Origin of the sequence: Gordonia sp. YY1, from assembly GCF_009872315.1 — a bacterium.
Taxonomy (GTDB): Bacteria; Actinomycetota; Actinomycetes; order Mycobacteriales; family Mycobacteriaceae; genus Gordonia; species Gordonia amicalis.
In genome coordinates this window covers 1-57230 of record NZ_WXYI01000004.1, presented here as the reverse complement: position 1 = coordinate 57230, position 57230 = coordinate 1, and the positions used below count along the sequence as shown (strand labels likewise).

Genomic DNA, 57230 nt, shown 5'->3' with positions numbered 1-57230 from the left:
GATGCGGTCGACGAGGTCGGTGGTGTCCGGATCGTTGGGTCGGTTCGCTGGGTAGGCAGGCATGCGCTTCTCCTCAGCCGGCGTCGGCGACGATGATGGGCTTGATGCATCCGTCCAGCTTCGACGAGAAGATGTGATAGCCGTCGGCGATGTGCTCGAGCGGAATGCGGTGTGTGACTATGTCATTCGGCTTGAAGTAGCCGTTGCGGATGTGTTCGAACAGGCGCGGCCACTGGCGCTTGACCGGGCACTGGTTCATGTTGATCGTCAGGCCCTTGTTCAACGCATCGCCGAACTTCACGGCGCTGAAGATCGGGCCGTACGCGCCCATCACCGATACCGTGCCGCCCTTGCGAACGGAGTCGATGGCCCAGTTCAGGGCCACCGGTGAACCGCCCTGGAGCTTGAGCTTGGCGGCGGTGACGTGTTGCAGGAAGTTGCCGTCTGCCTCGGCCCCCACCGCGTCGATCACGCGGTCCGCACCGATGTTGTCGGTGATGTTCTTCAGATGGACGATGATGTCGTCGTAGTGGGCGAAGTTGTAGGTCTCCGCATATGCGAAGGTCTCGGCCTTGTCGAGACGGTACTGCAGGTGGTCGACGACGATGACCCGCCCGGCACCCATGAACCACGCCGACCGCGCCGCGTACAACCCGACCGGACCCGCACCGAACACGATGACCGTCTCGCCCTGTCGGATGTCGGCGAGCTGCGCGCCGAAGTATCCCGTGGACAGCGCATCTGTGAGGAGTAGTGCGTCTTCGGGGTCCATCCAGTCCGGGATCACGCTGGGACCGACGTCGGCGAAGGGAACCCGGACGAACTCGGCCTGCCCGCCGTCGTATCCGCCGCAGGTGTGCGAGTACCCGTAGATCCCACCGACCGCGGTCGCGTTGGGATTCACGTTGTGGCAGTTGGAATAGAGGCCTCGAGCGCAGAAGAAGCAGGTGCCGCAGTAGATGTTGAACGGCACCATCACGCGGTCGCCGACCTTCAGGTTCTGTACCGACCCGCCGACGGACTCGACAACACCGATGAACTCATGACCGAACGTCATGCCGGGTCGGGTGTCGGGCATCATGCCGTGATAGAGGTGCAGATCGGAGCCGCAGATGGCGGCGTGGGTGACCCGGACGATCGCGTCGTTGGGATGTTCGATGCGGGGAATGGGCTTCTGCTCGACACGAACCTTGTACGGCCCCCGATAGACCATGGCACGCATCGTGTCGGTGCTCGTCGACGCTGTCATGCGGCGTCGGATACCCGGCCGCTTTTCGGGCAAACCTCACGGCCGAGACGTCGCCACGGCCGACTCCTGTGCAGGTGGATCCGGTCGGGGGTGTAGAAAAGACCCGGTTCATCCAGAACCCCGAAAGGATCGAGCAATGTCTGTGGTGTCGTATGTGATCGCCGGTTCAGAGGCGACGGGTGGTGCGGGAATCCAGGCCGACCTGCGCACTTTCGCCCAGCTCGGCACCTACGGCGTCGGAACCATCACCTGCATCGTGTCCTTCGACCCCAAGGCCGGCTGGGGTCACCGTTTCGTCCCGATCGAGCCCGGCGTGATCGCCGATCAGATGGAGGCCGCCACCGTCGCGCACGAACCGGACGTCGTCAAGATCGGCATGCTGGGCACGCCCGCGACCATCTCGACGGTCGCCGAGGCACTGGCATCGCGGTCGTGGCGGCACGTGGTCGTCGACCCCGTCCTGATCTGCAAGGGCCAGGAACCCGGTGCGGCGCTCGACACCGACAATGCCCTACGCGCGGAGATCCTGCCGCTGGCCACCGTCGTGACCCCCAATCTGTTCGAGGCGGCAACACTCGCCGGCATGGACGAGCTCACCAGCGTCGACGACCTCGCCGAAGCGGCTCGTCGTATCGCCGATCTCGGACCGAAGTACGTGATCGTCAAGGGCGGGGTCGGACTCGCCGGTGACGAGGCCGTCGACGTCGTCTTCGACGGTACGGACATCACCATCCTGCGCGCACCCAAGGTGGGCGACGAGCGGGTCTCCGGTGCGGGATGTGTGTTCGCCGCAGCGACGACCGCCGAGCTGACCAAGGGCGCCGATGTGCTCGACGCGGTGCGCGCGGCCAAGGAGTACACCCATGCGGGGATCGTCGGCCGCCTCGGCTCGACCGCACCGTTCGACGCCGTCTGGCACGGGCAGCAGTAGCACTCCGCGCCGTGGCGTGAACCCACCATTTTTCGGCAGAATCTCCACCCTGATAGGTGCTGGGTTTGCCAAAAAGTGGTGGGCTTGTCGGAGCTGGCATCCTGGAGACAGCACCGCGTCGGACAGCCAGGAGTGAACAGTGACCGCAGTAGACCGCGTCGACGTCCTCATCATCGGAGCCGGGATCTCGGGGATCGGCGCCGCCCACTATCTGCGGTCCGAGCAGCCGTCGAAGACGTTCACCATCGTCGAAGCCCGCGGGGCCGCCGGCGGAACCTGGGACCTCTTCCGTTATCCCGGCATTCGCTCGGACTCGGACCTGCACACGTTCGGCTACGAGTTCAAGCCGTGGACAGACAAGCAGGCGATCGCCGACGCCCCGCGGATTCTCGACTACCTGCACGAGACGATCGAGGACAACGACCTGGCCGGCCACATCCGGTACCACCACAAGGTCGTGTCCGCCGCCTGGTCCTCGGACGAAGCACGGTGGCTGGTCGACATCGAACGGGCCGATACCAGTGAACGGACGCAGATCAGCGCGCGGTGGATCTTCTGCGGTTCCGGCTACTACGACTACGACGAGGGGTTCAGTCCCGACTTCGCCGGACAGGATCGGTTCCGCGGTCAGATCGTGCATCCGCAACACTGGCCGGAGGATCTCGACTACGCAGGCAAGCGAGTGGTGGTGATCGGAAGCGGCGCGACGGCCGTGACGCTACTCCCCGCGATGGCCGACGAAACCTCGCATGTGACGATGCTGCAGCGCACGCCCACCTATGTCATCCCGCTGCCCCGGGAGGACGCCCTCGCCAACGCTCTGAAGCGGATCTTCGGCGACGAGCGCGGATACGCACTGACCCGGCAGAAGAACGTCGCGCAGCAGCGAATCCTGTTCGAACTGTGCCAGCGGTTCCCGCAGGTCGCCCGGCGGATGATCCGGAAGATCAACGAGTCTCAGCTGCCGGACGACTTTCCGGTCGACGTGCACTTCAATCCGCCCTACGACCCGTGGGATCAGCGGCTGTGCGTGGTGCCCGATGCCGATCTCTTCCGCACCATCCGGGCGGGCAAGGCCTCGATCGTCACCGATCGGATCGCATCCTTCACCGAAACCGGCATCCTCCTGGAGAGCGGTGCCGAACTCGAGGCCGACATCATCGTCACCGCAACAGGTCTCAACATCAAGATCATCGGCGGTATCGAGCTCACCGTCGACGGAGAGTCCGTCTCACTGCCGGACACCGTCGTGTACCGCGGGATCATGCTGTCCGGGGTGCCGAACTTCGCGCTGGCGATCGGCTACACCAATGCGTCCTGGACACTGAAGATCGGGTTGCTCTGCCAGTACTTCTGTAAGCTGCTCGGCTACATGGACTCTCACGGCCACGACGCGGTGTGGGCGGTCGCCGACCCGGACATGCCCACTCGTCCGCTGCTCGACTTCGGCGCCGGCTACGTCCAGCGTGCTCTCGACACCCTGCCGAAACAGGGACCACGCGCACCGTGGGTGATGTCGATGAGCTATTACACCGACCGTCGTCTGTTCAAAGGCGATGTCGCCGACGAGAACCTACGGTTTGCCCGGGCGCGGCAGACCGAGGTGCTCGCGTAGCGTCATGCCTTCGTAGCCCTCTCGGAACAGGCCACGGCGGCGCAGGATCGGTACCACGGTCTCGGCGAACACGTCGAACCCACCGGGGAGAAATGGCGGCATGACGTTGAAGCCGTCGGCCGCGCGGTTGTGGAACCAGTCCGTCATCGTGTCCGCGACTTGCTCGGGGGTACCGGCGACGACGCGGTGACCGCGGGCACCGGCGAGCTTGTGCAGCAACTGCCGAAGTGTCGGCTTCTCGCGACGGACGATGTCGGCGTACACCTGCGTTCGCGACTTCTTGTTGTTCGTGACGTCGCCCGCGTCGCCGAACGCCTCGATCGGTACGGGCGCGTCGAGGTCCAGATCGTCGAGGTCGACGTAGGCGAAGTCCTTGAGCTGCATGAGACCGAAAGCGGGAATCGTCAGTTCGTTGAACTCCCGCTCGAGTCGGCGAGCCTCCTCCTCGGTGCCACCGATGAACGGGCTGAGTCCCGGCAGGATCTTGATGTGGTCGGGGTTTCGGCCGAGATCGAAGGCTCTGCTCTTGACGTCCCGGTAAAAGGCCTGCGCATCCTCGATGCGTTGCTGAGCAGTGAAGATCGCCTCGGCATGTCGCGCCGCGAACACGCGGCCATGGTCGGACGAACCCGCCTGTACCAGGACGGGGTGTCCTTGCGGCGGACGCGGCGTGGTGAGCGCGCCGGCGACTTTCAGATGGGGGCCGGCGATGTTCGGATGATGGATGCGGCTCGGGTCCACGTACCATCCGGCCGCTCGGTCGAGCACGACCGCATCGTCGTCCCATGAGTCCCACAGCGCTTCGACCGCCTCGACGAAGGCTTCCGCGCGTTCATACCGCAGCGCGGCGTCCGGATTCCCGTTCAACCCGAAATTCCGTGCGGCGTCGGGGGAGTCGGTGGTGACGATGTTCCACGCGGCACGGCCGCGAGACAGATGGTCGAGTGTCGAGAGGGCTCGGGCGAGCTGCCACGGGTAGGAGTAGGTGGTGGAGGCCGTCGCGATGAGACCGATGCGTTCGGTCCCGCCGGCGACGGTCGCCAGCGTCAGCAGCGGGTCGAGGCGGCCGGCCGCGTTGAACTCGATGTTGGCGTCGAGTTTCGGTATGTCGGCAAGGAACACCGCGTCGAGTGTCGCCGCCTCCGCTGCCCGGGCCAGACCCAGGTAGAAGTCGGGCTCGAACATCCGCTCGGGCGTCGAGGCCGGATGGCGCCAGGCCGCCTCATGATGTCCCGACGAGAGGATGAAGAGATTGAGGTTCATCTGGCGACGATCGGCCATGGCTGACGCGGTGTTCCTTGTCGTGTGGGTGCTGCGGTGAGTGTTGGCGGTTGCGATCAGAAGTACGTGTTGTCGGGGAGGGTGACGTCGTTGACGACGAGCTCGCCGATGGCACGATTCTTGAACCGAGTCGGATTGTGCGACGCCACGGTCCGGATGTTGCGCCAATGCCGGTCGAGGTTCGCCGACCGCTTCACCGCCGACGCCCCACCGACGTCGAACAGCAGGGCGGCCGCCCGCAGCGCCAGATCGTCGACGACAACCTGTACCTGAGACGCGCGCAGGGCGGCCTCGTGCACGACGCCGTCATCGGTCACGCCGTCGACCACCGTTGCGGGAATCCGGCCCAGGACGTCGGCGGCGTCGAGCACCAGCGACTCCGTGGCGTAGGCGAGGGAGTGGATCTCGCCGACCACCTCGAGCAGCACCGGATCCTCTCGCGGTAGGTCGGCCGAGCCATGGGTGAAGCTGCGTCGTCGACCACGGATGAGTTCAACGGCGTCGTCGGCGACGGCGAGAGCGTTGCCGGCGACGACGGCGTTCAGGTAATGCTGATAGAACGGTCCGAGATGCCAGCGCGGGATCGTGCTGAGGTCCTCCGGCGGGAGAGCGACCTCGTCGGCTTCGACGCGAACGCCCTGGAAACGGGTTGTGCCCGTTCCGGTGAGGGCCTGACCAAATCCGTCCCAGTCGTCCTCGACGGTGATGCCCGCACGGCTCAGCGACAGCAACGCCTGGACCGGGACGCCCTCGGAGGTCACACCCGTGACGAAAGTGTGTTCGGCGTACAGGGTTCCGGTGGAGTAGTACTTCACGCCGTCCAGTCGGTAGCCGTCACCGTCGGGCGTGAACGTCGTCGACTTGGCGAAATCACCGGCGTGCTTGTTGCCGAGTTCGTTGTTGCCGTTGCCGATCAGTTCACCGGCCGCGACCCGCTCCAACCACAGACGGCGCCGGGGCGACTCCGGCCACAGCAGGATGTCCTCGACCGTCCCGAAATGGGCACGCAGCAGGTGGCCCAGATTGAAGTCGGCCTTGCTCAGCCGGATGACGAGGTCGAACAACTCGCGGACGGTCGCACCGCCGCCGCCGTCGGCGACCGGCAGCCGATACGCACCGATCCTCGCCTCTTTCAGCCACGCAACCTGCTCATAAGGGGCGGTGTCGGTGCGTTCGCGCTCGAAGCTGCCTGCGGCGATGCGCTCGAGAAGTGCGTCGAGTTCGGCGGATCCGGGGCGTACCGCGTCGGCCGTCGTCGTGGCGTCGGTGACGGTCATTTCGCTCCCTCGACACGCGCGAGCAGGTCGACGACGCCGTCGGCGATGGCCTGGGGCTGTTCCTCCTGGACGAAGTGGACACCAGCACCCGCGGCGCGAACCTCGAGCGCGGCGATGTTCTCGGCGGCCCAGGACAGGATCTCCGGGGTCAGCAGGAAGCCCGGCTCGAAGGTCAGCAGCAGCTTCGGAACGTCATTGCTGGTCTTCAGCCAGTCGACGCTGCGCTCCAGGAAGTCGACGCTCGAGGCGGGGGTGCCGTCGATGGGCAGGTTGCGCGGGAACTTGATGAGGTGGCCGCGCGACTCGGGGGTCGGGAACGGCGCCAGGTAGACGTCGAGGTCCTCCTGTGCCGGCGGGGTGAGGAAGGCACCGGGTAGCACCTGGGTCAGGAACAGGTTGTCCTCGACGACGAACTTCTCACCGTCGCCGGGCGTCCGGATCAGCTGCTGCGCCTGGACGAACGGTTCGGGCAGGTCCGCTGACGCGATGTCACGGATGACCGGCTCGGCCAGGAGGACGGCCTTGACGCGGCCGGAATGTCGTGCAGCCCAGGAGACTCCGAAGGCGGCGCCGTAGTCCTGCACGACGAGGGTCACATCGCGCAGATCGAGGGCATCGAACCAGGCGTCGAGGTACCGGATGTGGTCGTCGAGTTCGTAGGCGATGTCAGGACGTCCGGAGTCCCCGAATCCGATGAGATCCGGAACGATCAGTCGCCCGCGTCCGGTGAGACGTGTGAACACGTGACGCCAGAGGTATGAGCTGGTGGGGCTGCCGTGCAGGAAGACGATGGGGTTCCCATCGCCGTGCTCGATGTGGTGGATGTGGGAGTCGAGCACCTCGGTGTCGACGCTGCGGGCGTCGGGACCGAAGGCGTCGCGCGGGATGGCGTGGGAGGTCAGTGTCATCGGTATTCCTCTGGACGAACTGGATGGATTTCCAATAGGCCAGAAACTCTACGCATTTCTCACATCCACGAAGGCTGCTGTGAGACAGCAGAACTCTGGACATGCGACCCATACATCCGCCGCACAGAGGACCACGCTGCGTCCGTCCGGACGCCCAGACCGTATGCGAGCAGCGGTGATGCTCCCGGGGAAACGGTCACGGTCCGGCAAGCGACCGGCCGCTCCGGGCGATCGACCCGCCGTGCAAGTCAAAGAATCAGTCGGACTTCAACTCCGGAGCCGGGTTCCGCCGGCCGAGACGATGAGCGATGAGAGCCGCGCCGAAGCCGTGGAGTAGGACACTCGCCAGGACCGTGACCGTCATCGCGTAGAGGGTCTGGTCGGCGACCAGACCGTCGAATTCGTTGAATGCGAGTTGACCGAACACGATCGACGCGGTGCCACGCGGGCCGAGAACGCCGACCAGTAATCGATCGCGACGACCGAGGTCGGTCCGCAGGAGCGCCAGGTACACGGGAACGATCCGCAGGACCGTCAGCGCAGCGATCCCCAGAACGACCAGCTGCCAGACGAATCCGAGCTCGAAGACCAGGACGGCTGCGCAACCGAACACAAACCACATCGTGAGTGCGGCGAGGCCACTGACGTCGTCGGCCAGGCGCAGCTGCTCGTCACCGGGCCCGTCCGCGCGGGCTGCCTTGTAGGCGATACCGCAGATGAACGCCGCCACGAAGCCGTTGCCGCCGAGCTGCACCGAACATCCGTAGGCGAGTATCGGGATGAGGACGAGACTGATCCTGATCGACTGTTCCGTGGCGAGCCCGCGACGCGCCGAGATGTTCGTCAGTCGAGCCGCGACGAATCCGATGACACTGCCCGCCAGCGCGGCCCACAGGGCCGAGGGCACTGCCTGTTCCAGGGCGTCGGCAGGCGAGGAGGCGTGTTTGTGGTCGCCGGCGAGCGTGAGCGCGAAGATGAAGACCGGCGCGATGATCCCGTCGTTGTAGCCGCTTTCGATGTTCAACAGGTGACGCACCCTGGAGGGGATTCGCTGGTCGCGTACCAGCGATGAGACGGGCGTCAGGTCCATCGGGATAACGACACAGGCGATGGCCAGTGCCACACCCACCGACATGGTCGGAAGCAGTGCGAGGCCGAGGAGCGTGGCCGCCGCGATCGACAGTGGCATAGCAATCAGCAACAGGCGGAACGACGTTCGGCGTTCGCCGGCGAAGTAGCCGCCCCGGACCTCGATCGCGTCGACGAACAACAGCAACGCCAGGATCAGCTCGACCGCCGGTTCGGCATCGTCGGTGTCGAGTGCATAGCCGATCGGGTTGCTGGTGGTCAGTCCGATGACCATGCCGGTGATCACCATCAGCAACGCACCCGAGATCCTGACCCGGGACAACCCGCCCGCCACAAACGACCATCCGACGATCACCAGAATGGCGATCAAAGCGGAGGTCATCGACATCGCCCTCGTACCAACACCGACGAATCGTATCCCGACCGCTCTCGGCCATCACGCTCGCGCGGGTCGGTCAGTGACAAGTGCGCACCGAACCACACGATCGAGACGTGACGCACGACAGGCCGTGAAATGCTCTGGAAACCCCCGGACGTGGATAGTCTGGCGCACATGGATTTCGAGGACGTCTTCACCGCCGTCGCCGTCGCCTTCGAGGCGCTCGGCGCGTTGGCGATGATCGTGGGGTTTGTGATCGCCATCGTCCTCGGCGCACGATCGCTCTCCCGCAAGGAGGGCGGCGGCGAGGCCTTCTCGGTGCTACGAACCACACTGGGGTCCGCGATCCTCCTCGGTCTCGAGATCCTGGTCGCCGCGGATCTCATCCGGACGATCACCTCGAAGCCGTCCATCGAGGACGCCGTGATCCTCGGCATCATCGTGGTCATCCGGACGGTGTTGTCGATGTCCATCCAGATCGAGATCGAGGGCACGCTGCCGTGGCGGCGTGCGGTGCTCACCAACGGGGGGCAACTCATGCGCGAGGCGATGGCGCGCGATGCTGCCGCGGCCAGGTCTGCCCGTTCGCAGGCCGAGGAGTAGCCGACCGGTGGAGTGCGGTTGCCTATGCAAACCGTCATAGCGTAGCGTTCGCCGGGTATACCGATCGTCATAATTGCGTCAGGGAGCTTCCCCGTGCCCACACTCGCCGAACTCGTTTCCCGTTTCGATCCGACCTGCGACTTCGTCGTGCCCGTCGAATGGACGCAGGGTCGTACCGCCTACGGAGGCTTGACGGCCGCACTGTCCGTGCACGCAGCGCAGCTGACCGAGGGGGGCCCGCTCCCGCCGCTAAAGTCGGCCCAGTTCCTGCTCAGCGCTCCGGTTGTCGACGCCGCGACGATCACCGCCCGTCGTCTTCGCGAGGGCCGCTCGGCCACGAGTGTCGCGGTGGAGACCGTCAGCGGGGGACAGGTGGCCGCCCACGCGTCGCTGATCTTCGCCGCCCCGCGGCCCAGCGCGATCGCCCACGATTTCGTCGTGATACCCGAGGTTCCGGGCCCGGACGACTGTCAGGCATTCTCGGAGGCGTCCTCGCTCCGGCCGGCGTTCGTGGACAACTTCGACATCCGCAAGGCGGGCGGCGCCGGCCCCATGTCCAACGACGGGCCGCCGCGATTCCTCGCCTGGGTCCGCCACCGTGGCGCCGAGGGGGTCGATCCGGCGACCGCGCTCGTCGCCCTGGCTGACGCGCTGCCGCCCGCGACAACCGCGGTGTTCACCGACTGGGCACCCATCAGCACCATGAGCTGGACATTGCACATCTGCACCGACGAGGTGCCCAAGCCAACGGAGTGGTTGTTACTCGAATCGTCGAGCACGTTCACCCGTGACGGCTACTCGCACCAGTCGATGACGCTCTGGGACAGCGCATCCCGGCCGATCATCCAGGCCTCACAGACGGTCGCGGTGTTCGCCTGACCCGTCAGCCACCGCGGGAGTTCCGCAATTCGCGCCCCTTCTCGATGTACTCCTGGTGGATCTTCTCGTTCTTGTCCGAGACAGTGGTGTCGCGGGGCGGAAGTTGCAGGCGCTCTTCGGCTGCCATGCCCGCCTGGAGCTGTCGACCCCGCTCGAGTTCGGCGTCGAACTCGGCGCCGAACAGCAGGGCCAGATTCGTCAGCCACAACCACAGCAGGAACACGATGACGCCCGCCAGTGCTCCGTAGGTCTTGTTGTAGCTGCCGAAGTTCGACACGTAGAGAGCGAACGCCGCCGACGCCACGATCCAGGTGACGATCGCGAGGACCGCGCCCGCGCTGATCCAGCGGAACTTCGGTTGCTTCACATTCGGTGTGGCCCAATACAAGACCGCGACGATCACCACGACGAACAACAACACCACCGGCCAGCGGACGATGTTCCACACCGTGAGCGCGGTGCTGCCGAAACCGATGGCGTCACCGATGGACCGCGCGATCGGCCCGCTGACGGCAAGCATCAGCGCCACCGCCGCAGCCAGGACGAGGGCCAGGAGCGTCACCAACAGCATGGCGGGCCGCAGTTTCCAGATCGGCCGGCCTTCGTCGACCTCGTACATGCGGTTCATCGCCCGTCCGAACGCACCGACGTACCCCGACGCCGACCACAGGGCGCCGGCGAGACCGAGCACGAGCGCGAGACCGGCACTCGGTGCGGCCACCAGTTGCTCGACGGGCGCGCGGAGGGTGTCCACCGCGTCCGAGGGCCCGAGGTCTTCGACCATCGTCAGCACCGCGTCGACGGTCTTCTCGCCCTGCCCGAAGACACCGAGCAGAGACACCATGGCGAGGAGCGCGGGGAACAACGACAGCACCGAGTAGTAGGTGAGTGCGGCGGCGAGGTCGGTGCACTGATCGCGGGAGAACTCGCGAGCCGTCTTGCGCAGGACGAACATCAGTGACGGTTTCGTCAGGTCGGTGGGCGACTCCGGTTTGCGAGGATCGTCGGGATCGGCACGCTCCGGGTCGTCGCGGACATCGACGTCCCGGTCCGGTTCCTTGGTCTGCTCATCCTTGCTCATACCCCGGTGTAGCCGCGGGGTTCGCGGACCAAACCCTTCATGCCGCGACCAGCGAGGATTGGCGAGGTGGTCGGCGCGCTCAGCCGGCCGAAGCGACCTCACGAGACCGTAACCAGTCGTGGGAAGATCTGCCGCCCACGACGGACTGACCTCAGGCCCGGGCAGCGACCCGACTCACCTCGTCGACGACGCCCTGCAGATCCCCCTGGATGATCCTGGTCAGTGCAGCCGGCGTTTCGTCCTTGAAGCCCGCCAGGACAACGGGTTCCCCAAAGGTCACGCGTGGACGTACACGGTCGCCGTGGTCCGGGTAGGCGATCCCGGCGGACACCAGCGAGACGTCGACCCCGGCCTTCAGCGCCCGATAGGCGATGTGACCGATGCCGGTGCCGAGTTTCTGCAGACGGGTGACGTCGCCCTCGTTGCAGGTCCCCTCCGGGAAGACCGCGATGCTGTCACCGCGGACCATTCGCTCGACGCAGACGCCGAACATCTGCCGACCGGCCTCAGCTGCCGCCCGGACGCCATGGTCCTTCGGACGGAACACCGGGATACCGCCCAGGGTGTCGATCTTTCGTCGCTGCTCCGGATCCTCGAAGAGTTCGTCTTTCGCCAACACGCGCAGGTGGCCGATCCGGAGTCGAATGGGGGAGCGGAACCCCGCGGCCGCCAGCACCAGCGGATCGCGCTCGGAGACATGGTTGGCGGCGATCAGTAACGGCTTGCCGCTCCGGACCGCACGAACCAGACGATCGCGGGACGTGAAGCGCACCACGGGCCGAATCCTGGCGGCGAGCACCCCGTACATCAGCCTCGCTCGTACGCGGTCCTGCTGGTGATCCAGGTAGTGCGCGTATACGGCTTCAGACTGGGCGAGCTCTACATCCACGTAAGTTACGGTACCGTAGGTTAGCGGCTTCGCCTAACGAACGACGAAAGTCACCCGCGGTCTCGAGCACGAGAAACCGCAGGTGACACGTCCATGAGGCGTCCGGATGGTGATCAGTCCGGCACCACGACGGCCCGCCCGCGGAGCTCATTCGCCGCCAACCGCCGGTAGGCCTCGAGGCCGTCGTCGAGTGAGAACTTCTCGACCGCCACCTCGAGAACACCGTCCCGCGCCAGATCGAGCACCTCGATCAGCTCATCGCGCGCACCCCAGTACGGTGCGCGCACCGACACCTCATAGGGCTGGGTGAAGAAGCCGACCTTCGCCGCCGCGACACCGTCGCCGATACCGACGATCACCACGTCGCCCATGGTGCCGACGACGCCCATCGCGATGTCGATCGTGGGCTGCAGACCGACGAAGTCGAAGACGGCGGTCGCACCCTCGCCGCCGGTGATCTTGCGGACATTGGCGACGGCGTCGGCGTCACTGAGCACCACCTCGTGGGCGCCGACCTCTCGCGCGAAGGCCAGCTTCTCGTCGTTCACGTCGAGCACGATCACCCGTGAGGGGGTCAGGTGACGAAGCAGTTGGATGCCGACGTGTCCGAGGCCGCCGGCGCCGATGACCACCGCAGTCGTGCCGCCCACCAGCTTCGGAAGGCTCGGTTTGATCGCGTGATACGGCGTGAGTCCGGCGTCGGTGAGCGGTACCGCGGCCACCGGGTCCAGATCGCCGAGGGGAACCAGGTGCCGCCGGTTGTCGACGAGCAGGTACTCGGCCATCGCACCAGGGTTGCCGAGCCCCGGTGGTGCGATACCGAGTTCGCCCGCCCGGCTGCAGTAGTTCTCCAGACCCCGCGAGCAGAAGTGGCAGACGCCGCAGCCCCAGGGCCCGTAGACCGCGACCGATGTGCCTTCGGAGACACCCGTGACGCCGCTGCCGACTTCGGCCACCACGCCCGCGCCCTCGTGACCGAGCGTCATGGGCAGGGGATAGGCGAAACCTTCTTCGGGCAGATTGAGCACGAAGTCGTCCGAATGGCACGCGCCGGCGGCCGTCACCTTCAGCAACACCTGGCCCGGACCCGGCACCGGCTTGTCCACTTCCCGCAATTGCGGGGGCTGACCTGGTTTGACGATCTGAATGGCCTTCATGCGCATACCTTTCGATCCGGGAGAGAGTGACCCGACCTCCGGTCTACTCGGCCAGACGCAACGGCATGTATCTTCCGGCGAACTCAACATGAACTTCTCGACCTGGCGTCGTCGGGTTCACCATCGTCGGGTTCACCATCTGCGGGACGGATTCCGCGCCGCGCAACGGACACACTGCCGGGCCGCGGGAAGAACCTCGAGCCGCTCGGGGTCGATCACCGTGCCGCAGGTCTCACAGCGTCCATACGATCCGCGACCGACACGTTCGAGCGCAGCGTCGATCTCGTCCAGACGAACCCGTGACCGCTCGAGCTGGGCCACCAGCTGGCCTCGCTCGACGGCGAGCGTCGTCCCTTCGGGATCGTGCTCGTCGTCGGAGGCAGCGTCCGCCGTCGCCTCGATGACGGCGGCCAACCGCGCGGACATCGATTCGATGAGCGCCGTCGTTCGGGCGCGTTCGATGATCAGCGATGTCTCCGATTCGGTCGGGTCGGGTCTGTTCACCGTGACCGACCCCAGGCATCACGCATGCACGTCACGTAGACCGACCGCACCGCGCAGACCGGAGCAATTGATGCATCCCACACAACCGATGCAATCGGTGCACCGGATACAACCGACACACCCGACGCAACCGCGGCACAGCAGGCTCGCCACGATGCCGAGGCTTCCGGCGATCCCGAAACTGAGTGCTGTACCCATACTTCCGGCGACGACCGCACTGGCGGCCGTCACCGCCGAACCCGCGACGATCGCACTCGCGACGGTCCCGGCCGAGGAGCTGACGCCTACGCTGGAGGCCGTACCTGCCGAATTGGCGACAGCAGCGCTGGCGACAGTGCCCGCCGAGTTCGCCACCGCAATGCTCGACACCGTCCCGATGGAGCGGGCCACCGCCGTCGAATTCCGCGTCGCCGGCGAGTCGCCGACGCTGGTCTGATCCCTCGTGAGCGTCCACATGACGTCCATGGTCGCGCAACCGGCAGACACGTGAGCCCGTTTCGGCCCGTCGGAGTGTTCCCCGGAACACTCCTGGACGCTCAGGTCCCGCAGAACGTCTGGAACGACGAGTTGAACTCCTCGGGGGCGGGCGACGTGTACTTCACCCATTCGACGCGGCGCTCGAACGGGTTGGTCACGACGTCGAGCAGTTCCGCGAACAACGCGAGGTCACCGTCGTTCGCGGCCTGCAACGCCTCGTCGACCAGATGATTGCGCGGGATGTAGAGCGGGTTCACGCGGTCCATCGCATCAGCGGTGGCCGCCTCGTCGCGACCGTGTCGGGCCAGGGCTTCGCGCCAGCGCGCGAGCCACGGCGTCGAGGCTTCTCGCGGAAGAAGGATGTCGAGCGGGGTGCTTCGTCCACGGAGTTCCTCCGCAAGCGCCCGGAAGGCACCTGTCCAGTCGGCCCGATGGGCTGCCAGCAGCGTCAGGAGGTCGTCGATCACCTCGTGCTCGACGAAGGTGTCGGCCAGGCCCAGCTTTGCCGACAAACCGTCGTAGAGATGGCGCTCGTAGTGCGCGTCAAAGGTCGACAGCGTTGCCGTCGCGACGGCGATCGCATCGTCCGGCGTCGGACTGATCAGCGTGAGGAGCGTTTCAGCGAAACGTGCGAGGTTCCACTTCAGGACGGCGGGCTGGTTCCCGAAGGCGTAGCGTCCACCGTGGTCGATCGAACTGAACACGGCCGCGGGATCGAAGGCGTCGATGAACGCGCACGGGCCGTAGTCGATGGTCTCCCCGGAGATGGTGGTGTTGTCGGTGTTCATCACACCGTGCACGAACCCGACCAGCATCCACTGGGCGACGAGCGCGGCCTGCCGCTCGACCACACCCTCCAGCAACTTCGTGTAGCGGTTCCCGCCGCCGGTTGTGGGCAATTCGGCGAGGTCGGGATAGTGGCGCGCGACTGCATAATCGGCGAGCGGCTGCAGAACACTCCCGTTCCGCGCTGCGAACTCGAAGGTCCCCACGCGCAGGTGGCTCGCCGCGACCCGGGCGAGTACCGCTCCGGGCTCGACGCCGTTGCGATGAATCCCGCGGCCCGTTGCCACCACCGCCAGCGATCGCGTGGTGGGTACGCCGAGTGCATGCATCGCTTCGCTGACCAGGTACTCGCGAAGCATCGGCCCGACCACCGCGAAACCGTCCCCGCCGCGCGAGAACGGCGTCGGCCCCGAGCCTTTCAACTGCAGGTCGACGCGACGGCCCTCGACGTCCACGAGCTCGCCGAGCAGGAGGGCGCGTCCGTCTCCCAGCAGCGGTGCATATCCACCGAACTGATGACCGCTGTACGCCGTCGCCACCGGCTTGACGTCGGCGGGCGAGGCCGCGCCGGAGAGGATCGCTATCCCGTCTTCTGTACGCAGGGAATCGACGTCGAGACCCAACGAGGCCGCGAGCCGGTCGTTGACGACGAGGAGGCGCGGATCGGGGACGTCGGCGCCTCGCCATTCGACGGTGAGAGGCGTCAGTTCGTCGGCGAAAGTGCTCTCGAAGCCGGTGATCGCGTCGGATGTGCGTGCAGGGGAGTCGGTGGCAGCCACTCTTCGAGCGTAACCACTTCGTCGTATCGCCTGGTCACGTCGGCGTCCGGGACGACCTCAGCGTGTGATCACGTTCAGCAGCGACTTCGTCGTCATGCGGTAGAGCCCACCGAACATTCCGTTTCGCGCGAGGGCGGCACGCGCGGCGTTGGCTCCCGGGGCCCCATGAACAGCTCCGCCGGGATGGGCCGACGAGCCGGCGAGAAACAGCCGGTCGATGGGTGTGTCGGCCCGTCCCAGTCCCGGCGTGGGCCGGAAGATCAGCTGTTGATGGATCGCGGTGGTGCCCTGATTGATCGCGCCGCCCACCAGACTCGGATCGTGCTGTTCCAGGTCGACGGGAGTCTGAACGGCGCGCCCGACGACGCGGGAGGTGAACCCCGGAGCATGGCGCGCGATCACGGTTTCGATCCGGTCGGCGAAGCGCTGAGCACGTTCGGCCGTCCATCGGAGGTCTCTGGGGACGTGCGTGTAAGCCCACACGTTCTCGGTTCCCCGGGGAGAACGTGCCGGATCGGCAGTACTCATCTGTCCCAACAGGATGAATGGATCGTCCGGAAGGACTCCGTTGCGCAACTGCGTGTAGTACGTGGCCATTCCATTGATGTCGCAGCCCAGGTGGACGGTTCCCGCGCCGGAGGCGGCCGAGTTCGACCACGGGACGGGACCCGACAGCGCCCAGTCGACCTTCACGGTTCCGTCGTCCCACTGGAACCGCTTCAGATCGTCCGCCATGCGTGACGGGAGATGTTCCTCGCCGATCAGACGGCGATACAGCGTCGGCGCCGGCACATCGGCGAGCACAGCACGCGTTGCCCGCACCTGTTCGCCCTCGGCATCACGCACCCCGACCGCGCGACGCTCCCGCAGGATGACGCCGGTGACCGGTCGGTTGCACTCCACGACTCCTCCGCGGTCGGCCAACCGCGCGACCAGTGCGTCGGTGATCCGGCCGGCACCGCCCTCCGCCACGGGATAGCCCACGGTTTGTCCCAGCATCGTGAGCAACCACCCATACAGGGCACTCCCCGTGACGTCGGGTCCGAGGACGCTGTGAACCGCATTTCCGGCGAGCAGCAATCGAGCTCCATCCCCACTGAACGTCTCCTCCCCGAATCTCCGGACGGGCAACAGGAATCGCCGGATCAGCCGCACCGCCTCGGCCGTGTCGACCGCGCACATCAACGACGTGGCACCGCGGACCGGTGGAAAGGGATGGAGCAGTGAGTCGAGCAACTGCCGCCCGATTCGTTTCCACAGAACGACTTCATCGCGCCAGTTCTGTGCATCGATGGCGGCGAATCGTCCTACGGAGGCAGCTGTACGTTCGACATCTCGAGAGAGCAGCACCGCCTCGTCGTCGGGCAGTATGTGCGCCAGCACATCCGGTGCATGTCGCCAACGTAGTCCGTAGCCCGACAGGCCCAGGCCCTCGACGACCGGTGATGCAATTGCCATGGGGTAGAAGGCACTACAGAGGTCGGTCGGGAACCCGGGCGCGGTGAGTTCGGCGGTTCGCACCGCACCGCCCGGTTCCGCGGTGGCCTCGAGGACGAGCACACTCCAACCCGCATCGGCCAGAAGATTGGCGGCGACGAGCCCGTTGTGTCCGGCTCCGATCACCACCGCGTCGACTGTTCGCATTCCTCCTCAACTCCTGTGCGCCGCGGAAGACGAACTCGCCGATGTTCCCGATCGAGCGCCACGGGCGAGAGCGGCGGCCAGGACTTGGGCGGTGTGCCACGGCGAGACATCCGGCTCGAGGTCTCGGATCTGGGTTCGGCAGCTGAATCCGTCCGCCACCACCAGGGTTTCCGCGCCGGCGTCGCGGATCGCCGGGAGAAGTTTGTCCTCGGCACAGGCGACGGAGACGTCGTAGTGCCCCTGCTCGAACCCGAAATTGCCTGCCAGGCCACAACATCCGGCGTCCAACACCTCGGTGTCCACGCCCGCGGTCTCGAGTGCAGCGCAGTCGGCGGTGTACTTCAACACCGCGTGTTGGTGACAGTGCGGCTGCAGCAGCGCCGAGGCATGAAGATCGGGAGGGGCCCAATCAGGAGCTCTGCCTCGTAGGCGTTCACCGAGTGTCACCGTTTGCTCGGCGCAACGGTGTGCGTCCTCGTCGCCGTACAACAGTTGTGGCAGATCAGCGCGGAACACCGCGGCACAACTCGGCTCGAGTACCACGATCGGCGTACCGGAACGCAGTGCCGGTCCGAGGATGTCCAGTGTCCGGCGCAAGACCCGCTTGGCGGTCGGCAACTGCCCCGTGGAGATCCACGTGAGTCCACAACATGCGAACCGGTCGGGGAGGTGCACTTCGAAGCCGGCGTCTTCGAGGACGGCGACGGCGTCCCGACCGATCTGCGGATCGAAGTTCTCGGTGAAGGTGTCGGGCCAGAGCACGACGCGTCCTCGCGTTGCGCCCCCTGTGGGGCCATCACGGAGTGCGAACCAAGCGCTGAAGCGCTGGTCGGCGAACCGCGGCAATGCGCGTTGCGGGTCGATCCCCCCGGCGGATTTCAGTAGTCGCGACAGGACCGGGGCGTGCGCAACGGAGTTGACGAACCGGGGCGCGGCGCTTGCCATACGCGCCCACACCGGGATCCATCCCATCGAATAATGCGTCCGAGGTCGTGGACGACGTGCATAGAAATGGGAGAGGAACTCGGCCTTGTACGTGGCCATGTCGACATCGACGGGACAGTCGCTCCGGCACCCCTTGCAGGCCAGGCACAAGTCAAGTGCGTCTTTGACTTCCGACGATCTCCACCCGTCGGTGATCACGTCTCCTTCGAGCATCTCGAACAGTAGTCGCGCGCGCCCACGCGTGGAATGTTCCTCTTCTCCGGTGGCACGATAGCTCGGACACATGACCCCGGACTCGTGCCCGCGGCATTTGCCGACTCCGACGCAGCGAGCAGCGGCGTGCGCGAAGCGGTGACTGTCGTCGGGGTAGGAGAAGTGCGTGATCGTTTCAGCAGGTCGGTAGTCGGCGCCCTGTCGCAGATTCTCGTCCAAACGGTTGGGGTGAACGATCTTGCCCGGGTTCATCCTGTTTCCGGGGTCGAACAGTGCCTTGAGTTCCTCGAACGCACGGATCAGGTCTGCGCCGAACATCAGGGGGAGAAGTTCACCCCGAGACTGGCCGTCGCCGTGTTCACCGGACAATGATCCGCCGTAGTCGACGACGAGGTGCGCACTCTCTTCCGCGAACGCGCGGTACTTTGCGATACCGTCCGTCGAGCGCAGATCGAAGGGAATCCGGGTGTGCACGCACCCCTGGCCGAAATGCCCGTACAGCGAGGCGCTTCCGAATCCATACCGGTCGAGCAGACCGCGGAAGTCGCGCAGGTAGTCTCCGAGCCGGTCCGGCGGTACGGCAGCGTCCTCCCAGCCTTCGTGGGTCTCCGGTTCACCGGGCGGGTAGGCGGTGGCACCCAAGCCGGCCTCGCGTGCAGCCCAGATCTGCTTCTTGTGTGTCGCATCATCGAAGATCGCGCCGTGCGCACCGGTGCGTGGACACACGTCTTCGATCAGATCCTTCGCCTTGGCGTCGGCATCGGCGCGGTCGTCACCGTTCATCTGGACCATCAACCAGGCGTTGCCTTCTGGCAGTTGTCGAAGGGCGTCCTCGGCGAGTCGCCGGCTGTGTTCGAGTTGGGCGAGGCGGTGGTCGATGCCTTCCAACGCGGCCGGTCCATGGGAGACGACGAGCGGGACCGCATCGGCGGCCGTGGTGATGTCGTCGAAGCCGAGGAGCACGAGCGCAGAAGCCGCCGGGCGTCGAACCAGCTTCAGTTCTGCACCGAGCACGGTGACCAGGGTGCTCTCACTGCCGACGAGCAGCTGGGCGACGTCGAAGTTCTTCTCGGGCAGCAACGAATCGAGGTTGTAGCCGGAGACACGACGGGGGATGTCCGGGTAGCGTTCGCGGATCTGGTCGGCGTGGTCATCGCGTAGCCGCCGGAGGCCCCGATAGATCTGAGACTTTCGGTCTCCGACCCGGACGATCCTCTCGTAGTCCGTGTCGGGGGTGGCCTGGACCCACATCCGCGTGCCGTCATAGGTGAGCACGTCGAGGCCGAGAACGGAATCGACGGTCTTGCCGTATGCCTGGGCAGTCGAGCCGCACGAGTTGTTACCGATCATTCCGCCGATCGCGCAGCTGACATGAGTGGACGGTTTCGGGCCGAACATCCACCCGGTCTTCTCGAGGGCATTGTTGAGCACATCCAGAGCGATACCGGGTTCGACTGTGACAGTGCCTTTCTCCTCGTTGACGGCATGGATGCGCGTGCAGTACTTGCTCCAGTCGAGCACGACGGCGGTGTTGCAGCACTGACCGGCGAGACTCGTTCCGCCACCGCGGGAGAGCACGGGCACGTCGAAGTCCCGGCACACGGTCACCGCGTCGGCGGCGGCCTCGGGCGTTCTGGGCACGACCACCCCGATCGGCACCTGCCGATAGTTGGACGCATCCGTGGAGTATGCGGCGCGGGACCCGGCGTCGAACCTGACCTCGCCATCGACCCGATCCCGGAGGGCGTCGGCCAGATCGTCGAACAAGAGCGGAGTTCGCGGAGTCGCTCCGGAAGCGTGGTTCTCGGTCACGGGTTTGTCCTCACTATGTGACATCGTCCGGCGTTCTCACCGGACCCGAAAAGGTTCGAGGTCTGCGAACTTGGGTGTCAGGCCATGTCCAGGGGCGTCGTCACTCGGCGTCAGGTAGCCACCGGTCGGGTCGAGCGTGCCGTCGAAGAACGCCGTCTCGATCCGGACATGATCGTGAAACCACTCGAGGTGACGCAGGTTGGGAACTGCGGTGGCGACGTGGACGTGCAGGTGCGGAGCGCAATGGGCGGAGAGATCGAGACCGAAGGTCGCCGCCATCGCGGCCACCCGCAGCCAGTCGGTGATCCCTCCGCACCGGGTGACGTCTGCCTGCAGACAGTCCACGGCACCGGCGCCACACATCTGCCGGAAATACGCAGGCGCATAACCATATTCACCGGCGGCTACATCGGCGTCGACCGCCTCGCGGATCTGATGCAGTCCGTCGAGATCGTCGGAGGACACCGGCTCCTCCAGCCAGCGTACGTCCGCGTCGGCGGCGGCCTGCATCATCCGGATCGCCTGTTTGCGGGTGTATCCGCCGTTGGCGTCGACGAACAGTTCCGCCGCATCGCCGACGACTTCGCGCGCCTGACGGATGCGTCGGAGGTCCCGCTCGGGCTCGGTGCCCCAGCTCTCGGCGATCTTGATCTTCACCCGTGGGATGCGCTGGTCGTGTACCCAGTGTTCGAGCTGTTCGTCGAGTTGGGTGTGGTCGTAGGTGGTGAAGCCTCCGCTGCCGTAGATCGGGACGCGCTCGTGCACCGATCCGAGCAGGCGATGCAGCGGAAGCGAGAGCAGGCGTGCTTTCAGGTCCCACAGGGCCACGTCGACCGCTGACAGTGCACATCCCGCGATTCCCGGGCGGCCCGCATTGCGCAGCGCACGAATCATCTTCTCGTGGACACCGATTACATCGGCTCCCGATCGCCCGACGATCAGCGGGGCCAGTAGATCCGCGATGACGGGCACGCATGCCGCGGGCGCATAAGTCCATCCCACCCCGACCCCGTCGTCCGTATGTGCCTGCACGAGAACGAGTGTCGTACTATCCCACGAAAGCGTCCCGTCCGCTTCGGGCGCGTCGGTGGGAATCGTGTATGCGGCTGCATCGAGTTCGACGACGGTCATCGACGGCTCCGGCTCTGGTGTCATCCGTTCCTGTGGGGCAAGAATTCCTGAGCCTTGGTTCTGATCCCTTCCTTGATGAATCCCCACCGGTCCTCGTCGCCGCCGAGCACCGCAGCGGTCGCCGATGTGAACTGCTCCCACGTGGCGTGCGGTGGGATGGGAGGCATGTTCGGATCGGTGTGGACATCGAGAACGGTGGGACGCGGTGCGGACAGCGCCGCGTCCCAGGCGCCATCGACGTCGTCCGGGTCGCTCACCGTGATCGCGTGAAGACCGAGCGACGAGGCGAAGCCGGCGTAGTCGACATCCGGCAGGTCCTGGGACTCGGTGAACTTCGGGGACCCGGACATCGCGCGCATCTCCCACGTCACCTGGTTGAGATCGTTGTTGTGCAGAATCGCGACGATCAACCGGGGATCGCGCCAGTCCTCCCAGTACCGTTTGATGGTGATCAGCTCCGCCATGCCGTTCATCTGCATCGCGCCGTCACCGACGAATGCGATCACCGGCCGGTCCGGGTGGGCGAACTTGGCGCCGATCGCGTATGGGACACCGGGCCCCATGGTCGCCAGGGTGCCTGACAGCGAACCCCGCATGCGTCCTCGGAACCGAAGCTGACGCGCATACCAGTTGGCCGACGATCCGGAGTCCGCGGTGACGATGACATCGTCTGGCATCCGGGGCGACAATGCGGCGAACAGCCGCAGCGGGTTGACGGGGTCGGCCGGTACAGCGGCCTCCATCTCCATGGTCTCCCACCACCGGGCGACATCGGATTCGATCTTCGCCTGCCAGGCCCTGTCCTCCTTGCGCTGCAGGTGGGGGATGAGCGCTTCGAGAGCTGTACGAGCATCGGCGACGATGTTGACCTCGTTGGGATAACGCATACCCACGAAGCGGCCGTCGACGTCGATCTGCACGCCGCGGGCCTGATCGAGGTCGGGCAGGAATTGCGTGTAGGGGAAACTCGAGCCGATCGTAAGAAGCGTGTCGCAGTCACGCATCATCTCGTAACTCGGTCGCGTGCCCAGCAGTCCGATCGATCCGGTGACCCAGGGTAGTTCATCGGACAGAACATCCTTGCCCAGAAGCGCTTTCGCGGCACCGGCGCCGAGGAGATCGGCGACCTGTTCCACCTCCGCAGCGGCGCCGCGTGCACCGTTACCGACCAGGAGTGCGACCTTTTCGCCCGCGTTGAGTACCGCGGCGGCTCGTGCGATCGCCTCGTCGTCCGGCGCCACTTTCGGTCGATCGAAGCCCAGACTGGACGGGACCATCTTGAACTCATGTGTCGGTGGCGAGTACTCGAGCTCCTGCACGTCGGCCGGGATGATCAACGCCGTGGGTACCCGCTGGGTGAGTGCGACCCGTATCGCGCGGTCGAGCACGTTGGGCAGCTGCTCGGGAACGGTGACCATCTGTACGTAGTCGCTCGCCACGTCCTTGTAGAGACTCAGCAGATCGATCTCCTGCTGATAGGCGCCACCCATCGCAGAGCGGTTGGTCTGTCCCACGATCGCGACCACGGGGACGTGATCGAGTTTGGCGTCGTAGAGGCCGTTGAGCAGATGGACTGCCCCCGGGCCCGACGTCGCCATACACACACCGAGACGGTCGGTGAACTTGGCGTAGCCGACCGCTTCGAACGCACTCATCTCCTCATGGCGAGACTGAACGAACTGCGGGCGGTTTCCAGCTCGTCCCCAGGCCGCGAGCATGCCGTTGATGCCGTCGCCCGCGTAGGCGAAGACGTGTTCGACGTTCCATTCCCGGAGTCGTTCGAGCAGGAAGTCTGCGACGTTCTTGTCTGCCATCGGTATTTCTCCTCGAAATCACGTGCAGTGTGGTTTCTCCTCGAGTCCATGTGCAGTGCCCATGGTCGTCCACGGAGGCGGAACAATCAACCATGAGCAACCATTGCATTCGATCAATCATTGCGAGTAGCAAGGTAGAGAGGGCGAGACGCCATCCGACACAGTCGTTCCTGGGAGTTCCGAGAGGGAGAACGTGGTCCACGCAATGAGAACGGCCAGCTCAGATGCGGACGTTGCCCCTCATGTGCTCCGCGAGTATGCCTTGGTCGCGGACGGTGAACGAGGAGCGCTGATCGGTCCGCGCGGTGATCTCGCGTGGATGTGCGCACCGCTATGGGGTTCCGAACCCGTTTTCTCCACGCTGCTCGGCGGGCCCGGGATCTACGTCGTCGCACCCGACACGCCCCGGTTCGTGTGGGGCGGTTATTACGAGGACGGGTCGTTGATCTGGCGGAGCCGCTGGGTCGACACGGGGATCGTCGAATGCCGCGAGGCTCTCGCGATGCCTGCCGACCGGCACACGGCAGTGATCCTGCGCCGGATCGTCGCGCTCGACGGACCTGCACCGCTGCGCGTACTCCTCCGAGCGCAACCGGACGAGGGCCGAAGGTCGAGTCCATCGCGCGGCCCCGACGACTCCTGGCACATGCGGGCGGGGCCTCTTCATCTGCGCTGGAGCGGGGCCACGACCGCGGTTCGGTCCCGGTCCGGAATGGAGATGCATCTCGACGTACCTCAGGGACATACCCACGATCTGGTCCTGGAGATCTCCGACCGTCCGCTGGTCGACATCCCGCCGACACCGGATGAACTCTGGGACCGGACCGAACACGCGTGGGCCGGTGCCGTCGCGCCGATCCAAGGCACCCTTGCCGACCGGGACGCACGACACGCGACAGCCGTTCTCACCGGGTTGACAAGCAGCAGTGGGGGAATGGTGGCTGCCGCGACCACCTCGTTACCCGAGAGGGCCGAGCAAGGGCGGAATTACGACTACCGCTACTGCTGGATTCGTGACCAGTGCTATGCGGGTCAGGCGGCGGCCCTGTACGACACGCATCCACTTCTCGACGCATCGGTTCGCTTCGTCGGCGATCGGTTGCTCGCCGACGGCTCGAAGCTGAAGCCCGCGTACACCACGGATGGCGGCGACGTTCCCTCGCAGAGCACAGCCGAGCTTCCGGGCTACCCCGGCGGAAGCGTGGTCGTCGGCAACTGGGTCAACCATCAGTTCCAACTGGACACCTTCGGAGAGGCGTTGTTGTTGTTCGCAGCGGCAGCTCGCCACGACGGCCTCGAATCCTCATCCTGGCGCGCGGTGGAAACCGCCGCCGCTGCCATCGAAGCCCGCTGGCGAGAGCCCGACGCCGGAATCTGGGAGCTCGACACTCGCCGCTGGACACACTCGACCCTGACGTGCGCTGCCGGATTACGCGCCGTGGCCCCTTTCGCACCACACGCACAGTGCGACCGCTGGCTCGACCTCGCCGAAACCCTCGTCGATCACGCCCGTCACCGCTGCACTCATCCATCGGGGCGGTGGCAGCGCGCCCCCGACGACGACCGGGTCGATGCCGCTCTACTGCTGTCGGCGATCAGGGGAGCGATCCCGGCGACGGATCCGTTGAGCCGACGAACACTGGATGCGGTCCGCACCACGCTCAGCAGCGACGGCTATGTCTACCGATTTCGGCACGACGATCGCCCGCTCGCCGAAGCCGAAGGCGCCTTCCTGCTGTGCGGATTTCTCATGGCACTCGCTGATCATCAGCAGGGCAACACATTTCAAGCGGTTCGATGGTTCGAACGGAATCGTGCCGCGTGCGGCCCTCCGGCATTGTTCACCGAGGAATTCGACGTGATCGAACGACAGTTGCGCGGGAATCTACCCCAGGCATTCGTCCACGCGTTGCTACTCGAAACCGCGAGACGACTTGCCCAGCCCTGGGATTCGACAACCTGAGCGCCGCACGGAAAGGACATGCAATGTCATCACCACCCCACCGCCAGATCGTGGTCGTCACCGGCGCGAGCGCGGGCATCGGACGCGCAGTGGCGCGCGCATACGGACATCGTCGAGCAAAGGTCGCGTTGATCGCACGCGGAGAGGTCGGACTCGCAGCGGCCGCACGTGAGGTCGAGGATGCAGGTGGCGAGGCACTCGTCCTGCCCACCGACGTCGCCGACCCTGAGGCGGTCGAAGCCGCCGCTGCGGCAACCGTCGAGCGGTTCGGTCGCATCGACGTGTGGGTCAACGTGGCATTCACCTCGGTATTCGCACCGTTCACCGAGATCAGTCCGGCCGAGTACCGGCGCGTCACCGAGGTCAACTATCTCGGCTTCGTGTACGGCACCATGTCGGCGCTCAAACGGATGCTGCCCGCCGACCGCGGCACCATCGTGCACGTCGGCTCCGCTCTGGCCTATCGAGGTATCCCGCTCCAGAGCGCCTATTGCGGATCAAAACACGCCATCCAGGGATTCCATGAATCGGTCCGGTGCGAACTGTTGCACCGCCACAGCAACGTTCACGTGACCATGGTGCAGATGCCCGCGGTCAACACGCCGCAGTTCTCGTGGGTTCTCTCCCGCCTGCCCCGGCATGCACAACCCGTGCCGCCCATCTATCAACCCGAGGTGGCAGCGCGTGCGGTGCTCCATGCCGCGGATCACCCGAAACGCCGTGAATACTGGGTCGGTGCGAGCACCGCGGCAACTCTCGTCGGCAATGCGCTGGCACCCGGACTGCTCGATCGGTACCTGGCGCGTACCGGCTTCGACTCTCAGCAGACCTCGCGCCCCCGCGATCCCGACCAGCCGGCGAACCTCTGGGAGCCGGCGGACGGCCCGGACGGAAGCGACTTCGGCGCGCACGGGGTGTTCGACCGACGCGCCAAGAACTCGAGTGCTCAGACCGTCCTGTCTCGTCACCATGGGGTCGCGGGTGGCGCGGCCGCGGTCGCCTCGCTGACTGTTGCGTTACTGGCCAGGCGATCGCGCGCCCTCAGGTGATACCCGGTTACGCCGAAGGCTGCGTTCACGGGTGCAGCGGCCACACCAGGGTCAGGGAATCGTCAGTGGTCGGCTCTCCCGCCGCGACGGCGAAGGCATCGAACGCGACGGTCAGTTCGTCACGCTGCGTTGCACTCAGCTTCTTGAGCACCGCGGCGATGGCCTCACGTCGATGATCGGTGACGGTCTGCACGAGGTCGGCGCCGTCGGCGGTCACCGTCACCGCCAGTCTGCGTCGATCCTCAGGGGCATCACGCCGGTCCAGCAGGCCTGCCTTCATCAACCTGTCCACACTTCGACTGGCGCTGGAGGGATCGACGTCGAGTTCGTCGGCGATGACTGCGAGACTGAGCGGACCCCGGGTGGCGACCAATGTGAGGATCCGCAGCTGAGGAATGCTGACCCGATCCTCCACCTCCGCGACCGAGGCAGCGGCGATCCCGATCAGTGCACGAGAAGCCCACATCACCGCATCGACCTGCTTGTCGAACTTCTTGCGCGATCGGCGCCGAGGTGGGGCAGACGTGGAGTCCATCGAGCCATCTTCTGTCATTCCATGCTGTTGATCAAGCATTGCACGCTGCATGAATAGATGGCGGTTGCCGATGTGACCGCTCAGGCCGCGACGGTGGCACCGCAGATGCCACACGCCTCGAATTGCCGACGACCCCAGCGCGCCACCGGGATGAAGAAGAGCGTGAATTGGCTGTACTCCCGCATCCTGGCCCATTGGGTGGTGTTGTGGCATCGCGGGCAGGTCCGCGTCTGTCCCGCACCGAGATGTTGTTGCCTGCGACCGAATCCGAAAAGGAAGAACACGTTGCCATCGTGCCAGAAGGAGGACGTGGCGACCGTTTCCACCACCACTGGTCCCGAACCGGCGGCTTCGCCGTTCAGAAGTTCCATGCCACAACTGCTTCCCGGAGACCAGCAGCATGGTCCGAGACGCCTTAGGCTTGGGCTCGCCGAATATCAACAGAGGGGACCAACACCGATGGACAGGACGGTGATCGTGACCGGCGGCGCCGGCGGGATGGGACTGGCCACCGCCAGGATCATGGGTCGCGACCACGACGTGGTGCTCACCGACGTCAGAGAGGATCCGCTGGCCTCCGCCGTGGCCGATCTCGAGTCGAGCGGGATCCGCGCTCGGTACGTCGTCGCCGACATCACCGACCGCGGATCCGTGGAGGCCCTCTTCGCGACCTCCGCCGCCTCCGCGCCCGTACGCGCGGTGGTGCACGCGGCCGGGGTGAGTCCACAGATGGGGTCGGCGGAGAAGATCATCAAGATCAACGCCGTCGGGACCATCAACGTCACCGAGGCGTCCCTTGCCGTCGCCGGCGAGGGATTCGCCCTCGTCAACGTCGCGTCCATCGCCGGGCACATGCTGCCGTCGGTCATGGTGCCGCGGCGCACCTACCGGCTGGCGACGCGCGACGTCGAGGAGTTCACCCGCAAGATGATCGCGAACGCATCCCGCGGTCCGGCCAGGATGCATCCCGGTTCGGCCTATTCGCTGAGCAAGAACTTCGTCATCCGTTACTCGGCGGACCGAGCCGGTGCGTTCGGTGCTCGAGGTGCCCGCATATTGTCCGTCTCGCCGGGATCGTTCGACACCGAGATGGGCCGGCTCGAGGAGAAGAGCGGGTCGGCCAGACTGTTGGAGTTCGCCGCACTCAAACGATTCGGCCGCCCGGACGAGATCGCGGAACTGCTGGCCTTCTGCGCCGGCGACAAACCGGGCTATCTCACCGGCACCGACATCCTGTGCGACGGCGGCACCAAGGCAGGACTGGGCATCAAAGGCATGCTGGCAATGGCCCGCGGCGCCTGAGTCCAGACCTCCACCCGCGTATGGCGCACCTGCCGACGAGTTGATCGACCGCTTCGATGGGCCTGGTACCCGTCCGCTTCGGCTGGGGGTGTCCTCTTCGCACGCGTGTGCGAAGATGGTCGGTGTGAGTTCGCATCGAAGGCCGGGACTGACTCCCGACGATCTGGAATCTCTCTCCGCGGCGCTCGCCGCAGGCAAGCGGGCCACCGTGTACCTACGCGATCCGATGCCGTCGCTGGGGCTCGACGCGGGCGCATCGGCACGTGTCGTGTCGATCGACGGATCCACGGTGATGGTGAGCCCCAAGGGCGTCGACGACCAGCTACCGTTCGAGGCCGACGAGTTGCAGAAGACCCGAGCGGCGACCTCTGCTTCCTCTGCGCGTCAGCGAGCTGCCAGGGCGACACCGGCGCCTAATCCCGGGCAGCCACCGAAACCCGTACAGGCGCCGAAACCCGTTGCGCAGAAACCGAAGGCGGAGTCACCCCAGGCACCTGCGGTGCGCGCCGAACACTCATCGCGCACTGAACCGGAAACGGACACGGTGAAGCCGAGACCCGTCCCGCCCAAGGCACCCAGACGCCCGAAGACCGCGTCGGTGGTGAGCGTCACCGTGGCATCGGCGGGCGAGAGCACGTGGACGGTGTCCGTCTCGCACGGCAGCAGGAAGGGCAAGGCAACCGAGGTGACCGCAGACCGGGTGGCTCGTGCGATGCGCGAACTGGGTGACGAGACGGCGGTCGCGGCAGTCGACGGCGTGATCGAGTCCGCGCGTGCCGCGGCTCAGGAGCGGATCGATGAGCTCACCCGCGAGTTGGAGAGCGCGCGGGCTGCTCTGGCCCATCTCGACGGAGAGTCCACGGACGACTGACGCGATCAGCCGGCTGGTGGGGCGAAGAACTCCAGCGCGATGTTGTCCGGGTCGCGAAAAGAGATTCCCGACCCGTAGTGCGCGTGTTTGATTCCGCTGTGCTCGATTCCAGCCTCGTCGAGGCGTGCGACCCAGTCCTCGAGTTCGGATTGCGTGCAGGCGAACGCGATATGGTCCAGTCCCGCGTTCAGTTCGCTGAACGGATGCGTACCGCCAGAATTCGTGGTGTGGGTGTGGAGGCCGAACAGTGTTCCACCGCCGAGCGCGAAGACCGTGTGGTGGAAATTGCCGGACTCTTCGTCTTCGTCCAGAACAGGCTGGGCGTCGAACAATTTCTGGTACCACACAGTGCTGGCGTCGAGATCGCTGACCGTGATCGCGACGTGGGTGAGTGCAGGAAAGTTCGGCATCGTCGCCTTCTCCTGACCTTGCAAGGTTGGGTTTTCGGTTGAGGGACAGCCGGTTCCACGGCGACCTGCGCGAGACCGGAGGTCGTCGGGGACAGCGCGCCGATGAGCGGATCAAGAGACGCAACGCGTCGATCAGTATATCGCCGGCCTCGAATAGGGATCCCGGCTCTGTGATTCGTGGCGCTACCCGGCCCGTCTGGTGAACACTCGACACATGAGCCGCAAGAGGTCTGCTGTCGTAGTCGGTGCCGCCACCACAGCGGCGGCCGTTGTCGTTCGAGATCTGTTTCAGCGCGAGCACTCGTTGCTGCGCAACTTCCCGCTCATCGGGCACGCGCGCTACTGGATCGAGACGTTCGGACCCGAGTTACGTCAATACATCGTCGCCGCCAACGACGAAGAGCGTCCGTTCACCCGCGATCAACGCCGGTGGATCTACTCCTCGTCCAAGAAAGAGAACAACTACTTCGGGTTCGGCACCGACAACGACGTCGAGTTCACGACCGGATTCCCGGTGATCAAACATCGGACGTTCAGCCAGTCGTCTGCGCCGGCTTCGGCACCCGAGGCCGGCCACGAGGTGGTTCTGCCCTGCGCGAAGGTGGTCGGCGCAGCACGTGGACGACCGGGTGCGTTTCGTCCGACGTCGGTTGTCAACATCTCCGGGATGAGCTTCGGAGCCCTGTCCGGGAACGCCATCGAGGCACTCAATCGCGGGGCCGCCATGACCGGCGCGCTCCACAACACCGGCGAGGGCGGGATCTCGCCCTATCACCGTCACGGTGGGGACCTGGTCTTCCAGATCGGCACCGCCTATTTCGGCTGCCGAGACGCCGACGGTCGTTTCGACCTCGCCCGCCTGAAAGCCGTCGTCGCCGAAGCTCCGGTACGCGCGCTCGAGATCAAACTCAGCCAGGGCGCCAAGCCCAATCTGGGTGGGTTGCTTCCCGGCCCCAAGGTGACTGCGGAGATCGCAGAGGCGCGCGGCGTCACGGCGGGACGTGATTGCGTGAGTCCATCACGGCACGCCGAATTCTCCGACGCCGACAGCATGCTCGACTGGGTCGAACTTCTCGCCGCCGAAACGGGGCTGCCGGTGGGCATCAAATCCGCGGTCGGAGACCTCGACTCGTGGCATCAGATCGCCGACCTGATGGCGACGACCGACCGCGGAGTCGACTTCGTCACCATCGACGGAGGAGAAGGCGGCACGGGTGCAGCACCGTTGCTCTTCGCCGACACCGTCTCGCTCCCGTTCTTCCTCGCGTTCAGCAGGGTCTACCGGATTTTTGCCGAGCGGAACCTTCATCAGCAGATCACGTTCATCGGGAGCGGCAAGCTCGGCCTACCCGACAACGCCGTCCAGGCCTTCGCACTCGGATGCGACATGGTCAGCGTCGCCCGCGAGGCGATGCTGTCCGTCGGGTGTATCCAGTCCCAGAAATGCCACACCGACACCTGCCCGACGGGTGTCGCCACGCAGAACAGCTGGCTCACAAGGGGATTGGCGCCCGACGACAAGGCGCCCCGAGCAGCGAACTACATCACGACGCTACGCCGGGACCTGGCCAGGGTCGCGCAGGCCTGCGGCGTCGACCACCCGGGACTCATCACCACCGAGTCGGTGGAGATCCTGGACGGGCGGCGGAGCTCCAGACCGATGACCGAGGTGTACGGGTATTCGCCGGGTATGGGTCTTCCGTCGGACGCCGACTGTGCGGAGATCGCACGTCTGATGAGCGATCAACGCCAGGGCGGTTCGGCTCCACCTTCGGCGACGAGCGCGAGCTGAGGAGAACCTGCCGAATCGACGGAGCGGTGGTCGGATGACGGTCTCACTCCGGGTCGGCGAAGCGGGGTTCCCGTCCGGACATGCCGGCGCGCACGGCCTCGAGCTGATTCGGCGACCGCATCAACTCGACCTGCAGTGTGCTCTCGAGCAACAGTGCCGCCGCCGGATCGACGCCACTCCAGGTCTCGTCGTAAAGGCGTTTTGCAGCGCGCACGGCATGTGGCGACTTCGCGGCGATCTCATGGGCGAGCGTCATGGCGCGGGCGAGAGGGTCGTCGGCAATTCCGGTGACCAACCCGACCTCGTGGGCTTCGGCGCCCGACAGGATGCGGCCCGTGAAGGTCAGTTCCTTGGCCACGTCGGCCGCAAGAAGCCCGGGAAGCGTCTGGGTGATGCCCATATCCGGCACCAGGCCCCATTTCACCTCCATCACGGACAGGCGGGCGTCGGGCGTCGCGTAGCGGATGTCGGCACCGAGAGCGACCTGCAGTCCGCCTCCGAAGCAGTTGCCGTGTAGCACCGCGATCACCGGCGCCGGCACGCGCCGCCAGTCGAGAGACACCCGCTGCGCATGGTTTCCACGGTCGGCGTCGTCCCGCTCCAGCAACGAGCCGCCCAACCCCTCGCCGCCGAGAGACGAGATGTCGAGGCCGGAACAGAAACTCTTTCCGTCCCCGTGAACGACGACGGCCCGCACGCGACGATCAGCCGCCAGTTCGCCGGTCACCTCGAGCAACGCGTCGAACATCGCGGGGTCCAGCGCATTGTGCTTCTCCGCGCGGTTGAGCGTGACCGTCGCGACCCCCGCCTCGTCGACATCGAGCAGGATCCTTTGTGCAGTCACCATCTTCGTCACCTCTCCACCTGTCGTCGGGCCACGAGCATGTACCCGAGCGCTTACACTACGGCCGTGGAGGAATCGGTCTGGAAGTTCAGCGAATCCGACGGCTCGGTCGTGGTGCACACCGGGGTCACCGGACCGGCGGCACGCACCGGCCATCGGCTGACGATCGCGATGCGTGCATGGACCGCGGTCGTGACCTTGAAAGACTTGGTACCCAACCGCATCGCGGCGACGATCTCAGTGGACTCCATGCAGGTAGAAGCCGGCGAGGGCGGACTCACCCCGATGACCGGAGCCGAGAAGTCGCTCGCCCGTATGAACGCCTTGAAGTCCATGCGCGCCGACAAGTACCCCGAGATCTCCTATGAATCCGAGGCACTCACCGCGACGGCACACGGGTACCGAGCCGACGGCACGTTGACCATCCACGGCCGAACACGCCCGCTTTCGTTGGACTTCGAAGTCGTCGACACCGCGGCGGGCCGGCAGATCTCCACCGACGCGACGATCACTCAGAGCGACTTCGGGATCAAGCCGTACTCACTGATGATGGGCACGTTGAAGGTCGCCGACGACGTTCGAGTGGTCGTCGACGTCGCTCGCGCTCGGTGACCGTGGTGTGGAGGTGGACCGACTGGGCGGCGGTCCGCCCCTCCTCCCGATCGGTACGCTCGAAGGTGCCCGATTTGTCGGCCGGGCCCGAGGCCTCGCAAGGGCTCCAGCCTGACGAGTCCGTCGGACACGCACGAGCTGGAGAGAACCATGGAAGCACTGATTCTGATCGCCGTCGTCGTCCTGGTCGTCGTCGGGGTGGTGGTGATCGCACAGCAGCGCTCCGGGGCGAACGCCGCTCGCACGCTCGACGACGCCAAGGCTGACGCACGGCAAGCCATCGAACGCCTCGGCGGGCAAGTGTTCATGTTGGTCGGTGATGGTCCGGCGTCGAAGCAGGCGCTCGCCGATGCGGGGGAGCGGTACACCGCAGCCGGTTCGCAGATCGAGCAGGCGAACTCGCCCGCGCAGGCGCGACTGGCCAAGCAGACGGCCCTCGAAGGCCTTTACTACATCCGTGCTGCTCGAGTCGCGATGAACCTCGATCCCGGTCCGGCCATCCCGGAGCTCGATGGTCAGCAGAGTGCGGGCAGGGTCACCGAAGACCGGCAGGTCGACTTCGAAGGACGCAAGGTCGAGGCGTCACCCAACCCGTCTGATCGGACGCCGAACTACTACCCGGGTGGCCGCGTCGCCGGTCGTCCGGTCCCGGCCGGTTGGTATTCGGAGCCCTGGTGGCGGCCGGCTCTCGTGGCGGGCGCCTGGGGCGTCGGGTCCATGTTCCTGTTCTCGGCGATGTTCTCCGGCATGGCGGGCGTCCCGTATGACGCACAGGGCTTCGAGAGCGGCGTCGGCGACGGTTCGGACCTGGGCGCCATCGACGGAGGCGACGCCGGCGGCGGGGATGACTTCGGCGGAGACGACTTCGGCGGGGGCGATGCCGGCGGCGATTTCGGTGGCGGCGATTTCGGTGGCGGCGATTTCGGTGGCGGCGATTTCGGTGGCGGCGGGTTCGATTTCTGATCCCGCCGATCCGTCGAAACCCGCGGCGGGTTCCCCTCGCGGCAGAGTCGTAGCTGTGCGTCATCACCATCGGACAGCGCCTCAGAACGGTGGCCGGCTTCCCAGGTGGTCGCGGCGTTCGGCGTCGCGGAGTGCTTCCCGCTCCTGACTGTTGCGGGCACGCTCGGCCCGCCGGCGTGCCTGTCTGGCGGCCAGTCGGCTGCGGTAGCGGCGCGGGTTGTCCTCCGGGCCGATGATGCGTGCACCGGGTGGAGCTTGGGCGGCCTGCTCGAACCGGATCCGACGCAGATCGGGTCCCACACCCCGGTGCGGGTTCGCAGGACATACGCGATCTCGGCGTCAGGAACGGGGACACCGAACCAGGTCAATCGACCATGACCCGAATTCGGTGACACAGATCACTCGGCGCCATATAGTTACCCAATGCCACTTAGTCATCTAAGTGACCGAGGACGGCAGCGCCGTCTCTATCCCCTACTGAAAAGGACATCGATGAAACCGTTCAGAGGCTCGCGCGTCGCCAAGATGGTGGCCGCATCGATCGCGGTGGTGGCGCTGAGCGCGACAGCCGCATGTAGCAGCGACGACAGCAGTGACGGCTCCGCGTCCGAGAGCGTCGCCGCGCCGGAGGGTTCGTTCCCCGGGAATGCGGCCAGTGGCGAGCCCGTGAAGATCGGTCTCATCAACAACGAAGGCGGACAGGCCATCTCGATGCCCGAGAACCGGGAATCGGCCGAGGCCGTCGTCCAGTACGCGAACGAGAACCTCGGTGGCATCGGTGGCCGGCCCATCGAACTGGTCACCTGCAAGCAAGGCGAAGACGCCAACCAGGCCCGCGACTGTGCCAACAAGATGGTGGAGGCGAAGGTCTCTGCAGTCCTCATGACCAGCAGCGGCCAGGGAAATTCGATGGTTCCCATCATCACCGGTGCCGGGATCCCCTACGTTTCGGCGGCCGGTCAGGCGTCGTCGGAGCTGACCACTCCGGGCGCCTTCATGTGGACCGCAGGTCTGCCCGGTGCCATGACCTCGATGGCGAAGTACTCCGCCCAACAGGGCATGAAGAACGTGACGGCTTATGTGATCGACGTCCCGGCAGCGACTGCCGGCGTCCAGGCGATGGGCGCACCCGCCTTCCAGGCCGCGGGAGTCAACCTCAAGGTCGTGCCGATCCCGCCGGGCACCCCGGACGCCACCCCGCAGGTGAGTGCCGGCCTGGGAGACAAGCCTGACGGTGTGGTGGTCATCGGTGAATCCACCCTCTGCACATCGGTGTTCAAAGCCTTGAGCACGGTGTCGACAACCGCCGAAAAGATGACCATCCAGCCGTGTTCCGATCCGGCGGTCGTCGAGGCGGTCGGTGCCGAGAATCTCAACGACACGAAGGTCTCGACCGCTTCGGTCATCAACTCCGATGACCCGGAGACCCAGCTCTACAAGGCGATCATGGCCAAGTACGCGCCCGACACCGACATCGAGGGCTTCGCGATCATCGGCTATCAGGGCATGCTCGGCCTGGTCCGCGCAACCGAGTCGGTGCAGGGCACCGACACCTCACCCGCCGCCCTGACCGCGGCGATCAAGAGCACCAAGGATGTTCCGCTCCCAGCCGGCTACGGGCTGACGTTCACCTGCGACGGCAAGGCGATGCCGGGCATGCCGTCGGTGTGCGGCAGCGGAGGCATCATCGTCACCTTCAAGGACGGCGAGCTCGTCGACCCGAAGCTCGTCTGAACACGGCGAACGTTCACCACACCCGCACGATGACCGGAAGTCGGTAGATGACCCAAGATATCCAGTTCTTGCTCCTAGGGCTCGGCAACGGCGCTGTCTACGCAGCATTGGCGCTGGCTCTGGTCATGACCTACCGGAGTTCGGGTGTGGTGAACTTCGCCACCGGGGCCATCGCGCTCTACATCGCGTACACGTACGCGTACTTGCGCGATGGTGAACTCCTCATCCCGATCCCGGGATTTCCCAAGACAATTGATCTCGGGGGACCCCTGGGACTGGCGCCCGCCATGGTGATCGCTCTACTGATCGCCGCCGGGTTGGGCGCTCTCCTGTACCTCTGCGTGTTCCGGATGTTGCGGACCGCACCAGCGACAGCAAAGGCGGTGGCGTCGATCGCCGTGATGTTGGTGATCCAGGCCGTGCTCGCCGCCCGGGTGGGCACCAGCCCGGTGTCGGTGGATGCGATCCTGCCCACCGAGATCATCGAGATCGGCGACATCCGGGTCCCGGCTGATCGCGTCTGGATTGCGGCGCTGGTCGTCGTGCTGACGGTGCTGTTGATCCTGGCGTTCCGTCTGACCCGCTTCGGTCTGGCCACCCGAGCGGCCGCCGAATCGGAGAAAGGTGCGATCGTCGCAGGTCTGTCACCTGAACGCATCGCCTACGCCAACTGGGCACTGTCGACGATGATCGCGGGTCTGTCAGGCATCCTCATCGCCCCGATCGTCCCGCTGATCCCGGTGTCCTACACGCTGTTCATCGTGCCGGCACTGGCCGCTGCCCTGGTCGGCAACTTCAGTGCGATCGGGCCGGCGGTAGCGGCCGGGCTGGGTATCGGAGTCCTGCAGTCGGAGATGACACACCTGCAGGCAACGGTCAGCTGGATGCCGCAATCAGGGATGGCCGAGCTGATACCCCTGGCGATGATCTTGATCTTCCTGGTGCTGCGCGGCAAACCCCTACCCACCCGCGGCGCCATCGTCCAGAACACACTGGGCGCCGCACCTCGTCCACGAAATCTGTTGCTTCCCAGCATCGCCGGTGTCGTGGTCGCACTCGGGTTCCTGATCTTCACCGAGGGCAGTGTCCGGGGCGCGGTCATCGTCACGTTCACGGTGGCGATCATCGCCCTGTCCCAGGTGGTGGTCACCGGGTTCGCCGGTCAGATCTCATTGGCGCAGTTGACCCTTGCGGGAGTGGCAGCGTTCATGATGTCGCGTCTGACCACCGATTGGGGTGTTCCGTTCCCGATCGCACCGGTGCTGGCGGCCGTGGTGGCGACGGTGGTGGGTGTTGTCGTCGGACTCCCGGCACTGCGCATCCGGGGTCTGCCGGTCGCGGTCGTCACGCTCAGTCTCGCGGTGTTCCTGGAGGCGTTCTGGTTCCGCAACAACGAGTTCAACGGAGGAATCGACGGGGCTGCCGTCAAGGATCCGTCCCTGTTCGGCCTGGATCTCGGCATCGGTTCCGGGAACACCTACCCCAACATCGCGTTCGGCGTCCTGTGCCTCATCGTCCTGACGTTGGTCGGCCTGGGTGTCGCGCGGCTGCGGACCAGCCGGTTGGGCGCCTCGATGCTGGCGGTACGCGCGAATGAACGATCGGCCGCGGCGGCCGGAGTGAACGTGTCACGAACGAAGCTGGTGGCGTTCGCCATCGGCGCGTTCATCGCCGGGATCGGCGGCTCACTCATGGCCTATCAGCAGACCGTCGTGGTTCCCGAATCATATGCCGCCATCGCCGGAATCGGGATGTTCGCACTGGTGTACCTGGCCGGTGTCACCTGTGTCTCCGGCGGCGTTCTCGCGGGGATCATGGGGGCCGGCGGCATCCTGTTCGTCCTGCTCGACCGTGCGGTCAACCTGGGCACGTACTACCACGTCATCACCGGCATCCTCCTGGTCATCACCATCATCGCCAACCCCGAGGGCATCATCTCCGAGGTGCACAAGGCGACGAACTGGTTGCGCACCAGGGTCTTCGACCGCAAGGACACCGTCGCCGAACTCGAACTGGCCATCTCGCCCGGCACCGATTCGCCGACTCTCGAGGCACCCCGCGCACCCGGCGAGGTCATCCTGTCGTCGAAGGAGATCGGCGTCCGCTACGGCGGCGTGACCGCCGTCGAGAACGTGTCGTTCGACGTCCGCGAAGGCGAGATCATCGGCCTCATCGGACCCAACGGAGCCGGCAAGACCACCCTCATCGACGCCATCAGCGGATTCGCGGACTCGACCGGCAGTGTGAACCTGGAGGGCCACAGCCTCGACGGGCAGCGCCCCTTCCAACGCAGCCGCCACGGGCTGGGTCGCACGTTCCAGGGCATCGAACTGTACGACGACCTCTCGGTCCGTGAGAATGTCGCCGTCGGCACCACCGCCGCCCGGCACCGCCCGGACACGGCGATGCTGGGGGTGGACGAGTTGGACCGGCTCTTCGAGTTGTTGCACCTCGTCCCGGTGGTCGATCGCCAGGTGAAGGAACTCTCGCAGGGACGGCGGCAGCTCGTCTCGGTTGCTCGCGCACTTGCCGGGCGACCGCGGGTGGTCCTCCTCGACGAGCCGGCCGCCGGCCTCGACAGCACCGAGAGCTTGTGGCTCGGACACCGACTCCGAGCGATCCGCGATGCGGGGGTGACCGTCGTGATGATCGACCACGACATGGAACTGGTTCTTGCCGTCTGTGACCGGATAGTCGTTCTCGACCTCGGCAAGGTGATCGCGATCGGAACCCCCGACGAGATCCGTAGCGATCCGGCCGTTACCAGCGCCTATCTCGGCGCCACCCACAGCGGTGAGGAGCTGAAGGCATGAACCCTGTACTCAGCTGCACCGGATTGGACGCCGGATACAACGGTCGGCCGTGCGTTCGCGGATTCGATCTCGAGCTCGGCGCGGGGGAGGTGCTGGCGCTCCTCGGCCCGAACGGGGCAGGGAAGACCACGGTGTTGATGTCGCTGGCCGGCCTGCTGCCGACCTTGGCCGGCACGGTGTCCGTCGACGGACACCAGGTGAAGTCCGGACACGCTCGGAGGGCGGCCAAGGCCGGACTGGTCCTGGTTCCCGACGACCGCTCGTTGTTCACCTCGCTCACCGTCGAGGAGAATCTACGGCTCTCGGTCCGATCGCGACGTTCCTGGCCGGCCGAACGCGATTCGATCCTGGAGACCTTCCCGCAGCTGGCCGACCGGCTCAAGGTGCCGGCCGGTGCGCTGTCGGGAGGTGAGCAACAGATGCTCGCGATCGGGCGGGCTCTCGTTCAGCACCCCAAGGTCCTGCTGATCGATGAGCTCAGCATGGGTCTGGCGCCGGTCATCGTCGAACGTCTTCTACCCGTGGTGCGTGCCGTCGCCGACAGCACCGGTGCTGCGGTCATCCTCGTCGAGCAACATGTCCAGCTCGCCCTCGAGGTCGCGGACACCGCCATGGTCATGCGCCACGGCAACCAGGTGCTCCGAGGTGATGCCGCCGAACTCGCCGCGACGCCCGAGGTGATCGAGAACGCGTACATGGGGGAGGCGTTCGCTACGTCCTGAGCGGAAATCGAACTGCAGCTCAGACCCTTCCGATATCCAGTCCTGAACCGGCCGACTGTCAGGCCGGCTCCAGCGCCCGCTTGGCCTTCTCCAACGCGGCGAGCGTGCGCAACACAGAATCGCGCTTGGCGGTCAGGTCGGACACCTTCGCCTTGCCGCTCAAGCCGGAATCCTTCTGAGCGACGGCCAGGCGTTCCTCGATTTCGGCGAGCTGTGCCAGCAGGGCTTCGGCGCGGTTCATGAGCGCAGCACGGTCGGGTCGGGAGACGTCGGCGGGTCGGGTGCCCCCGGACTTGACGTTCTGCGCCTTGACGGGCGCAGCGTTTCCACCTGTCTTTGTCGCGGTGGACGCGGAGCGGGCGACGCCACGCTGCCCGGACCGGGATGCACCTCGCGGTGGAGTGTGCGTACGGGTCTGATTCAGCACCGCCCAGGCTTCGCGAGCTGCGACCCGGTGTTCGCGTTCTTCTTCATCGTCGGACGCCAGCGACCCACCCAGGGGTCGTAGACCATAGAACCCGACGAACTCGCGGGCCGCGGCGACGGTCTGTTCTGCGGTGCGGCAGCGTCCGCATCGCGGTTCCCCGCGGAGTTCCGCGATGTCCTCGCTGGACGAGCACCATACGCATGCGTGGGCAGTGAGATCGGTCACGAGAGTATTGGCAGCAGCGGGATTCACGGGTGAAAAGACTACGGCACAAAGCTTTTCACATTGAAATCGGGTTGGTCGCACGAAAGGTCGCAGGTCGACCGGGCCTCACGCCGCGGGCGATGCCCGACGCGGCAGGACCTTTTCCGATCTACTGGTGACTTTCGACCCCGCCGTTCTCGTCGGGTCGGTACGACGATGAAGTTTCCGGAGGGGAACGGGCGGCGCCACATCTGGGAGACAACCATGACTGATTCAGTGACCGATGCGACGGCACCGATCGTCGTCGGTGTGGACGGTTCGGACTGCGCTCTGATGGCGGTTCGCTGGGCGGCCGGCGCCGCCGTCCGGGAGAAACGACATCTGCGTCTGATCTCCGCGGTGGGCATCGTGCCCGGCGCATATGCGCCGGCACCGACGATGACTTCCCCGGCAGTGGTGGAGGCCATGCATGCCGGCGCGGCGCGTGCCCTCGACGCCGCGACGCAGGTGGCGGCCGACGTCGCCCCGAACGTCGACGTCGAGGGCAAGACCGTGAGCGGATCGGCCACGCTCGCGCTCCGGCACGCGTCTACCTGGGCCCACATGCTTGTCCTCGGTAGACGTGGGCTGGGTGGAGTCCGCGGACTGCTCTTCGGATCGGTCAGCAATGACGCGACAGCGCACGCAGAGTGTCCGGTGGTGGTGGTCGGCGGCCCTGCTCCGACGACCGGACCCGTGGTCGTCGGTGTCGACGGGTCGCCTACGTCGACGGCTGCGATCGGCCACGCGTTCCGTCAGGCGGACCTGTTGAAGACGGCTCTGCTCGGGGTGCATGCGTACGGAGGCTCGTCGGGAGCCGCGTTCTACGGTGCGGATCAGAGGACCCTTCGACAGTTCGAAGACGAAGCCGAAGAATTGCTGGGTGAACAGCTCGCCGGTTATCCGGAGGACTTTCCGGACGTCAAGATCGAGCGGCGGGTCGGGATCGCTTCACCGGCGGAGGAGATCGTGGACGCCGCACAGTCAGCACAACTGGTCGTGGTGGGAACGCGGGGCCGCGGTGGTTTCCGCGGTCTGCTCTTGGGATCGACCAGCCGGGCTGTCATGGAGGTGGCCCCGTGTCCGGTGATGGTGGTGCACAAGAATCCCTGACCGGTCGGAAGTCGCCGAGGTCTTGACTGGTGGAGGCCTCTCAGAGAGGTAGGTGGGAAGATGACCACAACCACGTGGGTCGTGATCGGCTGCGCAATCGTCGCGATCCTGCTCGTGGCCGCCACGGCCATCCGGATCGTTCCCGAGTACGAACGAGGCGTCGTGTTGCGCTTCGGCAAACTCGCCGGCACACGCAAACCAGGACTGCGCCTGATCATCCCCGTCGCCGACCGCATGATCAAGGTCTCCATGCGAGTGGTGACGATGCCGATCCAATCGCAGGGAATCATCACCCGAGACAACGTGAGCGTGGACATCTCCGCGGTCGCCTACTACCGCGTCGTCGACCCGGTGAAGGCGGTGGTCGAAATCGAAGACGTCCATGCAGCGATCAACCAGATCGCCCAGACCACGCTGCGCAAAGTCGTCGGACAACACTCTCTCGACGACGTGCTCGCACATACCGACTCGATCAACGACGACATCCTTCGCATCCTCGAGATGACCGCGCAGGAATGGGGCGTCGAGGTTCGACTGGTGGAACTCAAGGACATCCAGTTGCCCGGTGGGATGCAACGCGCAATGGCCCGCGAGGCCGAGGCCGAGCGGGAGAAGCGCGCCAAGATCATCGCGGCCGAAGGGGAAGCCGTTGCCGCCCATCAGCTTTCCACCGCAGCGAAGACCATGGCCGAGAACCCGATCGCCTTGCAGCTCCGCAGCCTGCAAACCCTTATGGAGATCGGCGTGGAGAAGAACACGACAGTGGTGTTCCCAGCGCCGCTGATGGCCTCACTCGCCGACCTGACCGCGTTCTTGTCCCGCGAAAACGGCGCACGAGACGCTCCCGGATTCCGCGGAGACAGCTCGGACATCTGACACGGTCAACAGCACCATCTCGTCCGGGCCATCCGTCTGAGGTCCACCCTGCGTGGCGATCTTCTCATTTCGTCACAGACCGGTCGGGTACGTCTCGGGGTGTTGACTCTCCTCCCACATACCGAAGGGTTCGAGGGGGCGCACCGCATCTGTCCGATCGAGATGAATGTACGCGTCGAACTGTTCGGGAACGCGGACGTGGAAGTAGTGGCTCTGGCGTTCGGTTTCCGGCAGATAGATCACACCGATTGCGCGAGCAAGGCGAATCGAGTCGACCGAATCGGCCGCACCGGCCGCCTGCGACGACAAGAAGAACGACTGCACTCCCGCCTGGTGGAAGGCCTCTTCGACGCTACCGGGGAGTGCGCGGCGAACCGTCATGCGTCGAGCCGGTCCGCCCCATTCGTCTGCGGCGGTGACGGTTCCTTCGAACGTCGAGAATCCGATGAGCCGACAGCGTCGCCGATACCGTTCACGCACCAGCTGCCCCAGGGTCAGCTGACCGTCGGCTCCGACTTCGGTCGCCCGTGCATCGCCCACGTGCGAGTTGTGTGCCCACACCACGATCTTCGCCGGGCTGGACGAACGTGAAGACAGATGTTCGGCGAGCGCGTCGAGGGTTTCGGCCATGTGGCGGTCGCGCACGTTCCAGGACGTGACCCGACCCCGGAACATGGTGCGGTAATAGAGTTCGGCGTCCTTCACCGCCACGGCATTCCGCCGGGCACAGAACAGTTCATCGGCCTCCGCGCCGTCGCCGCGGAGACGTTCCAGGGTCGCGGCGTACATCTCGACCAATTGGGTGACGACCTGCTGTTCGCAGGACTGTCCTGCACCGAACGCAGCCGCGTACCCGTATGCCTGTCCATCCGCAGCCGTGGAGTGATCGAAGCATGCGTATCGCGCGCGAGCACGCCGGGCCGCCTCGCGATCAACGGTGTCCAGGTAGGCGATCACATCCTGCATCGAGCGGTGCAGACTGTAGAGGTCGAGCCCGTAGAAACCGACTCGATCCAGATCCTGTGCTCGGCCGGCGTTGTATCGATGCAGCCAGTCGACGAAGTCCTTGACCACGGTATTTCGCCACATCCACGCCGGAAACCGTTCGAACCCCGACAGCGCCTCGTCGGCGGATCCGTCACTTCCCTTCCCCTGGACCCAGCGATTGACTCGGTAGGCGTCGGGCCAGTCGGCCTCCGCAGCCACCGCCGTGAAGCCTTTGTTCTCGATGAGCCACCGGGTGATTCGAGCGCGGGAGTCATAGAACTCTTCGGTGCCGTGAGAACTCTCGCCGATGAGTACGAATTCCGCGTCGCCGATGAAGTCGTCCAGCACTGCATCCGGCGGGACACCGTATCTGCACTCGATCGCCGATCGTGCGACGACGGCCGCCAGGGTTTGTTCGTGCGGATGTTCTGAGGGCGTGGTGGTGGGTGTGGACAGCAGGGTTCGGACCTCGTCGTCGGGCACCTGCGGGAAGGTCCGGTATGACTGGCCGACGGCTGCGAACAGTGTTGGCATGGAGGCACAGACGACTTCGTCGACCGCTCCGGCGAGTGCGAGACAGGTGGATTCGGGGGCCACCGGGACCGCGATGATGATCGCGGCCGGCTCACGTTCGCGTAGCGCACTCACCGCTGCCCGCATGCTGGCTCCGGTCGCCAGTCCGTCATCGACGAGGATGACTGTCGTGCCTGCGATCTCCAGCGGCGGGCGAGCCCCTCGGTACAGCCTCTCCCGCTTCTCGAGCGTGCGGGTCTCTCGTTCGACCACGGTCCGCAACTGTTCTTGGGTGACTCGACCGGCTCGCACCACGTCGTCGTCGAGCACGATGCGTCCGCCGGCTGCGATTGCCCCGAAGGCGAACTCTTCGTTCCCGGGCAGTCCCAGTTTGCGCACGACGAACACGTCCAACGGCAGTCGAAGCGATGCGGCGACCTCGAAGGCGACCGGAACTCCACCGCGGGCCAGGCCGAGGACGACGACGTCGTCGTGATCGCGGAAACCGGACAGCAGCTCGGCGAGGGCGCGCCCGGCCTCCCGACGGTCACGAAACAGCTGCGGTGCCGTCGTTCTCGCTGTCACGGGCGAGTTCATCGTCTGATCTCCTGTGCGTAGCGAACGACATCGGCGACGGTTCGGAGCTTGGCGTAGTCCTCTTCGGGCACGTCGACCCCGAGTCTCTTCTTGATGCCGGTCAAGAAGCTCAACCAGTCCATCGAGTCCAGGTCGGCTTGTTCGCGAATGGGCTCGTCGAAAGCGAGATCCCCGTCAGACAATTCGGGTGCCACCTCGAGCAGTGCGTCCACGACCGCGGTGGTGGTCGTCTCATCGTCCATGGTTGCTCCTCACAGTTCGTGCGGCCGCAGCAGCAGTTCTCGGATGGTGGAGAGAAACTTTGCGCCTTGGCGTCCGTCGCTGGCTCGGTGGTCGGCGGAGAGCGAAACGGTGACCACCGGGATGGGTTTGATCTCGCCGTCGACGATCCAGGGACGCTGGGTCATCGTGCCCACGCCGACCAGCGCGACCTGCGGTGGATAGATCGCGCCGAAGACGGCCTCGACGCCGTTGTCGCCGAGGTTGGTCACCGTGATGGTCGAGTCCGTGAACTCGGAGCTGCGCAGCTTACCGCTGCGGGTACGCGCCACCAGGTCGACGAGATCGGACTGCAGGGTGTCGAGAGACTTGTCGGGCACGTCATGGATCGCGGGGGCGATCAGTCCGCCGCCCCGTAACGCGATCGCGACTCCCACGTGGACGTCTGCTTGCATCGTGAACTCGTCGTCGGTCCAGAATCCGTTCATCGACGGACATTTGCGCGCGGCGACGGCCACGGCCTTCAAGATCAGGACGGCCGGGAGAAGACGCTCTTCGACCGGGTGTTGGGCGTTGCGTTCGGACAACCACCTCGACGCCGTCTCCATCGGAATCGTCTCGGCGAGGTAGTAGTGCGGTATCTCCCTTTTGGACCGGCTCATCGCCGCAGCGATGGTGCGACGCATTTCTCGTGCTCGACTGTCGGGTGCAGTGGTTTTGGCATGCTGCTCGACGTCGTCCAGTGTTATCGCGCCTCCGGGTCCGGTGCCGCGCAAGCGGTCAGGGTCGAGTCCGAGCTCTCGCGCACGACGCCGGGCAGCGGGGGAGATGCGTACTCGGTTCGAGGCCATGGGGCCGGTCGGGGCCGCAACAGTGGTCGTATGTGGGACGGACGGTGCGGTCGGCCCGGCCGAAGGGGAGGTTCGAGCGGTCACCAGAACCGGTTCGGCAGGCGCTGCGGGTGGGGGCGTCGACGATGGCGCCCCTGCATCGCCTCGTGCCGGTTGTTTCACCGTGGACGGTGTTTCGCCCGGTTCATAGAAAGTGGCCATCACCGTTCCGACCGGAATGGTCTCGCCGACTTCGACTTTCAGCTCGGCGACGGTGCCGTCGTGCCAGGTTTCCACCTCGATTGCGGATTTGGTGGTCTCCACTTCGGCGACGACTTGCCCCTTCTCAACGGTGTCTCCGGGGGCGATCTGCCACTCGGTGAGCTTCGCCTCGTCCATGTCGGCACCGAGTGAGGGAAGCCGGAACTCGATCACGGCGCCTCACCTACTCCGATCCCATGACGGAGCGCACCGCGGCTTCGATTGTCTCTCGTCGTGGGAGTGCGGCCTGTTCGAGCTGGCGCGCGTAGGGGATGGGTACCTCGGCGGTGCAGACACGTGCGGGAGGTGCATCGAGGTCGTAGAAGGCCTGCTCGACGAGTTGGGCCATCACTTCACCGGCGAGGCTGCCGCTGCGCCACCCTTCGTCGACGATCACCGCCCGGTGGGTTCGCGTCACCGACGCCACGACCGTCGCCATGTCGAGCGGTCTGAGCACTCTCAGATCGACTACTTCACAGCTGATCCCGTCCTCGGCAAGCTCGTCGGCGGCCTCCAGTGTCTTGGGCAACGACCCTCCGTAGGTGATCAGGGTGAGGTCGGTGCCCGGTCGCCGGACGGCTGCCGAGGTGATGTCGACATCGAACGGGTCCTCGAGATCGTCGGCGAGGTTGTAGAGCTGTGCATGTTCGAAGATGACGACAGGATCGGGATCTGCCAGGGCCGGTGCGAGCATCCCGCCAGCATCGGCAACGGTCGATGGCGCGAGGACGGTGATGCCCGGGATGTGGGCGTACCAGTTCTCGAAACTGTGGGAGTGTTGGGCAGCGAGCTGACGACCTGCACCCGTGGACATCCGGAGCACGAGCGGGACGGAGAACTGCCCCCCGGACATGTGCCGCAACGCCGCTGCGGTGTTCACCAGCTGATCGAGGGACAGCAGACTGAAGTTGACCGTCATGACCTCGACGATGGGGCGCAAACCGTTCAAAGCGGCGCCGACGCCGACGCCGACGAAACCGAGTTCGGACAGCGGTGCATCCCGAATCCGTTCTGGTCCGAACTCTTCGAGTAGCCCTTTGGTGACCGCGTAAGTACCGCCGTAGCGACCCACGTCCTCACCCATCACGAAGACACGGTCATCGGAGAGAAGCGCCTCTCGATGGGCGTCGCGAAGGGCACCTCGATACGTGGTCTTCACAGCGCCTCCTCGGCGTGTGGCGTGGAAACATCACGCAGGAGGTCATCGACGGGTTCAAGGGTGCCCTTCTCCGCGAACGCCACCGCCGCGTCGACCTCTGCTTCGGCCCGGGTCTTGATCGCCGAGACCTGGTCGTCGGTGAGAAGATCCAACTCTTTCAGTCGTGCGGTGAAGGTCGATATAGGGTCCTTCTTCTTCCATTCGTCCACCTCGGCCTTGTCCCGGTAGAGATCCGGATCGAACATCGAATGCGCGCGGAACCGGTAGGTCAGGAACTCGATGAAGTACGGCCCGCCGGTATCGCGGACATATTCCGCGCCGTGGTCTGCGGCCTCGTGACAGGCCATCACGTCCATACCGTCCACCTGGACAGTGGGCAGGTTGTAGGCCGCGGCCTTGGCCCGTAGATCGGTTTGTGACTGCGCCCGTTCGAGAGCCGTTCCCATCGCGTACCGGTTGTTCTCGCAGCAGAAGAGTATCGGCAGATTCCAGAGTGCTGCCATGTTGACGGATTCATGGAAGGCGCCTTCGGCGACGGCGCCGTCACCGAAGAAGCACGCCGTCACCCGCGTGCGTCCGTGAATCGCCTCGGCCAAGGCGATTCCGACCGCGAGCGGTAGCCCTCCGGCCACGATGGCGTTGCCGCCGAAGAATCGGGTGCGAGAGTCGAACAGGTGCATCGACCCACCGCGTCCGCGTGAGCACCCCTCCTGCTTGCCGAACATCTCCGCCATGATCGCGGTCATGGGTACGCCGTGGATCAATGCATGACCGTGCTCGCGGTACGTTGCAACCACCGCTTCGTCGTCAGTCAAGGCTCGTAGTGCTCCGACCGCGACAGCTTCCTGTCCCACGTACAAGTGCAGGAAGCCACGAATCTTGGTGGCTCCGTACAGTTCTGCTGCGCGTTCCTCCATGCTGCGAATGCGAACCATGTCGCAGAGAAGCCCGTGGAGGAAATCCTGACGATAAGCGCGGATCGCTGACGGGCTGCTCATGATTTCGCCTCGGATGTCGGAATGTGGCCGTCGGACTCCAACGTCGACAAGTCGCCCTCGGGCAGTCCGAGTTCGCGGGCGCGTACCAGTCGCCGCATGATCTTGCCGCTGCGGGTGTGCGGTAGCGCCGCGGCGTACTCGACGTCTTTGGGGGCGACCGCCGCCCCCAGTTTCTTGCGTGCGTGCCCGAGAAGCTCACGACGCAGTGCGTCGTCGAATTCATATCCGTGCTTCAGGGTGACGAACGCCTTGACCATTTCGCCGGTCACCGGAGAGGGCACGCCGATCACCGCGGCCTCGGCCACTGCGGGATGCTCCATCAGCACGTTCTCCACCTCGAATGGGCCGATCAGGTGTCCGGCGGATTTGATGACGTCGTCGGCACGTCCGACGAACCAGTAGTAGCCGTCGGCGTCTCTGGTGGCGAGGTCCCCGGTGAGGTACAGATCGTCGACGAAGCAGTCCCGGTAGCGTTGGGCGTTGTTCAGGTAACTGCGGAACATCGACGGCCACCCTGCGCGAAGGGCCAGTTCCCCGACTTGGTCCGGGGTATCGATGACGGTGACGCGGTGGTCTGCGCTTCGTTGCACGAGGCACGCGTCGACACCCGGTAGCGGCCGTCCCATCGATCCCGGTTTGATGTCGAAAGCCGCCGTGTTGGCGATCATGATGCCGCCGGTCTCGGTCTGCCACCAGTTGTCATGGATCGGCAGCCCGAGGACATCGCGTCCCCACCACACCGCCTCGGGATTCAGCGGTTCGCCCACGCTGGCGACAAACCGCAGATCGGGGTGTGAGAACTTGCGCGCCAGGTCCTCCCCGGCCCTCATCAGCATGCGGATCGCCGTCGGCGCGGTGTACCACACCGACACCTTCTCCTGCTCGAGGATCCGGTACCAACGCTCGGCATCGAAGTCTTCGGGATCGACGATCGAGGTGATGCCGTGCAGTAGTGGCGCGATGATTCCGTACGACGTGCCGGTCACCCAACCGGGGTCGGCTGTGCACCAGTAGATGTCGTCTGGGTGCAGGTCGAGTGCGTAGAAGCCGGTTGCGTAGTGGGTCGCGAGGGCGCCGTGGACGTGGACTGCACCCTTGGGAGTGCCGGTGGTCCCGCTGGTGAAGTGCAGCAGCGCTGGATCGTCTTCGGTGGTCGGGGTCAAGTCGGCGTCGTCAGAGGCCGCGGCCATGAGTTCACTGAAGCTTTCCGTTCCGGAAACCGTAGCGACCGAACCAGATTCGCCGATGACGATGACCCGGCGCAGAGTCGGCATCGTGTCGCGGATCGCCGCCAGCTTCTTGCGATACAGCGACTCGGTGATGAGCAGGACTGCGCCACGGCCGAGCCGAATCCGGGTGGCGATCGGCTCTGGTCCGAACGCGGAGAACAGGGGAGAGACGATCGTGCCGTTGCGGAGAGCGCCCATCACCCCGGCATAGAGTTCCGGGCCGCGGGCGGCGACGACGAACATGACGTCGCCCTTGCCGATGCCGAGTTCGCGGAGCACATTGGTGAACCGCCGGGCCGAGTGCGCCAGCTGGTCATAGGACAGATCGACACTGCCGATCGTGCCGGTCGTGGCCGGGGATCCCATGAACCGTAGCGCGGTTCGAGCGCCGGCCTCGCCGTCGGCGTGGCGGTCGACCGCGGTGTAGGCGATGTTGCACCCGCCGTCGGGGGTTCGCAGCAGGGGGTCTGACCGCGCCCAGCTGAACGTTTCCCGCGTGGCCTGATAGTCGTCGAAATTGGGGCGCACCAGCAGCTCCGCCGGCGTTTTGCGGATGATCTCGGTGGCGGCGTGCGCAGCGGCCGGCTGTCGGGTCATCGTGATGCTCTGGTCAGCGAACCGTCGGCGCTCGGAGCGGCTTCGGGAAGGTCGAGGTCGGCCGCGAGACCGGTGACCGCGCCTCCGTCGACGACGAACTCTGCGCCGGTGGAATATGTCGCCTCGGTGACGATGAACCGGATCATCCGCGCGACTTCATCTGCCTCACCGTAGCGAGGTATCGGCTGATTCATCGTGAGCTCGTCGCCGAGCCCTTCGGTCATCGGGGTGCGGATCGGTCCGGGGTGTACCGAACAGACGCGGATGCCGTCGGCGCTGAGGTCGAGTGAGGCGGCCTTGGTGAGTCCCCGCAATCCCCACTTGCTCGCGACGTAGCCGGCGAGATTCGGATAACCCATCAGTCCCGCTGTCGACGACACGTTGACGATCACCCCCGATCCGCTGCGCCGAAGTTGATCCGCGGCCAGGTGCATACCGAGGTAGGGGCCGACCAGGTTGACCTCGAGAATGCGATGAAACTGATCGGATGTGAAGGTCTCGATGCTGCCGAAGTCGAGAATTCCGGCATTGTTGATCAGAGCGGTCAGGGCCCCGGCACGTTCCTCGGTTCTGGAGAGGACGGCTTGCCAATTGTTCGCGTCTGTGACGTCCAGATACTCGAACATCGCAGTGGGACCGATCGATTCGGCAACGGAATGACCATCGAGAATGTCCGCGATGACCACGGTCATCCCTGCTGAGGCCAACGCACGCGCGGTCGCATCACCGATTCCACGGGCGCCGCCGGTGATCAGAGCGACTCCGGTGTCGGGCTGGTGGTTCTCTGCCATGATTCGCGGCTTTCGTCGGGTGTGGAGAAGGCCCTCATCACCATTCGACTCCCCGAATCCACCCGCCTCTAGTGTCCAATGGCCCACAGTCGTGTGGCCAACGTCGGAGATCGAACCTTATGCCGCTTTCGGGCGGTTCATACTATTCACCTTGGGCCGACTCGGCTACCGGGGCTGATCCGTGCCGAAATCCGGAAGTGATCGGATCAGCCGACGGAGGATAGGTGGTGTTGCCCTGGAGGATCAGGGTCGAATGTCGTGACCCCGGGGCAGGCCGAATCGAAGTCGGCTCCGCAGGGTGCGGCATTGGTCGGCAAGGCGCCTCAGCGGTCGTGTTGCGTCTGCACGGTCGGCCGTCGAGGCGGGGCAGACAGCGGTTCGGACGAAGTACTGCTGCCATGGCCGCGGATTCTAATCAATCATCCTGTTGCGCCGAATCATTCATGTGAGGGAGTGGACCTCGTACGGGTCCAACCTCGGCCCGCCGGGCAGGTGCGTCCACGGTGACCCGAGATCGGATCGCGCCTCCCAGTGCGATCAAGGCGACACCTATACCGACGCAGGCGGCCTGCATGAAGCTGTAGGTGCGGATGACGAGGAGTTGGATGATGATCCACCCGATGAGCCAGCCTCCTGCCACCACCGACACCCACACCGCGCGGGTGTCGGACTTTCGATACAGCAACCAGGCCGCGACGGACATCGGCACTCCAACGAACACGGCCAACGCGACGCCGGCCAAGACCGGACTATCCAGCGGCAGGCGGGAATTGATGGTCTCACCGAAATCAGTACCGCCACCGATCAGGCCCACGGCACCGGCGAAGGCGAACAGCGCGGTCAGCGAGGTCAGCAAAACGGCTGCTCTCCGGAAGACACCGGATCGCTGGGTGCGAGCCTCGTTGTTGTCGGTCATCTGGTCGTACCTCGGTGGCGTAGAGCTTCCCTCACTACAGCGTGCTCGCGACGTCGCCTCGACATCAGGGCCTGAAGTCACCTCTCGACGGCTACCGACCGGATCACCGGCGGCTTGGTCGAGGTCGACGTCGAGATGAAGGACTGCACCCTCACGTCGAGTCCAGCGGGACCATCCCTGGTCGCGGACCAGCTGCAGCATGCGTGTGTTCTCGGCGAGGATATCTGCGGTGAGTTCGTGATATCCGCTTTCACGGGCCCAGATCGCCAGATGGTAAAGCAGTTCGGTACCCACTCCGTGGTCCTGGTGATCGTGTGCGACAACCATCGCAACCTCACCACTCTCGGTCCCGTTTGACTGGCCATCACGCTGTGGTGCCGGGCCCACCGTCACCAAGTACGCGACCCCGATCAGCCGCGTCCCGGTGAACGCACCGAGCGCGAGATGCCGGCCATCTTGTGCGCAGATGTCCGCTGCCAGGACAGCGAGATCACCCGGGCGCAGCGCGAAGAACCGAAAGTAGGTCTCGCGATCACCCATCTGTTGGTGCAGCGCGACAACCGACGCCTGGTCGGCCGGCTGCAATGGGCGGATGAGCAGGTCGGTGGGGGTACTCGTGGGGGAGAAGCCCGCACCGGCCTGTTCGGCCGCAGACCGCGCGTCGTCCGTCATACGTCCATGGAAATCTGGCGTCTGGAGCCGAGCTAGGGCCGATTGCCATGCAACGAGTGCCCTAAGACTCACGGAGTGGACTCTCGTCTTTGCGGCAGATGGGCCGGATTCACCGTTTTCCTACGAGTGAAGTCGGTCGCTGCTACGCCGATCGCTGGAAAGTGACTCGCCGCGTCCGGCAGCTCCATGGTTGCGTAGGGACACTGCAGTGGCAGCATCTGACAGTAATGGCGTCATCTGCCGGACAGGCGTACTCTCGCCACATGAGCGCACCGTCGGGCTGGCGTGAACGGCGGCAGCAGAGTGCCATGCTCGACATCTCCGACACCGCGCTGGACATGTTCGCCGAGCACGGCTTCGTCGAAACGACAATCGTCGATGTCGCGCAGGCTGCCGGCGTGTCCGAGCGCACGTTTCACCGATATTTCCCCACCAAAGGGCACGCCATCGCCCCCGCTCTCGATGCCGGCTGGCAGGACTATGTGGACAGGTTCGCCGGCCGACCTCACTCTGAGTCAGTGGTAGACGGGCTTGTCGACTCGCTTGAGTCGGTGCTGGACGGACCCCATGGCCGGCGGCACGCGACGTTTCTCAAGTCTCTGCCGAACTCACCGATGCTCGCGCCCGCCTGGCTGAGTGTGCATGATCGATGCCGCGCGGCGTTGCAGCCAGTGTTGGCCCGCCGACTCCAGCTCGACCCCGATGGAGACCGTGCCGAGTTCGTGGCCGCTTGTGTGATCGCCGCCAATCGGGTGGCCGTCGAACGCTGGTCACGAGATCCGCGCCAGGCAATCGCCGCCACGGTGCGGACCTGTCTCGACACCATGCGCCCACTGTTGACCCCCGATCCCGGGTGTCGCACCCTCACAGAAAGCAGGACACCATGACAACCGCTGGAACACTGGCTGGCCGAGTCGCCTTCATCACCGGTGCCGCGCGTGGTCAGGGACGCGCCGAGGCCGTCGCTCTCGCCAAGCACGGCGTCGACGTCATCCTCACGGATATATGCGCGTCGCCAGCCGAGACCGATTATCCCGCAACGACTCCCGAAGACTTGGAAGAGACGGTAGCCCTCGTCGAGAAGGCCGGGCAGCGCGCGGTGCACGCAGTGGCCGATGTGCGCGACCTGGGCGCAATGGAGGCGTTGGTGGCACGAGGGGTTGCGGAGTTGGGGCGACTGGACATCGTGGTCGCGAACGCCGGCATCGTCAGTTGGGGACGATTCTGGGAGATGACCCCGGAGCGCTGGCGGGACATGATCGACATCAATTTGACTGGCGTCTTCAACACGCTGCGCGCTGCGGCTCCGGTCATGATCGAACTCGGGAACGGTGGCTCGATCATCGCGACCAGCTCGGTGGCCGGGATCAAGTCGCTACCCGGACAAGCCCACTACAGCGCCGCCAAGCACGGTGTCGTCGGACTGGTGAAATCAGCCGCGATAGAACTGGCTCCGTACAAGATCCGCGTCAACTCTATCCACCCCTGGGGCGTAAACACCCCGATGGGAGCAATGGGCGCCGACGGAGAGAAGGTATTCGCCGACAACCCCTCTTACAGCGCCGCCATGGGCCAGTACTGGTTCGATCCGCCGATTTCAGAACCTGAGGACATCGCCAACACCGTTGTCTTTCTGGCCGGCGACGAATCCCGCACCATCACCGGGATTCAGCTACCGATAGACCACGGCGCAACCAAGATCTGACCCTACGCGCTCCACGGGATCGATCCGGGTTCGATTGTCTTCCACAGGCAACGGTCGGCCATTGGCTGGCTCAGATTCCAGTGGTAGACGATTCGGCGTTGCTCGCCCCCGGACACTTCCTACCCCCGCTTTCGGGGAGCAGGTCCTCGAAAGCGGTCCCTCAGCGACGCAGTGCGGCCATGACCTGATCGGCCATCGCCTGCTGGCCACGTGTGTTGGCGTGCATCGCCGGGAAGCTGACCGCACCCAACGTCGGCTCGACCCATCGCCGATCGCCCGCGCAGGCGTCGTGGCCGGTGGAGACCTTGGTCATGTCGACATAGGTTGCGTGCGTGGCTGCGGCGGCGCGGCGCATGGCGTCGTTGAGGGCAGCGAAGGCCCGGTGCAGGTATTCGATGTCTCCGGGCGCCGTAAGCAAAGACACCGAGCAGAGCGCAGTGCCCACGGCCGGGAAGATCTGCGGATACCCGACGAGGAGGACGCGGGCGCGCGGCGCGGCGCGGTTGATGTGGCGCAACGCGTTCACGAGGTCGGGGTACGTCGAGGAGTTGATCTTGTCGACCAACGAGGTCCCGAACTCATCGCGGCATGGGGCCGCCGACAACGGCGCGGACAGCCAGGCCTGCTGGCAGGCCGAGGTCGAGTAGTTGAACAGCCCGTTGTTGTTTGCGCCGATCGTCAGGGTGATCAAGCGGGTCGCCGGTCCCACCGCGCTGATCTGCGGCCCCTGCCACCGGTACTGCGACCGGTTCAGGTTCTCGGTCGTCGCGCCTGCGCAACTGACGTCGGCGACCGGGGTCCCGTGTCGCTTGGCGACGAGGTGGGAGTAGTTGACCAGCGAGTTCGAGCAGAAGGTTGCCGCACTCGTCGCCTGGGGGAACACCGATGCGCCTGCGCTGTAGCTGTCACCGAGATTCACGAACGGGTATCCGTCCGCTGCCTGGGCCCCGCCCGCCTGGGCGAGTCCGCCAACGAGAGCGACGGCGGTGGCCGCCGCGGTCAGCACGGTTCGGATGCCGAGGCGTCGGTGGGGCCTGCGGCCGTACGGCAAGGGCATCCGGAACTCCAGATCGTGGTGCTCAAGTGACTGATGTTGTTAGTTGAATCTAACATACGGGCCGACAAACCCACGATCGGCGTCCGCATTTACGGGGATAGCCCAATCGAGACACCCGTAACATTTTCGTCGCTGGTGACGAAACTCGTCGCACCACAATGATGCATTCGCGCGTCAGGTTGACATATGGAGAAGTCGAGTCTTCTCATCTGTTTCGACTCGTCTTCTTTAATTGGTAACGGGACGTGTTGATGTAGGGCGAGTAACTTAGCCCCGCGCGCGACCGGTCGTGTAAGGTCCGGCCGGGCCGTGGTGGGACACGGATCATTGGATGACGTCGCCGACGCGGTACACACAGCTAGCCGCAGCCCTACATTGGGGGAATGGCTAAAGACTGGAAAGATGAGGTCGCGCGAGCACGAGCTGCGCTTACTGTCGCGGCAATGCGTAGAACGTTGCTGACTTATAAAGAGCTCGGAACGGCGATCGGCATGAGTGGAGTCGAGCTACGCAATAGGTTGCCGCGCGTCCTCGACGCGTTGTCGGATGAGTGCAATCACGCGGGGGAGCCTTCCCTCGCAGCGCTGGTGGTGAATGCCGACACCGGCAAGCCAGGCGCGGATGGTCGGACGGGGTACGACCTTGGCACACTGAAGTCAGGAGGGTATTCGTCCACCACTCCAGCTGACACAGTCCCAACTAGAACTGTTCGATGTACGCCGAGAAGCACCGGCACGCCGAGGAGTTGTATATCCGACGTACTGCGGCTCAGCGCGGTGCACCTACACTCAGACGTGCCCTTTTATGTGTCGATGACAACGCCACGACGAACTACTTCGGCTGCACTGACGGCATACGCATGAGCAGCACTCTGACGCGTGGACGCACGCAGGTGACCCCGTACGGCCATCACCCTGATGAAACGACGAACGGTTGCGCCATCGCAGCACTATTCGCGGCACTCGCGGGAATTGTGCCGGCCGCGATCGTTCTCGCGTGGATTGCGATCCGCGAGACAGCACGACGACCGCACGAGCAAGGCTTCGGCTTAGCCGTCGCTGCCATCGTCATCGCTGTCGTTGAGATAGCGGTTGTGGTCGTGTTGCTATTCAGTGTTGGTCTGCCGTTTGGCGATTGGACGGCTCAGTAGCGTGCCCGTAACTCGTCGCGAAGGCTCGCGCGTCACCCTCACCGCGGACCCAGTCCACTTGCCCAAACCTGAAGAAACGACGAACCTTTGTGCCTGCCTCGCACTGTTCGCCGCGCTCCTGGGCCTGATCCCGGTCACTGTTGTGTTCGCGTTCATTGCGTTCTCCGAAGTCCAAAGACGGCCGTACGAACGCGGCGCTGGCATTGCGATCTCGGCGCTTCTCATCGCCATCGTGGAGATCATCGCAACCCTCATTGCGCTTCGACATTTCGGCCTTCCACCCTTCAACGGTTAGGGGTACGTGAGTGGCAACACTTATGTCACATCACCGTGAGAGGTGTTCTCCCCCTGCGTCATTCAGCCGGTAGCGAGACGTGTTGAAGTATGACGAGTAACAGGGGGCGGGCCTAGACAGGCTCAGTCCGTACGTTACGGACTAGAACCCGCCCAGTGTGAGTTCCAGCTGACAACGGACTCGGGAGCCAGGCGGCAACCACTGACGTGGCGCCACTCCAACCCAGGGTAGTGATCTTTGCTTAGCATCGGGGGAACGGTCAGAACCCAAAGGTGCTGACTCGCATCTGTTTTCACTCGTCCTTGTTCATCGCCGATTTTACGTTATGTCATCACTGCAGCTACCAGGACAGCCGATTGGCGGGGCCTTCGATGGCCGTCCCCGCCCAAGGCGATCTGACAGAGGGGGGTGCCCGGGCGACCTAGGCGGTTCTCGCGAGGAGTGGGCGAGATCTAAACGCTCTTCCGGATCTCAGTCGCCTCCTTCCTTCGTTGCTCCCCACGAGTCCGTTAGCTGAGCGTGTATAGCGATTGCCCGTTTGCGGCGTATGCAGTTTCGGCGTCTCTGGCGACCAGCGCGGTGACACTGCTGATGGTGCTGCGTTGTTCCCAGTGTGTGCCGTCTGGGCTGCGCCAGACGGTGTTGGCGGTGTCAATGCCCCAGAGCGTGCCATCGGGTGCGGCCGCCAGGAGGGCTAGGGCCGGCGCATCGGGGACGATTGTGAAGGTCTGGGCGTCGTCGGTGCTGTGTTGCAGCCCTGCGGGGGTGGTCGCCCAGACGCCGTGGTCGGTGATCGTGAGTGCTGCTGCGGCCAGGGACGCGCCGGTGTTCCAGCTTGTCCCGTCGTCGGTCGATACGAGCAGGCGGTTGATTCCGTCGAAGCCTACGAGTAGTTGTCCGTTGGTGGCGAGCGCGTGGAAGTCGATTTGGCCGGCCACCGATCTCGGTGTCCATGTCTGCCCGCCATCTTCGCTGGCGACGAGTCCCAGCGGGTTGGGTGCCGAGCTCCGCGGGCTGGGATGGCCGGAGGCGAAGAGCCGATCAGAGCCGGGTACCCCGGTCAGTCCCATGAAGTCGTCGTCGGAGACGCCGACCCGGCTGGTGGTTCCGTCTGCGGTGAGGGCGACTACGCCGGTGTGAGTTCCGGCGAGGATCGTGCCGTCGGCGCGGATGTGCAGGGCGTGAAGGTGGTCGAGTTCTGGGGTCAGTGTTGCGACTATCTCTGGTGAGGTTGCCGACGTCGGTGGGGATGTGGGTTGTTCCTGGGTGGCACAACCGCTCAGCACAGTCAGCGTGGCGATGACTACGACCGCAACAGTGCGGATGGACAGGCTCGAGACAGGCAAGCGGCTAGGACTTTCGTGTGGATAGGGCCGAGTTCGGGCGTGGCGTCTCTGGGTGGTGTGGGTGATCGGCGATAGCGGCGAGACCGGGATCGAGGGTCGGTAGAGAGCCACCCTGGCCCTGAATCACCCCAGGTTTTGTGCCGCCTCCAATGTGGGCTGGTCCTCGGGGCCGAGGCCAGCGTAGTGGAGCGTTTCG

General features: G+C 65.3%; 52 protein-coding genes (1 of these 52 running past the window's edge). 21 read left to right on the top strand and 31 right to left on the bottom strand.

Annotated elements, in window-relative coordinates:
* On the bottom strand, window positions 1-63 hold the 5' portion of the coding sequence (locus BPODLACK_RS07350) for a hypothetical protein (RefSeq protein ID WP_024499258.1). Its footprint begins 519 nt before the window's first position; 63 of the gene's 582 nt are visible here — the first part of the coding sequence; the start codon lies at window positions 61-63; the stop codon falls past the left edge of the window.
* 10 nt (window positions 64-73) lie between these two features.
* Window positions 74-1222: a zinc-dependent alcohol dehydrogenase gene (locus tag BPODLACK_RS07345; RefSeq protein ID WP_024499259.1), complete on the bottom strand. Its 1149-nt coding sequence runs from the start codon at window positions 1220-1222 to the stop codon at window positions 74-76.
* Window positions 1223-1385: 163 nt separating this feature from the next.
* Between BPODLACK_RS07345 and thiD the strand changes: the two genes are divergently transcribed.
* Window positions 1386-2180, top strand: a complete 795-nt coding sequence (thiD, locus tag BPODLACK_RS07340) for a bifunctional hydroxymethylpyrimidine kinase/phosphomethylpyrimidine kinase (RefSeq protein WP_024499260.1) — start codon at window positions 1386-1388, stop codon at window positions 2178-2180.
* Between the two features lie 139 nt (window positions 2181-2319).
* A complete protein-coding gene (locus BPODLACK_RS07335) occupies window positions 2320-3795 on the top strand; it encodes a flavin-containing monooxygenase (RefSeq protein WP_024499261.1) in 1476 nt (491 codons plus the stop codon).
* Here BPODLACK_RS07335 and BPODLACK_RS07330 read toward each other — a convergent pair.
* The 4 genes from BPODLACK_RS07330 to BPODLACK_RS07315 all read right to left on the bottom strand — a co-directional run bounded on the left by BPODLACK_RS07330 (window position 3754) and on the right by BPODLACK_RS07315 (window position 8732).
* Window positions 3754-5076, bottom strand: coding sequence for an LLM class flavin-dependent oxidoreductase (locus tag BPODLACK_RS07330; RefSeq protein WP_024499262.1), 1323 nt, complete (start codon window positions 5074-5076; stop codon window positions 3754-3756). The genes BPODLACK_RS07335 and BPODLACK_RS07330 overlap by 42 nt on opposite strands.
* Window positions 5077-5132: 56 nt before the next feature.
* Window positions 5133-6353 (bottom strand): oxidoreductase, encoded by a 1221-nt coding sequence (locus tag BPODLACK_RS07325; protein WP_159404995.1) that lies wholly within the window; start codon window positions 6351-6353, stop codon window positions 5133-5135.
* Window positions 6350-7261, bottom strand: a complete 912-nt coding sequence (locus BPODLACK_RS07320; protein ID WP_024499264.1) for a haloalkane dehalogenase — start codon at window positions 7259-7261, stop codon at window positions 6350-6352. Before BPODLACK_RS07320 ends, BPODLACK_RS07325 begins: the two co-directional genes overlap by 4 nt.
* A gap of 256 nt (window positions 7262-7517) precedes the next feature.
* Complete coding sequence (locus BPODLACK_RS07315) at window positions 7518-8732, bottom strand: cation:proton antiporter (RefSeq protein WP_024499265.1); 1215 nt, start codon at window positions 8730-8732, stop codon at window positions 7518-7520.
* Window positions 8733-8903: 171 nt separating this feature from the next.
* Here BPODLACK_RS07315 and BPODLACK_RS07310 point away from each other — a divergent pair, with 171 nt between their 5' ends.
* Together BPODLACK_RS07310 and BPODLACK_RS07305 are read left to right on the top strand one after the other, a co-directional pair.
* On the top strand, window positions 8904-9332 hold the full coding sequence (locus BPODLACK_RS07310; RefSeq protein WP_024499266.1) for a DUF1622 domain-containing protein: 429 nt from the start codon (window positions 8904-8906) through the stop codon (window positions 9330-9332).
* A 93-nt stretch (window positions 9333-9425) separates the two neighbouring features.
* On the top strand, window positions 9426-10211 hold the full coding sequence (locus BPODLACK_RS07305; protein WP_024499267.1) for a thioesterase family protein: 786 nt from the start codon (window positions 9426-9428) through the stop codon (window positions 10209-10211).
* Window positions 10212-10215: 4 nt separating this feature from the next.
* On the opposite strand, the gene BPODLACK_RS07300 is transcribed toward BPODLACK_RS07305, so the two are convergent.
* From BPODLACK_RS07300 to BPODLACK_RS07285, 4 genes are all read right to left on the bottom strand, one after another.
* Window positions 10216-11292, bottom strand: coding sequence for a YihY/virulence factor BrkB family protein (locus BPODLACK_RS07300; RefSeq protein WP_159404994.1), 1077 nt, complete (start codon window positions 11290-11292; stop codon window positions 10216-10218).
* A gap of 151 nt (window positions 11293-11443) precedes the next feature.
* Window positions 11444-12181 carry a lysophospholipid acyltransferase family protein gene (locus tag BPODLACK_RS07295; protein ID WP_159404993.1) on the bottom strand — a complete coding sequence of 246 codons (738 nt, stop codon included), beginning with the start codon at window positions 12179-12181 and terminating at the stop codon, window positions 11444-11446.
* A 113-nt stretch (window positions 12182-12294) separates the two neighbouring features.
* Window positions 12295-13338: an NAD(P)-dependent alcohol dehydrogenase gene (locus BPODLACK_RS07290; RefSeq protein ID WP_024499270.1), complete on the bottom strand. Its 1044-nt coding sequence runs from the start codon at window positions 13336-13338 to the stop codon at window positions 12295-12297.
* A gap of 132 nt (window positions 13339-13470) precedes the next feature.
* A complete protein-coding gene (locus BPODLACK_RS07285) occupies window positions 13471-13842 on the bottom strand; it encodes a TraR/DksA family transcriptional regulator (RefSeq protein ID WP_006435605.1) in 372 nt (123 codons plus the stop codon).
* 154 nt (window positions 13843-13996) lie between these two features.
* Here BPODLACK_RS07285 and BPODLACK_RS23820 point away from each other — a divergent pair, with 154 nt between their 5' ends.
* Window positions 13997-14278, top strand: a complete 282-nt coding sequence (locus BPODLACK_RS23820; RefSeq protein ID WP_024499271.1) for a hypothetical protein — start codon at window positions 13997-13999, stop codon at window positions 14276-14278.
* Window positions 14279-14378: 100 nt separating this feature from the next.
* Here BPODLACK_RS23820 and BPODLACK_RS07275 read toward each other — a convergent pair whose 3' ends face one another.
* The 5 genes from BPODLACK_RS07275 to BPODLACK_RS07255 are packed head-to-tail and all read right to left on the bottom strand — an operon-like array spanning window position 14379 to window position 23443.
* Window positions 14379-15884: a protein adenylyltransferase SelO gene (locus tag BPODLACK_RS07275; RefSeq protein ID WP_024499272.1), complete on the bottom strand. Its 1506-nt coding sequence runs from the start codon at window positions 15882-15884 to the stop codon at window positions 14379-14381.
* Between the two features lie 57 nt (window positions 15885-15941).
* Window positions 15942-17528: a phytoene desaturase family protein gene (locus BPODLACK_RS07270; protein WP_024499273.1), complete on the bottom strand. Its 1587-nt coding sequence runs from the start codon at window positions 17526-17528 to the stop codon at window positions 15942-15944.
* 6 nt (window positions 17529-17534) lie between these two features.
* On the bottom strand, window positions 17535-20522 hold the full coding sequence (locus BPODLACK_RS07265; protein WP_159404992.1) for an FAD-binding and (Fe-S)-binding domain-containing protein: 2988 nt from the start codon (window positions 20520-20522) through the stop codon (window positions 17535-17537).
* A gap of 12 nt (window positions 20523-20534) precedes the next feature.
* Entirely contained in the window at window positions 20535-21653 is a 1119-nt protein-coding gene (locus BPODLACK_RS07260) for an enolase C-terminal domain-like protein (protein ID WP_159404991.1), read from the bottom strand.
* The gene (locus BPODLACK_RS07255; protein WP_159404990.1) at window positions 21650-23443 is read right to left on the bottom strand and encodes a thiamine pyrophosphate-requiring protein; all 1794 of its coding nucleotides are present in this window, start codon (window positions 23441-23443) and stop codon (window positions 21650-21652) included. The genes BPODLACK_RS07260 and BPODLACK_RS07255 overlap by 4 nt, the downstream gene beginning before the upstream one ends.
* A 205-nt stretch (window positions 23444-23648) precedes the next feature.
* On the opposite strand from BPODLACK_RS07255, the gene BPODLACK_RS07250 reads away from it, so the two are divergent.
* Together BPODLACK_RS07250 and BPODLACK_RS07245 are read left to right on the top strand one after the other, a co-directional pair.
* Complete coding sequence (locus BPODLACK_RS07250; protein ID WP_024499277.1) at window positions 23649-25406, top strand: glycoside hydrolase family 15 protein; 1758 nt, start codon at window positions 23649-23651, stop codon at window positions 25404-25406.
* 23 nt (window positions 25407-25429) lie between these two features.
* A complete protein-coding gene (locus tag BPODLACK_RS07245) occupies window positions 25430-26455 on the top strand; it encodes an SDR family oxidoreductase (RefSeq protein ID WP_024499278.1) in 1026 nt (341 codons plus the stop codon).
* Window positions 26456-26480: 25 nt separating this feature from the next.
* On the opposite strand, the gene BPODLACK_RS07240 is transcribed toward BPODLACK_RS07245, so the two are convergent.
* Together BPODLACK_RS07240 and BPODLACK_RS07235 are read right to left on the bottom strand one after the other, a co-directional pair.
* Window positions 26481-26990, bottom strand: a complete 510-nt coding sequence (locus BPODLACK_RS07240) for a MarR family winged helix-turn-helix transcriptional regulator (protein WP_024499279.1) — start codon at window positions 26988-26990, stop codon at window positions 26481-26483.
* Window positions 26991-27070: 80 nt separating this feature from the next.
* Complete coding sequence (locus tag BPODLACK_RS07235; protein ID WP_024499280.1) at window positions 27071-27274, bottom strand: zinc-ribbon domain-containing protein; 204 nt, start codon at window positions 27272-27274, stop codon at window positions 27071-27073.
* 175 nt (window positions 27275-27449) lie between these two features.
* Between BPODLACK_RS07235 and BPODLACK_RS07230 the strand changes: the two genes are divergently transcribed.
* Entirely contained in the window at window positions 27450-28292 is an 843-nt protein-coding gene (locus BPODLACK_RS07230; protein WP_024499281.1) for an SDR family oxidoreductase, read from the top strand.
* A 115-nt stretch (window positions 28293-28407) separates the two neighbouring features.
* Window positions 28408-29163, top strand: a complete 756-nt coding sequence (locus BPODLACK_RS07225; RefSeq protein ID WP_024499282.1) for a DUF6319 family protein — start codon at window positions 28408-28410, stop codon at window positions 29161-29163.
* Between the two features lie 5 nt (window positions 29164-29168).
* Here the strand turns inward: BPODLACK_RS07225 and BPODLACK_RS07220 are convergent, their stop codons facing one another.
* Window positions 29169-29573 (bottom strand): VOC family protein, encoded by a 405-nt coding sequence (locus BPODLACK_RS07220; protein WP_024499283.1) that lies wholly within the window; start codon window positions 29571-29573, stop codon window positions 29169-29171.
* Between the two features lie 214 nt (window positions 29574-29787).
* On the opposite strand from BPODLACK_RS07220, the gene BPODLACK_RS07215 reads away from it, so the two are divergent.
* Complete coding sequence (locus BPODLACK_RS07215; RefSeq protein ID WP_024499284.1) at window positions 29788-31365, top strand: FMN-binding glutamate synthase family protein; 1578 nt, start codon at window positions 29788-29790, stop codon at window positions 31363-31365.
* Window positions 31366-31408: 43 nt separating this feature from the next.
* Here the strand turns inward: BPODLACK_RS07215 and BPODLACK_RS07210 are convergent, their stop codons facing one another.
* On the bottom strand, window positions 31409-32209 hold the full coding sequence (locus BPODLACK_RS07210) for a crotonase/enoyl-CoA hydratase family protein (RefSeq protein WP_024499285.1): 801 nt from the start codon (window positions 32207-32209) through the stop codon (window positions 31409-31411).
* Between the two features lie 66 nt (window positions 32210-32275).
* Here BPODLACK_RS07210 and BPODLACK_RS07205 point away from each other — a divergent pair, with 66 nt between their 5' ends.
* Together BPODLACK_RS07205 and BPODLACK_RS07200 are read left to right on the top strand one after the other, a co-directional pair.
* On the top strand, window positions 32276-32821 hold the full coding sequence (locus BPODLACK_RS07205) for a YceI family protein (protein ID WP_024499286.1): 546 nt from the start codon (window positions 32276-32278) through the stop codon (window positions 32819-32821).
* 150 nt (window positions 32822-32971) lie between these two features.
* On the top strand, window positions 32972-33784 hold the full coding sequence (locus BPODLACK_RS07200) for a hypothetical protein (RefSeq protein ID WP_024499287.1): 813 nt from the start codon (window positions 32972-32974) through the stop codon (window positions 33782-33784).
* A gap of 81 nt (window positions 33785-33865) precedes the next feature.
* On the opposite strand, the gene BPODLACK_RS07195 is transcribed toward BPODLACK_RS07200, so the two are convergent.
* A complete protein-coding gene (locus BPODLACK_RS07195) occupies window positions 33866-34084 on the bottom strand; it encodes a hypothetical protein (protein ID WP_024499288.1) in 219 nt (72 codons plus the stop codon).
* Between the two features lie 192 nt (window positions 34085-34276).
* Between BPODLACK_RS07195 and BPODLACK_RS07190 the strand changes: the two genes are divergently transcribed.
* The 3 genes from BPODLACK_RS07190 to BPODLACK_RS07180 are packed head-to-tail and all read left to right on the top strand — an operon-like array spanning window position 34277 to window position 39053.
* Window positions 34277-35518 carry an ABC transporter substrate-binding protein gene (locus BPODLACK_RS07190; RefSeq protein ID WP_024499289.1) on the top strand — a complete coding sequence of 414 codons (1242 nt, stop codon included), beginning with the start codon at window positions 34277-34279 and terminating at the stop codon, window positions 35516-35518.
* A 47-nt stretch (window positions 35519-35565) separates the two neighbouring features.
* Window positions 35566-38331: a branched-chain amino acid ABC transporter permease/ATP-binding protein gene (locus BPODLACK_RS07185; RefSeq protein WP_024499290.1), complete on the top strand. Its 2766-nt coding sequence runs from the start codon at window positions 35566-35568 to the stop codon at window positions 38329-38331.
* The gene (locus BPODLACK_RS07180) at window positions 38328-39053 is read left to right on the top strand and encodes an ABC transporter ATP-binding protein (protein ID WP_096274051.1); all 726 of its coding nucleotides are present in this window, start codon (window positions 38328-38330) and stop codon (window positions 39051-39053) included. Before BPODLACK_RS07185 ends, BPODLACK_RS07180 begins: the two co-directional genes overlap by 4 nt.
* A gap of 58 nt (window positions 39054-39111) precedes the next feature.
* On the opposite strand, the gene BPODLACK_RS07175 is transcribed toward BPODLACK_RS07180, so the two are convergent.
* Window positions 39112-39705, bottom strand: coding sequence for a hypothetical protein (locus tag BPODLACK_RS07175; RefSeq protein ID WP_024499292.1), 594 nt, complete (start codon window positions 39703-39705; stop codon window positions 39112-39114).
* Window positions 39706-39948: 243 nt separating this feature from the next.
* Between BPODLACK_RS07175 and BPODLACK_RS07170 the strand changes: the two genes are divergently transcribed.
* Both BPODLACK_RS07170 and BPODLACK_RS07165 read left to right on the top strand, forming a co-directional pair.
* Window positions 39949-40836, top strand: a complete 888-nt coding sequence (locus tag BPODLACK_RS07170) for a universal stress protein (protein WP_191834947.1) — start codon at window positions 39949-39951, stop codon at window positions 40834-40836.
* A gap of 60 nt (window positions 40837-40896) precedes the next feature.
* The gene (locus BPODLACK_RS07165) at window positions 40897-41712 is read left to right on the top strand and encodes a slipin family protein (RefSeq protein ID WP_024499294.1); all 816 of its coding nucleotides are present in this window, start codon (window positions 40897-40899) and stop codon (window positions 41710-41712) included.
* Window positions 41713-41784: 72 nt separating this feature from the next.
* Here BPODLACK_RS07165 and BPODLACK_RS07160 read toward each other — a convergent pair whose 3' ends face one another.
* The 8 genes from BPODLACK_RS07160 to BPODLACK_RS07125 form a co-directional block, all read right to left on the bottom strand.
* Window positions 41785-43809, bottom strand: coding sequence for an erythromycin esterase family protein (locus BPODLACK_RS07160; RefSeq protein ID WP_024499295.1), 2025 nt, complete (start codon window positions 43807-43809; stop codon window positions 41785-41787).
* The gene (locus BPODLACK_RS07155) at window positions 43806-44051 is read right to left on the bottom strand and encodes an acyl carrier protein (RefSeq protein ID WP_006435584.1); all 246 of its coding nucleotides are present in this window, start codon (window positions 44049-44051) and stop codon (window positions 43806-43808) included. The genes BPODLACK_RS07160 and BPODLACK_RS07155 overlap by 4 nt, the downstream gene beginning before the upstream one ends.
* A 9-nt stretch (window positions 44052-44060) precedes the next feature.
* Entirely contained in the window at window positions 44061-45293 is a 1233-nt protein-coding gene (locus tag BPODLACK_RS07150; RefSeq protein ID WP_024499296.1) for a dihydrolipoamide acetyltransferase family protein, read from the bottom strand.
* 10 nt (window positions 45294-45303) lie between these two features.
* Window positions 45304-46278, bottom strand: coding sequence for an alpha-ketoacid dehydrogenase subunit beta (locus BPODLACK_RS07145; protein ID WP_024499297.1), 975 nt, complete (start codon window positions 46276-46278; stop codon window positions 45304-45306).
* On the bottom strand, window positions 46275-47276 hold the full coding sequence (pdhA, locus tag BPODLACK_RS07140) for a pyruvate dehydrogenase (acetyl-transferring) E1 component subunit alpha (protein ID WP_024499298.1): 1002 nt from the start codon (window positions 47274-47276) through the stop codon (window positions 46275-46277). Before pdhA ends, BPODLACK_RS07145 begins: the two co-directional genes overlap by 4 nt.
* Entirely contained in the window at window positions 47273-49102 is a 1830-nt protein-coding gene (gene acsA, locus BPODLACK_RS07135) for an acetate--CoA ligase (RefSeq protein ID WP_035760599.1), read from the bottom strand. The genes pdhA and acsA overlap by 4 nt, the downstream gene beginning before the upstream one ends.
* Window positions 49099-49893 carry an SDR family NAD(P)-dependent oxidoreductase gene (locus BPODLACK_RS07130; RefSeq protein WP_096274053.1) on the bottom strand — a complete coding sequence of 265 codons (795 nt, stop codon included), beginning with the start codon at window positions 49891-49893 and terminating at the stop codon, window positions 49099-49101. The genes acsA and BPODLACK_RS07130 overlap by 4 nt, the downstream gene beginning before the upstream one ends.
* Before the next feature lie 415 nt (window positions 49894-50308).
* Complete coding sequence (locus BPODLACK_RS07125; RefSeq protein WP_024499301.1) at window positions 50309-51481, bottom strand: GNAT family N-acetyltransferase; 1173 nt, start codon at window positions 51479-51481, stop codon at window positions 50309-50311.
* A 263-nt stretch (window positions 51482-51744) separates the two neighbouring features.
* Here BPODLACK_RS07125 and BPODLACK_RS07120 point away from each other — a divergent pair, with 263 nt between their 5' ends.
* Window positions 51745-52368, top strand: a complete 624-nt coding sequence (locus tag BPODLACK_RS07120; protein ID WP_157753396.1) for a TetR family transcriptional regulator — start codon at window positions 51745-51747, stop codon at window positions 52366-52368.
* Window positions 52365-53186, top strand: a complete 822-nt coding sequence (locus tag BPODLACK_RS07115; protein WP_024499303.1) for a mycofactocin-coupled SDR family oxidoreductase — start codon at window positions 52365-52367, stop codon at window positions 53184-53186. Before BPODLACK_RS07120 ends, BPODLACK_RS07115 begins: the two co-directional genes overlap by 4 nt.
* A 160-nt stretch (window positions 53187-53346) precedes the next feature.
* Here the strand turns inward: BPODLACK_RS07115 and BPODLACK_RS07110 are convergent, their stop codons facing one another.
* The gene (locus BPODLACK_RS07110; protein WP_024499304.1) at window positions 53347-54243 is read right to left on the bottom strand and encodes an SGNH/GDSL hydrolase family protein; all 897 of its coding nucleotides are present in this window, start codon (window positions 54241-54243) and stop codon (window positions 53347-53349) included.
* A gap of 712 nt (window positions 54244-54955) precedes the next feature.
* Between BPODLACK_RS07110 and BPODLACK_RS23280 the strand changes: the two genes are divergently transcribed.
* Complete coding sequence (locus tag BPODLACK_RS23280; protein ID WP_084811750.1) at window positions 54956-55393, top strand: hypothetical protein; 438 nt, start codon at window positions 54956-54958, stop codon at window positions 55391-55393.
* Window positions 55394-55451: 58 nt separating this feature from the next.
* A complete protein-coding gene (locus BPODLACK_RS07100) occupies window positions 55452-55688 on the top strand; it encodes a hypothetical protein (protein WP_074852728.1) in 237 nt (78 codons plus the stop codon).
* A gap of 509 nt (window positions 55689-56197) precedes the next feature.
* Here BPODLACK_RS07100 and BPODLACK_RS07095 read toward each other — a convergent pair.
* Window positions 56198-57034 (bottom strand): F510_1955 family glycosylhydrolase, encoded by an 837-nt coding sequence (locus BPODLACK_RS07095; protein ID WP_024499307.1) that lies wholly within the window; start codon window positions 57032-57034, stop codon window positions 56198-56200.
* Window positions 57035-57230 lie beyond the last annotated feature (196 nt).

Excerpts from the sequence above, each read along its gene's own strand:
- BPODLACK_RS07190 (WP_024499289.1), top strand. The coding sequence starts at position 34,277 with ATGAAACCGTTCAGAGGCTCGCGCGTCGCCAAGATGGTGGCCGCATCG.
- BPODLACK_RS07320 (WP_024499264.1), bottom strand. The coding sequence starts at position 7,261 with ATGACACTGACCTCCCACGCCATCCCGCGCGACGCCTTCGGTCCCGAC.
- BPODLACK_RS07240 (WP_024499279.1), bottom strand. The coding sequence starts at position 26,990 with ATGGACTCCACGTCTGCCCCACCTCGGCGCCGATCGCGCAAGAAGTTC.
- BPODLACK_RS07315 (WP_024499265.1), bottom strand. The coding sequence starts at position 8,732 with ATGACCTCCGCTTTGATCGCCATTCTGGTGATCGTCGGATGGTCGTTT.
- pdhA (WP_024499298.1), bottom strand. The coding sequence starts at position 47,276 with ATGAGCAGCCCGTCAGCGATCCGCGCTTATCGTCAGGATTTCCTCCAC.
- BPODLACK_RS07290 (WP_024499270.1), bottom strand. The coding sequence starts at position 13,338 with ATGAAGGCCATTCAGATCGTCAAACCAGGTCAGCCCCCGCAATTGCGG.
- BPODLACK_RS07230 (WP_024499281.1), top strand. The coding sequence starts at position 27,450 with ATGGACAGGACGGTGATCGTGACCGGCGGCGCCGGCGGGATGGGACTG.
- BPODLACK_RS07270 (WP_024499273.1), bottom strand. The coding sequence starts at position 17,528 with ATGCGAACAGTCGACGCGGTGGTGATCGGAGCCGGACACAACGGGCTC.
- BPODLACK_RS23820 (WP_024499271.1), top strand. The coding sequence starts at position 13,997 with ATGCCGAGGCTTCCGGCGATCCCGAAACTGAGTGCTGTACCCATACTT.
- BPODLACK_RS07110 (WP_024499304.1), bottom strand. The coding sequence starts at position 54,243 with ATGCCCTTGCCGTACGGCCGCAGGCCCCACCGACGCCTCGGCATCCGA.
- BPODLACK_RS07265 (WP_159404992.1), bottom strand. The coding sequence starts at position 20,522 with ATGTCACATAGTGAGGACAAACCCGTGACCGAGAACCACGCTTCCGGA.
- BPODLACK_RS07115 (WP_024499303.1), top strand. The coding sequence starts at position 52,365 with ATGACAACCGCTGGAACACTGGCTGGCCGAGTCGCCTTCATCACCGGT.
- BPODLACK_RS07250 (WP_024499277.1), top strand. The coding sequence starts at position 23,649 with ATGAGAACGGCCAGCTCAGATGCGGACGTTGCCCCTCATGTGCTCCGC.
- BPODLACK_RS07165 (WP_024499294.1), top strand. The coding sequence starts at position 40,897 with ATGACCACAACCACGTGGGTCGTGATCGGCTGCGCAATCGTCGCGATC.
- BPODLACK_RS07185 (WP_024499290.1), top strand. The coding sequence starts at position 35,566 with ATGACCCAAGATATCCAGTTCTTGCTCCTAGGGCTCGGCAACGGCGCT.
- BPODLACK_RS07155 (WP_006435584.1), bottom strand. The coding sequence starts at position 44,051 with ATGGACGATGAGACGACCACCACCGCGGTCGTGGACGCACTGCTCGAG.
- thiD (WP_024499260.1), top strand. The coding sequence starts at position 1,386 with ATGTCTGTGGTGTCGTATGTGATCGCCGGTTCAGAGGCGACGGGTGGT.
- BPODLACK_RS07200 (WP_024499287.1), top strand. The coding sequence starts at position 32,972 with ATGGAAGCACTGATTCTGATCGCCGTCGTCGTCCTGGTCGTCGTCGGG.
- BPODLACK_RS07160 (WP_024499295.1), bottom strand. The coding sequence starts at position 43,809 with ATGAACTCGCCCGTGACAGCGAGAACGACGGCACCGCAGCTGTTTCGT.
- BPODLACK_RS07300 (WP_159404994.1), bottom strand. The coding sequence starts at position 11,292 with ATGAGCAAGGATGAGCAGACCAAGGAACCGGACCGGGACGTCGATGTC.
- BPODLACK_RS07215 (WP_024499284.1), top strand. The coding sequence starts at position 29,788 with ATGAGCCGCAAGAGGTCTGCTGTCGTAGTCGGTGCCGCCACCACAGCG.
- BPODLACK_RS07180 (WP_096274051.1), top strand. The coding sequence starts at position 38,328 with ATGAACCCTGTACTCAGCTGCACCGGATTGGACGCCGGATACAACGGT.
- BPODLACK_RS07345 (WP_024499259.1), bottom strand. The coding sequence starts at position 1,222 with ATGCGTGCCATGGTCTATCGGGGGCCGTACAAGGTTCGTGTCGAGCAG.
- BPODLACK_RS07225 (WP_024499282.1), top strand. The coding sequence starts at position 28,408 with ATGGTCGGTGTGAGTTCGCATCGAAGGCCGGGACTGACTCCCGACGAT.
- BPODLACK_RS07170 (WP_191834947.1), top strand. The coding sequence starts at position 39,949 with ATGACTGATTCAGTGACCGATGCGACGGCACCGATCGTCGTCGGTGTG.
- BPODLACK_RS07130 (WP_096274053.1), bottom strand. The coding sequence starts at position 49,893 with ATGGCAGAGAACCACCAGCCCGACACCGGAGTCGCTCTGATCACCGGC.
- BPODLACK_RS07260 (WP_159404991.1), bottom strand. The coding sequence starts at position 21,653 with ATGACACCAGAGCCGGAGCCGTCGATGACCGTCGTCGAACTCGATGCA.
- BPODLACK_RS07330 (WP_024499262.1), bottom strand. The coding sequence starts at position 5,076 with ATGGCCGATCGTCGCCAGATGAACCTCAATCTCTTCATCCTCTCGTCG.
- BPODLACK_RS07325 (WP_159404995.1), bottom strand. The coding sequence starts at position 6,353 with ATGACCGTCACCGACGCCACGACGACGGCCGACGCGGTACGCCCCGGA.
- BPODLACK_RS07120 (WP_157753396.1), top strand. The coding sequence starts at position 51,745 with ATGAGCGCACCGTCGGGCTGGCGTGAACGGCGGCAGCAGAGTGCCATG.
- BPODLACK_RS07220 (WP_024499283.1), bottom strand. The coding sequence starts at position 29,573 with ATGCCGAACTTTCCTGCACTCACCCACGTCGCGATCACGGTCAGCGAT.
- BPODLACK_RS07125 (WP_024499301.1), bottom strand. The coding sequence starts at position 51,481 with ATGACGGACGACGCGCGGTCTGCGGCCGAACAGGCCGGTGCGGGCTTC.
- BPODLACK_RS07245 (WP_024499278.1), top strand. The coding sequence starts at position 25,430 with ATGTCATCACCACCCCACCGCCAGATCGTGGTCGTCACCGGCGCGAGC.
- BPODLACK_RS23280 (WP_084811750.1), top strand. The coding sequence starts at position 54,956 with ATGTACGCCGAGAAGCACCGGCACGCCGAGGAGTTGTATATCCGACGT.
- acsA (WP_035760599.1), bottom strand. The coding sequence starts at position 49,102 with ATGACCCGACAGCCGGCCGCTGCGCACGCCGCCACCGAGATCATCCGC.
- BPODLACK_RS07255 (WP_159404990.1), bottom strand. The coding sequence starts at position 23,443 with ATGGCAGACAAGAACGTCGCAGACTTCCTGCTCGAACGACTCCGGGAA.
- BPODLACK_RS07310 (WP_024499266.1), top strand. The coding sequence starts at position 8,904 with ATGGATTTCGAGGACGTCTTCACCGCCGTCGCCGTCGCCTTCGAGGCG.